The organism is Streptomyces griseosporeus (genome assembly GCF_014656055.1).
GTDB classification, from domain to species: Bacteria; Actinomycetota; Actinomycetes; order Streptomycetales; family Streptomycetaceae; genus Streptomyces; species Streptomyces griseosporeus.
In genome coordinates, this window is the sequence record NZ_BNBR01000001.1 from 734612 (window position 1) to 792039 (window position 57428).

Genomic DNA, 57428 nt, shown 5'->3' on the forward strand with positions numbered 1-57428 from the left:
GCAGTATCGATATGCGGCTCCGCCGCGTGGGCGCGACCAGCCACAGACCGCGGTCAGCCTGACGATTGAGCACGAACAACGGCGATCTGCCCAGCAACGCGGGGCCCAAGAACAGAGAGCACCAACAGCACCCCGGTCACGACGATCTGGGACTGCGCGGACACGTCCTCCAGACTCATCACGTTCTGCAGAGCACCCAGCAGGAAGACCCCGGCAACCGCACCCCCGATCGTCCCCTTGCCCCCGTCGAAGTCGATCCCGCCCAGCAGCACGGCGGCCACGACGGACAACTCCAGCCCCGTCGCGTTGTCATAGCGCGCGCTGGCGTAGTGCAGGGCCCAGAACACCCCCGTCAGCGACGCCATGAACCCCGTGGCGACGAACAGCAGCAGCTTGGACCGCTTGACGCGGATCCCCGCGAACCGTGCCGCCTCCTCGCTCGCGCCGATCGCGAAGAGCGAGCGTCCGAACGGGGTGGCGTGCAGGACCACGGCGGCGATGGCGAGCAGTACCAGGAAGGGCAGGAAGGCCTGCGGCAGGAAGCTGTCGCCGACGCGGCCGGCCGCGAAGTCCAGGTACTGGGTGGGGAAGTCGGTGACCGCGTCGGAGCCGAGCACGATCTGCGCTATGCCGCGGTAGGCGGCGAGGGTGCCGATGGTGACGGCGAGGGAGGGCAGCCCGAGCCGGGTCACGAGCAGACCGTTGACCAGCCCGCAGACGACGCCGAGCAGCAGGCAGACCGGGATGATCGTCTCGATGGTCATGCCCTCGTTCCACAGCTTGCCCATCACCGCGCCGGACAGCCCGGCGGTGGAGGCGACCGAGAGGTCGATCTCGCCGGAGACGACCAGCAGGGTCATCGGCAGGGCGATGAGGGCGATCGGCAGGGTGTTGCCGAGGAGGAAGGACAGGTTGAGGGCGTTGCCGAAGCCGTCGACGAAGGAGAACGACAGCAGCAGGACGACGACGAGCAGGGCACCGACCACCGTGTCCCAGCGGACGGCTCGGGTCAGGGACTCAGGCATGGCGGGTGTCCCCCTTCTGCGGGAGCGGCTTCGGCGGGAGCGGCCGCAGGCGGGCCGACTTCTTCTTCAGGGCGGCGGCCACCCGCAGCGCCACGATCCGGTCGACGGCGATGGCGAGGAGCAGCAGGACGCCGTTGATGGCGAGCACCCAGACGCTGCTGACGCCGAGGGCGGGCAGCACGCTGTTGACGGAGGTCAGCAGCAGGGCGCCCAGGGCGGCCCCGTAGACGCTGCCGGACCCGCCGGTGAAGACGACACCACCGACGACGACGGCGCTGACGACGGTCAGTTCGTAGCCGTTGCCGGTGCCCGAGTCGACGTTGCCGAAGCGGGCCAGGTACATCGCGCCGGCGAGGCCGGCGAGGGCGCCGCAGAAGGTGTACGCGGCGAGGATGCGCTTGCGGACGGGGATGCCGGCGAGGCGGGCGGCCTCGGGGTTGGAGCCGAGGGCGTACAGTTCGCGGCCGCTGCCGAAGTGCTTGAGGTAGTAGGCCGCCGCGACGAGTACCGCCAGGGCGATCAGCGCCAGGTACGGCACCGCCGTGATGCCGCCGGAGCCGAAGTCGACGAAGGAGCCGGGCAGGTCGGCGGCGGTGATCTGGCGTGAGCCGACCCAGATGGAGTCGATGCCGCGGATGATGTAGAGGGTGCCGAGGGTGACGACGAGGGCGGGCACCTGGCCGAGACTGACCAGCAGGCCGTTCAGCAGGCCGAAGCCGACGCCCAGGAGCACCGCGAGCCCGATCGCCACGACGGGGTTTCCGCCGCCCTGGAGGTAGGTGCCGGCGGCGAAGGCGCTGATGCCGAGGGTGGAGCCGACGGACAGGTCGACGTTGCGGGTGATGACGACCAGGGACTGGCCGGTCGCGACCAGTACCAGGATCGTCGCGTTGAGCAGCAGGTCCTTGATGCCCTGCTCGGAGAGGAACGCGCTGTTGCCGAGCTGGGTGACGGCGATCATCACCAGGAACACGACGAGGATGGCGAGTTCGCGCATCTTGAAGACGCGGTCGACGAGCCGGGTGCCGCCGGAGGTGGGCAGGTCGGCGACGGGGGTGTCGTGGGGCGTGGTCACCGTCATGCGGCGGCCCTCCCCGTGGCTGCGGCCATCACGGTTTCCTCGGTGGCGTCGGAGCGGGGGATCTCGGCGGTGAGCCGGCCCTCGTGCATGACGAGGACGCGGTCGGCCATGCCGAGGATCTCGGGCAGGTCGGAGGAGATCATCAGGACGGCCACGCCGTCGGCGGCGAGCTGCGACAGCAGCCGGTGCACCTCGGCCTTGGTGCCGACGTCGATGCCGCGGGTCGGCTCGTCGACGATCAGCACGCGGGGGCCGGTGGCCAGCCACTTGGCGAGGACGACCTTCTGCTGGTTGCCGCCGGAGAGCGTGGAGACGGCGTCGGCGATGCGGGCGTACTTCACCTGGAGCCTGACCGCCCAGTCGAGGGAGCGGCTGCGTTCGGCGCCGCGGTCCATGAGCCCGGCCCTGACGGTCGTACGCAGTCCGGTGAGGCCGATGTTCCGCTCGATGGACATGTCCATCACCAGGCCCTGGGCGCGCCGGTCCTCGGGGACGAGGGCGAGGCCCGCGGCCATCGCCATCGACGGCGCCCCGTTGACCAGGCACTTTCCGTCCACGAGGACCTCGCCGGCGTCCCAGCGGTCGATGCCGAAGACGGCGCGGGCGACCTCGGTGCGGCCGGCGCCGACGAGTCCGGCGAGGCCGACGATCTCGCCGCGCCGCACCTCGAAGGAGACGTCGGTGAAGACGCCCTCGCGGGTCAGGCGGCGCACGCTGAGCGCGACCTCGCCCGGCTCGACGTCCTGCTTGGGGTACAGCTCGTCCAGGTCGCGGCCGACCATGCGGCGCACCAGGTCGTCCTCGGTCATGCCGGCCACCGGTTCGCTGGCGATCCAGGCGCCGTCGCGCAGGGTGGTCACCCGCCCGCAGATCTCGAAGATCTCCTCCAGCCGGTGCGAGATGAACAGCACCGCGGCGCCCTGCTCGCGCAGAGTGCGCACGACGCCGAAGAGGCGGGCGACCTCGCTGCCGGTGAGGGCGGCGGTCGGCTCGTCCATGATCAGGACGCGGGCGTCGAAGGAGAGCGCCTTGGCGATCTCCACGATCTGCTGGTCGGCGATGGACAGTCCGCTCGCGGGCCGGTCGGGGTCGAGGTCGACGCCGAGGCGCCGCATCAGGGCGGAGGTGGCGGCGCGGGTGGCCTTGTGGTCGATGCGGCCGAGGGCCCGCCGGGGCTGGCGGCCCATGAAGATGTTCTCGGCGATCGACAGGTCCGGGAAGAGCGTGGGCTCCTGGTAGATCACGGCGATCCCGGCGTCGCGGGCATCGCCGGGGCCGTGGAAGGCGACGGGCTCGCCGTCCAGCAGGACCTGGCCGGCGTCCGGCCGGTGCACACCGGCGAGCGTCTTGATGAGGGTCGACTTGCCCGCGCCGTTCTCCCCGGCGAGCGCGTGCACCTCGCCGGGGAACAGCTCCAGGGAGACGTCCCGCAGGGCGCGCACCGCGCCGAAGGACTTGGAGACGTCCTTCAGCGCCAGCACCGGGGTCGGTCCCGTGTCGGACGGGTGGGTCATGGGGGCTCCTCGACGACACCGGCGGGCCAAGGGCCCCACCGCGTCGTGAAAGGTTTCAACTGGGTTGCCGGGACCGTAGGCAGCGGATCCGCACCGCGTCAATGGGTTCGTATCGAAAAACTTTCGACGCCAACAGGTCACGCGAGGGTCACGGGAAACAGGCCTCGCCAGAGGGCTTGACACCCCTCCGAGGGGCCCATAGCTTCGCCTCCTGAATCGTTTCATCGATGCCATCAGGGGAGTCCCAAGTGACCGACCTCGCCGCGGTGAAGGCCGCGCTCAAGACCCAGGCCGTCGAGACGCCGTCGTGGGCGTACGGGAACTCGGGGACCCGTTTCAAGGTGTTCGCGCAGGCCGGCGTGCCGCGCACACCGCAGGAGAAACTGGAGGACGCCGCCAAGGTGCACGAGTTCACGGGGGTCGCGCCGACCGTGGCGCTGCACATCCCGTGGGACAGGGTCGACGACTACGGCGCGCTGGCGAAGTTCGCCGAGGAGCGCGGGGTGCGGCTCGGCGCGATCAACTCCAACACCTTCCAGGACGACGACTACAAGCTGGGCAGCATCTGCCACCCGGACGCGACGGTGCGCCGCAAGGCCGTCGGCCATCTGCTGGAGTGCGTCGACATCATGGACGCGACCGGTTCGCGCGACCTGAAGCTGTGGTTCGCCGACGGCACGAACTACCCCGGCCAGGACGACGTACGGGCCCGGCAGGACCGCCTCGCCGAGGGACTGGCCGAGGTGTACGAGCGGCTCGGCGACGGGCAGCGGATGCTGCTGGAGTACAAGTTCTTCGAGCCCGCCTTCTACAGCACGGACGTGCCGGACTGGGGCACGGCGTACGCCCACTGTCTGAAGCTCGGCGAGAAGGCTCAGGTCGTGGTCGACACCGGGCACCACGCGCCCGGCACCAACATCGAGTTCATCGTGGCCACGCTGCTGCGGGAGGGGAAGCTCGGCGGGTTCGACTTCAACTCGCGGTTCTACGCGGACGACGACCTGATGGTGGGGGCCGCGGACCCCTTCCAGTTGTTCCGGATCATGTACGAGGTGGTGCGGGGCGGGGGGTTCACCTCCGACGTGGCGTTCATGCTCGACCAGTGCCACAACATCGAGGCGAAGATCCCGGCGATCATCCGGTCGGTGATGAACGTGCAGGAGGCCACGGCGAAGGCGCTGCTGGTCGACCGGGAGGCGCTGGCGGACGCCCAGCGCGAGGGGGACGTACTCGGGGCCAATGCCGTGCTGATGGATGCATACAACACGGATGTGCGGCCGTTGCTGCGGGAGGTGCGGGAGGAGATGGGGCTGGACCCCTCGCCGTTGGATGCGTATGCGCGGTCCGGGTGGGGTGAGCGGATTGTCGCCGAGCGGGTCGGGGGGCAGCAGGCCGGGTGGGGGGCGTGAGCGCCTGCCGGGTTCTGTCGTGTCCGGGCTGCGGGCCGGTTGTGGCTGGTCGCGCCCACGCGGCGGAGCCGCACATCAATACAGCCCCGCGCCCCTAGGGGCGCTGCCCCGCTCTCTTTTGAATAGGACTGGAAACTCATGACCATCCATCCCGAAGCCGCCGCCCTTCTCGCCCGCTCTCACCGGCTCGGCTCCGATCCCCGGAACACCAACTACGCCGGCGGCAACGCCTCCGCCAAGGGCACCGACACCGATCCCGTCACCGGGGGTGACGTGGAGCTGATGTGGGTCAAGGGGTCCGGGGGTGATCTGGGGACCCTGACCGAGGCCGGGCTGGCCGTGCTGCGGCTCGACCGGCTGCGGGCGCTCGTCGACGTGTATCCCGGGGTGGAGCGCGAGGACGAGATGGTCGCCGCGTTCGACTACTGCCTGCACGGCAAGGGCGGGGCCGCCCCGTCCATCGACACCGCCATGCACGGGCTCGTCGACGCCGCCCACGTGGACCATCTGCACCCGGACTCCGGTATCGCGCTGGCCTGTGCCGCCGACGGGGAGAAGCTGACCGCCGAGTGTTTCGGGGACAGCGTGGTGTGGGTGCCGTGGCGGCGGCCCGGCTTCCAGCTCGGCCTCGACATCGCCGCCGTGAAGGAGGCCAACCCGCGGGCGATCGGCTGCGTCCTCGGCGGGCACGGGATCACCGCCTGGGGCGACACCGCCGAGGAGTGCGAGCGCAACTCGCTGCACATCATCCGCACCGCCGAGGCCTTCCTCGCCGAGAAGGGCAAGTCCGAGCCGTTCGGGCCGGTGCTGGAAGGGTACGAGCCGCTGCCCGAGGCCGAGCGGCGGAAGCGGGCGGCCGCGCTCGCGCCGTATGTGCGGGCCCTCGCCTCGCAGGACCGGCCGCAGGTCGGCCACTTCACCGACTCCGGCGTCGTCCTCGACTTCCTCGCGCGGGCCGAGCACCCGCGGCTGGCCGCGCTGGGCACCTCCTGCCCCGACCACTTCCTGCGCACCAAGGTGCGGCCCCTCGTGCTGGACCTGCCCGCCTCCGCGCCCGTTGAGGAGGCCGTCGCGCGGCTGAAGGAGCTGCACGCCGGGTACCGCGAGGAGTACGCCGCCTACTACCGCCGCCACGCCGAGCCCGGCTCCTCCGCGATGCGCGGCGCCGATCCGGCGATCGTGCTCGTCCCGGGCGTGGGCATGTTCTCCTTCGGCAAGGACAAGCAGACCGCGCGCGTCGCCGGCGAGTTCTACGTCAACGCGATCAACGTGATGCGGGGCGCCGAGGCGGTCTCGACGTACGCGCCGATCGAGGAGTCGGAGAAGTTCCGCATCGAGTACTGGGCGCTGGAGGAGGCCAAGCTCCGGCGGATGCCGGAGCCGAAGCCGCTGGCGACGCGGGTGGCGCTGGTGACGGGCGCGGGCAGCGGGATCGGCAAGGCGATCGCGCACCGACTGGTGGCCGAGGGCGCGTGTGTCGTCGTCGCCGACCTCCACGGGGAGAACGCGGCGGCGGTCGCCGAGGAGCTGGGCGGCCCGGACCGGGCCGTCGCGGTGACGGTGGACGTGACCGACGAGGAGCAGATCGCGGCGGCGTTCAGGGCGGCCGTGCTCGCCTTCGGCGGTGTGGACCTGGTGGTCAACAACGCCGGGATCTCCATCTCCAAGCCGCTGCTGGAGACGTCCGCGCAGGACTGGGACCTCCAGCACGACATCATGGCCCGCGGTTCCTTCCTCGTCTCGCGCGAGGCGGCCCGGGTGATGATCGCTCAGGGGCTGGGCGGCGACATCGTCTACATCGCGTCCAAGAACGCCGTCTTCGCCGGCCCGAACAACATCGCCTACTCCGCCACCAAGGCCGACCAGGCCCACCAGGTGCGCCTCCTCGCCGCCGAGCTGGGCGAGCACGGGATCCGGGTCAACGGCGTCAACCCGGACGGTGTGGTGCGCGGCTCGGGCATCTTCGCGGGCGGCTGGGGTGCCCAGCGGGCGGCGACCTACGGCATCGAGGAGGAGAAGCTGGGCGAGTTCTATGCGCAGCGGACCATCCTCAAGCGTGAGGTGCTGCCCGAGCATGTGGCGAACGCCGTGTTCGCGCTGACCGGCGGGGACCTGACCCACACCACCGGACTGCACGTCCCGGTCGACGCGGGCGTCGCCGCCGCGTTCCTGCGGTGACGGCGGTGACGGCGGTGACCGCAGTGAAGTCGTACGCCGCGGTCGACCTGGGCGCCTCCAGCGGACGCGTGATGGTCGGCCGCGCCGGCCCGGACGCGCTGGAGCTGGCCGAGGCGCACCGCTTCCCCAACCGCCCGGTGCGTACGCCCGAGGGGCTGCGCTGGGACATCCTCGCGCTGTACGCCGGGGTGCTGGACGGGCTCGCGGCCTGCGGGCAGGTGGATTCCGTCGGCATCGACAGCTGGGCCGTGGACTACGGCCTGCTGGACGCCGACGGGGCGCTGCTCGGCAACCCCGTGCACTACCGGGACGCCCGCACCGAGGGCGTCGCGGAGAAGGTGTGGGCGAGCGTGCCGGCGCCGGAGCTGTACGCGGCGACCGGCCTGCAGTACGCCCCGTTCAACACCCTGTACCAGCTGGCCGCGGCCCAAGGCACGGCCCAGCTGGCGCAGGCGCGGCGGCTGCTGCTCATACCCGACCTGCTCACGTACTGGCTGACCGGGGAGCAGGGCACCGAGCTGACCAACGCCTCCACGACCCAGCTGATCGACCCGCGGACCCGGGAATGGGCGTACGACGTGGCGGCCCGGGCCGGCGTCGACCTGAAGCTGTTCGCGCCGCTGCGGCAGCCCGGGGACCCGGCCGGGCTGCTGCGGCCGGAGGTGCTGGAGGAGACGGGGCTGCGCGGTCCGGTGCCGGTGACGGCGGTCGGCTCGCACGACACCGCCTCCGCGGTGGCCGCGGTCCCGGCAGCCACCGGGCGGTTCGCCTACATCTGCACCGGCACCTGGTCGCTGGCCGGTCTGGAGCTGGACGCGCCGGTGCTCACCGAGGAGAGCCGGGCCGCCAACTTCACCAACGAGCTGGGGCTGGACGGCACGGTCCGCTACCTGCGCAACATCATGGGGCTGTGGCTGCTCCAGGAGTGTGTCCGCGCCTGGGGCGACCCGGATATGGGCGCGCTGCTGCGGGAGGCGGCCGGCGTGCCTGCGCTGCGGTCGGTGGTGGACGCGGGGGACGCGGCGTTCCTCGCGCCGGGCCGGATGCCGGAGCGGATCGCCGAGGCGTGCCGGGCCTCCGGGCAGCCGGTGCCGGGGACCCCCGGGGAGATCACCCGCTGCATCCTCGATTCGCTCGCCCTCGCCCACCGGCGGGCCGTGGAGGACGCCCAGCGGCTGGCCGACCACCCGGTCGACGTGGTGTACGTCGTGGGCGGCGGCACCCGCAACGCGCTGCTGTGCCAGCTGACCGCCGACGCCTGCGGGCTGCCGGTGGTGGCCGGGCCGACGGAGGCGGCGGCGCTGGGCAACGTACTGGTGCAGGCCCGGGCGCACGGCCTGGTCGGCGATCTGGCCGACATGCGGCGGCTGCTGGTGCGCACGCAGCCGCTGACCCGGTACGAGCCGCGCGGTGACACCGCGCGCTGGCAGGAGGCGGAGGCCCGGCTCGCCGTGCGGTGAGCCGAGGTCTCCCCCGCTCTCACGAGCGGCGATTACGCTGCTCGACGTCCGATGATCGATCCCGAAGGAGCCGCGATGCGTGTCGCCCTGTTCCTGACCTGTGTCAACGACACGCTCTATCCGGACACCGGCAAGGCCGTCGTGAAGCTGCTGACGCGGCTGGGCGTCGACGTCGACTTCCCCATGGCGCAGACCTGCTGCGGGCAGGCCCACTACAACACCGGCTACCGGCACGAGGCGGAGCCGCTGGCCCGGCACTTCGCGGAGGTGTTCGGGGAGTACGACGCGATCGTGACGCCGTCCGGGTCGTGCGGGGCGATGGTGCGCGAGCTGTATCCGCGGATGGGCGAGCGGGCGCGGGCCGAGGGTCGCGGCGGCGCGCTGGCGGACGTCCTGGCGCCGGTGGTGCCGAAGACGTACGAGCTGACGGAGTTCCTGGTGGACGTCCTCGGCGTGACCGACGTGGGCGCCTACTACCCGCACAAGGTCACCTACCACCCCACCTGCCACGGCCTGCGCGGCCTGGGCCTCGGGGAGCGGCCGCGGCGGCTGCTGGCGGCGGTGAAGGGGCTGGAGCTGGTGGAGCTGCCGGGCGCGGAGGAGTGCTGCGGCTTCGGCGGCACGTTCGCGCTGAAGAACGCCGACGTGTCGGCGGCGATGGGCGCGGACAAGGTGCGCAACGCCGAGTCGACAGGCGCCGAGGTGCTGTGCGCGGCGGACAACTCCTGTCTGATGCACATCGGCGGCACCATGGCCCGGCTGCGGACCGGGATGCGGCCGGTGCACCTCGCGGAGATCCTGGCGAGCACGGAGGAGGAGCCGGCGGTATGAGCGGCACGTTCGTAGGGATGCCGGCCTTCCCGAAGGCCGCGCACGAGGCGGTCGGCAACGCGACCCTGCGCGGCAACCTGCGCCACGCCACCCACACCATCCGCGCCAAGCGGGCCAGGGCCGTGGCGGAGGTGCCGGACTGGGCGGAGCTGCGCGAGGCCGGAAAGCGGATCAAGGACCACACGCTGCGCCATCTCGACCGCTATCTCGTGCAGTTGGAGGAGTCGGTCACCGCGGCGGGCGGCACGGTCCACTGGGCGGCGGACGCCGACGAGGCGAACCGGATCGTGGCGGACCTGGTGAAGGCGACCGGCGAGCGCGAGGTCGTCAAGGTCAAGTCCATGGCCACGCAGGAGATCGGCCTCAACGAGGCGCTGGAGGCGGAGGGCATCCGCGCCTACGAGACCGATCTCGCCGAGCTGATCGTCCAGTTGGGCAAGGACCGCCCCTCGCACATCCTGGTCCCGGCGATCCACCGCAACCGGGGCGAGATCCGGGACATCTTCGCCCGCAAGATGGGCGCGTGGGGCCGCCCGGCCCCCGAGGGGCTGACGGACACGCCCGCCGAACTCGCGGAGGCGGCCCGGCTGCACCTGCGGGAGAAGTTCCTGCGCGCCAAGGTGGGCATCTCCGGGGCCAACTTCATGGTCGCCGAGACGGGCACCCTCGTGGTCGTCGAGTCGGAGGGCAACGGCCGGATGTGCCTGACCCTGCCGGAGACGCTGATCTCGGTCGTCGGCATCGAGAAGGTGGTGCCGACCTGGCGGGACCTGGAGGTGTTCCTCCAGACGCTGCCGCGCTCCTCGACGGCCGAGCGGATGAACCCCTACACCTCCACGTGGACGGGCACCACGAGCGAGGACGGGCCGCGGGAGTTCCACCTGGTCCTGCTCGACAACGGCCGTACCGACACCCTCGCCGACGAGGTGGGCCGGCAGGCGCTGCGCTGCATCCGCTGTTCGGCGTGCCTGAACGTGTGCCCGGTGTACGAGCGGGCCGGCGGCCACGCCTACGGCTCGGTCTACCCGGGCCCGATCGGCGCGATCCTCAGCCCTCAACTGCGCGGCACCCAGAGCGAGATCGACGCCTCCCTGCCGTACGCGTCGTCGCTGTGCGGGGCGTGCTACGAGGTGTGTCCGGTCGCCATCGACATCCCGGAGGTGCTGGTGCACCTGCGGGAGCGGGTGGCGCAGGGCGGGGAGGTCACCCGGGACGGCAACAAGGTGGTCCTCAAGCCGGCCAAGGGGCATGCCGCCGAGCGGGCGGCGATGCGGGCGGCACGCTGGGCGTTCGCCCGGCCGGGCGCCCTGCGCGCCGGACAGCGGCTCGCCTCGCGCACCCGGCGCCTGCATCCGCGGTCGCTGCCGGGGCCGGGCCGGGCGTGGAGCGAGGCGCGGGAGATGCCGCCGGTGCCGGCGGAGCCGTTCCGGGACTGGTGGCAGCGCACGCGCGGCGGCACGGAGGAGGGCAAGTGAGCAGCAGGGAGAGGGTCCTGGGCCGGGTGCGGCGCGCGCTCGCCGACGTACCGCGGGACGAGCGGCCGTACGAGGAGGCTGTGCCGCGCGCCTACCTGCGCGAGCACGGGCGCCGCACGGTCGAGGAGACGGTGGAGCTGCTGGCGGAGAACCTGGCGGAGTACCGGGCGGTCGTGCACCGGTGTGCCGAGGGTGAGCTGCCCGGGGTCGTCGCCCGGCTGCTGGGCGCACGCGGCTCAAGGTCGGTGCTGGTGCCGCCGGGGCTGGACGCGGGCTGGCTCGCGGCGAGCGAGGTGCGGCAGGTCGCGGACCGGGCGGAGAGCACGCCCGAGGAGCTGGACCGGGTGGACAGCGTGGTCACCGGCTGCGCCCTCGCCATCGCCGAGACCGGCACGATCGTCCTGGACGGCTCCCCCGACCAGGGCAGGCGCCGGATCACCCTCGTCCCCGACCACCACATCTGCGTCGTCCGCGTCCCGGAGCAGGTGGTGTCCTCGGTGCCGCAGGCCCTCGAACGGCTCGATCCGGCGCGGCCTTTGACATGGATCTCCGGCCCGTCCGCCACCAGCGACATCGAACTGGACCGGGTGGAGGGCGTGCACGGGCCGCGCACGCTGGAGGTCGTGCTGGTCGGCTGAGCCCGCGGGGCGCTACGCCGGCTTGTCGTCGTACGTCTGCCGGGCCTGCTCGACCTTCGGCAGGTTGTCGGCGGCCCACTCGGTGAGATGGGCGAAGAGCGGGGCAAGGCTGCGGCCGAGGTCGCTGATCTCGTACTCGACGCGGGGCGGGACCTCGGGGTGGTACGTGCGGATCACCAGGCCGTCGCGCTCCAGGCGGCGCAGCCGCTCGGTGAGCACCTTCGGGGTGATGCGGGTGATCCGGCGTTCCAGTTCGACGAACCGCTGCCGGCCGTAGGTGTGCAGTGCCCACAGGATCGGTGTGGTCCAGCGGCTGAAGACGATGTCCACCACCGGGGTGACGGGGCAGGCCAGTTCCGGGTCGGTCGCGCCCGGTGCCGTCCAGGTGGTCTTGCCGGGCGTGGCCATGCGCATCCCTCCGGGGAAGTCACTTTCCTGTAGGTACCTACTATACCCACGCTGTTAGCGTCCTTCCATCGCCAACCGGGCGCAGGAAAAGGGGCGTTGAGATGATCGTGGTGACGGGTGCGAGCGGGAACGTCGGCCGGGAACTGGTGGCCGCGCTGGCGGCGGCCGGGGAGCCGGTGACGGCGACCTCCCGGCGGATCGCGGAGGCCGATGTGCCGGCCGGGGTGCGGGCGGTGCGGGCCGATCTGACCGACGCGGAGAGTCTGCGGCCGGTGTTCGAGGGGGCCGACGCGGTGTTCCTGCAGAACGGCGGGGCCAGTCTGCACCGGCTCAGGCCGCGTGACCTCGTCGACGCGGCCAAGCGCGGCGGGGTGCGGCGGGTGGTGCTGCTGTCGTCCCAGGGGGTGGCGACCCGGCCGGAGTCGCCCTCGCACGGGCAGGCGGTGCGGGTGGTGGAGGACGCGGTGCGCGAGTCCGGGCTGGAGTGGACGGTGCTGCGGCCGGGCGGTTTCCACTCCAACGCCTACGCGTGGGCGGAGTCGGTGCGCGCGTCGCGGACGGTGGCCGCTCCCTTCGGTGACGTGGGCCTGCCCACGGTCGACCCGGCGGACATCGCCGAGGTCGCGGCGGTGGCGCTGCGCGGGGACGGGCACGCGGGCCGGGTGTACGAGCTGACCGGGCCGGAGCCGACCACGCCCCGTCAGCGCGCCGAGGCGATCGGGCGGGCGCTGGGCGAGCCGGTGCGGTTCGTGGAGCAGTCGCCCGAGGAGGCCCGGCAGCAGATGCTGGCGTTCATGCCGGAGCCGGTCGTCGAGACCACGCTGGCCATCCTGGGCGCGCCCACCCCGGCCGAGCGGCGGGTCGCACCGGACGTGGCGCAGGTCCTCGGGCGCGCGCCGCGCGGGTTCGCGGAGTGGGCGCGGCGCAATGTGGAGGCGTTCCGCTGAGGCCTGCTGACAGGCGGGGTGAACAAGCGCTTAGATAGGTAGCGGAGACAGGTCGGGCGCCCGGCACCCGGGCGACCCGTTCGTACGCGACCGCCGGAGGCGCAGTTGTTCACGTCCGTCGACGATGTCTCGGCCCGCCTCGCCGAGACCGGCTACCTGGCGTCCCCGGCGGTCGCCACGACCGTCTTCCTCGCCGCCCGCCTCGGCAAGCCGCTGCTGGTCGAGGGCCCGGCCGGGGTCGGCAAGACCGAGCTGGCCAAGGCCGTGGCCGAGGTGGCCGGGGCGCGGCTGGTGCGGCTGCAGTGCTACGAGGGCGTGGACGAGGCCCGCGCCCTGTACGAGTGGAACCACGCCAAGCAGCTGCTGCGGATCAGCGCCGGGCGCGGCGAGAGCTGGGACGAGACCCGCGACGACATCTTCAGCGAGGAGTTCCTGCTCCCCCGGCCCCTGCTGACGGCGATCCGCGGCGAGGAACCGACGGTGCTGCTGATCGACGAAACCGACAAGGCCGACGTGGAGATGGAGGGTCTGCTCCTGGAGGTGCTCAGCGACTTCCAGGTGACGGTCCCCGAGCTGGGCACCGTCACGGCGACGCGGCGGCCGTTCGTGGTGCTCACCTCCAACGCCGGCCGCGAGCTGTCCGAGGCGCTGCGCCGCCGCTGTCTGTTCCTGCACATCGGCTTCCCCGAGGAGGAGCTGGAGCGGCGGATCGTCCGGCTGAAGGTGCCGGGCCTGGACGAGACGCTGGCCACGTCCGTCGTGCGCGTGGTGGGTGCCCTGCGCGCGATGGACCTGCGCAAGCTGCCGTCCGTGGCCGAGACGATCGACTGGGCGCGCACGCTGCTCGCGCTGGGCGCCGACACCCTGGACGAGACCGTCGTACGGGACACTCTGGGCGTGCTGCTCAAGCACCAGGACGACGTGCTGAAGGCGGCGGCCAAGCTGGACCTGGACGCCGTATGACGGCCGGCTCGGACGTCGCGGCGCGGCTGGCCGGGTTCGTCGCCGCGCTGCGCGCGCACGGGGTGCGCGTCGGTACGGCGGAGACGGTGGACGCGGCCCGGGCGGTCGAGGCGCTGGGGCTGGCCGACCGGGCGCTGCTGCGCGAGGGGCTGGCCGCCACGCTGCTGCACACCACCGGGCAGCGGCAGCTGTTCGACGCGGTCTTCGACCTGTACTTCCCGCGGGCCGTCGGCGCGCCGGACGGGGAGCCCGCCGGGCGGGAGGAGCTGCGCGACAGGCTGGCGGCCGCGCTCGCCGCGAACGACACCGCGGTGCTGGGCCGGCTGGCGGTCGAAGCCGTGGACGCCCTGGGCGGCTACGGGAGTTCGCCGGGGTCGGGCGGCTGGTCGTCGTACCAGACGCTGGAGCGGCTACGGCCGCAGACACTGCTCGCGCAGGTGCGGGACGACATGCGGGCGCGGGGCGGGGGCGCGGGCTTCGCGGGGCGGCTGCTGGAGGAGGAGATCCGGCGCCGTATCGAGGAGTTCCGCGGGCAGGTGGCCGCGGAGGCGCGGCGCCGGGTGGCCGAGCGGCGCGGACGGGACGAGATCGCCCGGCGCGCGGTGGCGACCACCGCGGACCGGGTGGACTTCCTGTACGCGGGCAAGGACCGGCTGGCCGAGCTGCGGCGGACGGTACAGCCGCTCGCCCGCAAGCTGGCCACGCGGCTGGCGGCCCGGCGGCGGCGGGCCGCGCGCGGCACGATCGATCTGCGGCGCACCCTGCGCGGCTCGCTGTCCACCGGCGGGGTGCCGGTCCGGCCGGTGCTGCGCCGGCGCCGGCCGGCCCGGCCCGAGCTGGTGCTGCTGTGCGATGTGTCGGGGTCGGTCGCCGGGTTCTCGGACTTCACGATGCTGCTGGTGCAGGCGTTGCACGACCAGTTCAGCAAGGTGCGGGTGTTCGCCTTCGTCAACCGGATCGACGAGGTGACGGGGTTGCTGACGCACGGCGTGGCCGACGCCGAGGGGCTGAGCGGGCGGATCCGGGCGGAGGCCCGGCTGACGGGCTGGCACGGCAGCAGCGACTACGGCGTCGCTTTGGGCGAGTTCGCCGAGCGGTACGGCGCCGCCGTGGGCCCGCGCACCACGGTGTTCGTGCTCGGGGACGCCCGCACCAACATGGCCGACCCGAACCTGCCCGCGCTCAAGCGGATCGCCGCACAGGCGCGCCGCGTGTACTGGCTGAACCCCGAACCGCGCGCCCAGTGGGGCACGGGCGACTCGGCCGCGCCCGAGTACGCCGGGCTGGTCGAGATGCACGAGTGCCGCACCGCACGCCAACTGGGCGCGCTGGTCGGCCGGCTGCTGCCGGTGTGAGGGGCGGATCGCGCCCGGCGGGTCACTCCTTCTTGGCGTACTCCTTGGCCATCTGGCCCTCGAAGTCGTAGGCGACGCAGGGCTCGTCCCCGACGACCCACGCGTCGTGTCCGGGCGAGCACACGAACACCTCGCCCGGGCCGAACTCGCCCTCGGCGCCGTCGTCCATGCGGATGTGCATCCGGCCCTGGACGACGTACCCGTTGTGGTTCACCTGGCAGCTCTCGGTGCCCACGATCGGCCCCACGTCCGCCGACCAGCGCCAGCCCGGTTCGAAGGTGGCGACGGCGAAGTCGCAGCCCGGCAGGTGGACGGCCTCCAGGTGGCCGTGCGGGAAGTCGCGCCGTTCGTCGGGCTTGTCGAGCGTCTTGGCCTCCAGCATGACGCTCCTCCTTTCCGACCGCGTGCGCCGCGGCCGGGGCCGGTCTCCGTCTCCCCTGCGGCACAGGGGTCACCGGCGGGGGCCTGACCCCTCGGCACCATCGTCCGCCCGGCCCCTCATGAGCACCATCCGGGGACGCGCGGCTCAGTCCGGGGTGCCGCAGAGGCGGGCGAAGCGTTCGGCGTCGACGTTGCCGCCGGAGAGGATCAGGCCGACACGATGCGGCAGCGCGCCGACACGGCCCGCGAGGAGCGCGGCGAGCGGGGTGGCGCCGCTGGGCTCCAGGACGATCTTCAGCCGCTCGAACGCGAACCGCATCGCCGTGCGGATCTCGTCGTCGGTCACCAGCGCCATCGCGTCGACGAGCCGCCGGTTGACGGAGAACGTCAGCTCGCCGGGGATCTCCAGGGCCTGGCCGTCGGCGATGGTGCGCGGCACCGGCACGGCGATCCGCCGGCCCGCCTCCAGGGAGCGCTTGGTGTCGTCGCCCGCCTCCGGCTCCACGCCGATCATCCGGATGCCGGGGTGCAGTCCCTTGGCGGCCGTGGCGCTGCCCGCCATCAGCCCGCCCCCGCCGACCGGCAACACAAGGGCACCCAACTCTCCTGTCTCTTCGAGGAGTTCGAGGGCGGCGGTGCCCTGGCCGGCCATGATGTGCGGGTGCTCGTAGGGCGGGATCAGGGTGAGGCCCCGCTCGGCGGCGACGGCCTCCGCGAGGGCGACGCGGTCGCCGCTGTAGCGGTCGTACGGCACGATCTCGGCGCCGTAGCCCTCGGTGGCCGCCCGCTTGGCGCGCGGGGCGTCCTCCGGCATGACGATGACGGCGGTGGTGCCCAGCTCCCGGGCGACCAGGGCGACGGCCTGGGCGTGGTTGCCGGAGGAGTAGGCGGCGATGCCGCGCGCGAGCTGTTCCGGGGTGAGCCGGGAGGCGGCGTTGTAGGCGCCGCGGAACTTGAACGCGCCCATCCGCTGGAAGTTCTCGCACTTCAGGAACACCTCGGCCCCGACGAGCGCGTCCAGGGTGCGGGAGCGCAGCACGGGGGTGCGGTGGGCGACGCCCTCGATCCGGGCGGCGGCGTCGCGGATGTCGTCCAGGGTGATCGGGGGTGCGGTGGTGGTCACGGGCGGTCTCCCTCGGGGGCGGCGGCGGGGGGCTGGGCGCGGGACTGGGACAGGTAGCTGTAGGCGGAGGCGCGGGAGATGGAGAGGCGGGCGGCGACCTGCTCCACCGCGCCGCGCACGGCGAAGACGCCGCGTTCGTCCAGGCTGCGGAAGAGGTCCAGGCGCCGGGCGCGGTCGAGCGCCGCCCAGGTGCGGTCCTGGCGGCGCAGGTGCGTGTCGACGATGGCGTCGACGACCGCGTCGATGTCGTTGCCGAAGGGGGTGACGGGCTCCTCCCGCGTCACGCCCGCCGCGCCCGCGAGGGCGCCGAGCAGGGCGTGGGCCCGGTCGACCGCGGTGACGTCCACGTTGACGCACAGGGCACCGAATACGGCGCCGGTGGAGTCGCGCAGCACCATGGTGGACGACTTCAGCAGGGTGCCGTCGGGGGTGCGGGTGCGGTAGTTCAGCTCGTCCGTCGCGGCGTCGCCGCGGGCCAGGACGCGCATGCCGATCTCGCTCATCGCGCCGCCGGCCTCGCGGCCGGTGAGCGATCCGGCGACGGCGACCACCGACTTCTCCGGGTTCCGGTAGTCGTGCAGCACGACCTCGCACAGCGGACCGAAGGTCGCGGCGATGCCGTCCACAAGGGGGCGCAGGGCGGCGAGGATCGCGTCGCGCTCGGCCTGCATACCGGACCCCTCTTCCTGGCCTTGGACCGACAGTCCAGCTCCTGGACTGCCCATCCAAACAGAGGTCGGCGCGTACGGCAAGAAGGGGGCGGCCGGTCCTCAGTGGTTCGGGGCCGCCGCGCTGATCTGCGCCAGCGCCGACTGCGGCTCCTCCACGGTCGCGAGGTCGCCGAGGCTGACCATGCCGACGGGGCAGCCGCCGTGCTCGACGACGGGCAGCCGGCGCACGGAGTGCTCGCGCATCAGCTCGACCGCCCGGTCGGTGGTGTCCTCGGGCGTCAGGGTCACCACGGGCGGACGGCTGCACACCTTGCCGACCGCGGTGGTGTGCGGGTCGCAGCCGTCGGCGACGGCCCGGACCACGATGTCCCGGTCGGTGAGGACGCCGAACAGGTCGCAGTCGTAGGCCACGAGGACGTCCCCGACGTCGTGCTCGCGCATCACGCGGGCCGCGCGCTCCAGCGTGGTCATCGGCTCGACCGCGACCGCGCCGGGCGACATCACGTCACGAATCAGCCGGCTCATGGCTACCTCCGGGGTCCGCGGAACACTGCCTGTCCGCCGCGTAGCCCGAACCACCGGCACCAAACGGCGTGGCGGCGCGGTCCCGACGACGGCCAGGACTGTCCGGGCCTCGAACGGGCACTCGGATACCAGTCAACGACTGAGGGGTGAGAGACCGCCCATGGAGATTTCAGGCGTCATCAGCGCAATTGTTATCGGCATTGTGATCGGTGTGCTGGGCCGGCTCGTCGTCCCGGGCCGCCAGCGCATCGGCATCCTGTGGACCATCGTCATCGGTATCGTCGCCGCCCTCATCGGCTCGGCGATCGCCGCCGGCCTGGACGTGTCCGACACCAAGGGTGTGGACTGGGTCGAGTGGCTCATCCAGATCGCCCTGGCGGCCCTCGGGGTGAGCGCGCTCAGCAGGGTGAAGCTCCGGCACTGACCGGCGGCAGCGGCCCGTGGCGGGGTCCCCGCCACGGGCCTTTTCCTGTGGGCGCGACCCTCGCGGCCGGCCGGTCAGTCCGTCAGCCCGGCCGCGAGGGTCGCGCCCAGTTCCCAGCAGGCCTCGGTGTCGGCCTTGGCGGGCTCCCCCGTCACGGTCACCGGGTCGGCGGCGCGCCGCCAGCCCAGGCCGGTGGTGATGGCCTCGATGCCGCGGACTGCGCCGGTGACGTCGTTGCCGCCGTGCACCCAGAACCCGAAGGGCCGGCCGCGGGTGCTGTCCAGGCACGGGTAGTACACCTGGTCGAAGAAGTGCTTGAGGGCGCCGGACATGTAGCCGAGGTTCGCCGGGGTGCCCAGCAGGTAGCCGTCGGCGGCGAGCACGTCGGACGCGGTCGCGGCGAGCGCCGCCCGCCGGACGACCCGGACCCCTTCGATCTCGGGGTCGCTCGCGCCGGAGACGACGGCTTCGAACAGCGCCTGGCAGTTCGGCGACGGGGTGTGATGCACGATCAGCAAGGTGGCCACGGGCCCCCACCCTGCCGGTCGGGGCCCGCCGCCCGCAACCGGGGCCGCCGCCGCATGCCCGGGGTGCGCCGGGGTACTCCGGGCGCATGTCCGGCATCGAACTCCGCAGCAGCGCCTTCAGCGACCACGCCCTGGTCCCGCGCCGGTACGCGCTGGAGGGCGAGAACGACTCCCCTCCGCTGACCTGGTCGGGCGTACCGGACGACACCGCCGAGCTGGTCCTGCTGTGCGAGGACCCCGACGCCCCGTCGGGCACCTTCGTGCACTGGATCGTCGTGGGCATCGACCCGCGCAGCGACGGTACGGACACCGGCGAGAGCCCGCGGGGCGGCACCGAACTCGTCAACGGCTACGGCCGCCGCGGCTGGGGCGGCCCCCACCCGCCGCCCGGCGACGAGGCCCACCGCTACTTCTTCCGCCTGTACGCCCTCTCCGAGCCGTGCGTCCTGCCCGACGCGCCCAGCGCCGACCAGGTGCACGACGCCGTGGAGAAACAGCAGCTGGCGAGCGGCACGCTGGTCGGCCTGTACCAGCGCTGAGCCCACCCGGCGCCTCAGCCGGCGTCCGCCGGGGCGGCGCGCAGGGCCCGCAGCACGTCGTCGTCCGACAGCTGGTCGAAGTCGTCGTACCAGAGCCCGACGGCCCGGAAGTCGCTCGGCTGGGCGAGGCAGACCAGTACGTCCACCTCGGGGCTCAGCAGCCGGGCCGCCTGGGGCGAGGACACGGGCACGGCCAGGACGACCCGCTCGGGCGCACCACGGCGCACGGCGCGCAGCGCGGCGCGGGCCGTCGCGCCCGTGGCGAGGCCGTCGTCGACGACCACGGCGGTACGGCCGGACAGGTCCGCGGCCGGCCTGCCCTGCCGGTACAGCCGCTCGCGCCGCTTCAGCTCGGCCCGCTCCCGCTCCACGACCGGCGCCAGCTCGGCCTCGGTGAGCCCGAGCCGGGCCAGGCTCTCCCGGTCGAACAGCGGGGGCCCGTCCCCCGCGAGCGCCCCGACGCCCAGCTCGGGCTGGAAGGGGGCGCCGATCTTGCGGGCGACCAGCACGTCGAGCGGCGCGTCCAGGGCGCGGGCCACCTCCAGCGCGACGGTGACGCCGCCGCGGGGCAGGGCGAGGACCACCGGGCGGGGCAGCTCGTCCTTCTCCCGCAGGAGGCGCAGTCGCGCCGCCAGCTCACGCCCGGCCTCCTCACGGTCCCGGAACCGCATGGCGCGGCCCTCCTTCCCCACCGCCCCCCTCCGACTCGTCCGAACGCTCCCCGGGTACCCCCGCCCCCGCCAGGCGGCCCAGGCACCAGTCGCGGGTCGTCTCCGCGACCTGCTCCAGCGTGCCGGGTTCCTCGAAGAGGTGGCTCGCTCCGGGGATGACGCGCAGTGTGTGCGGGGCGCGCAGGGCGCGTGCCGCTGCCTTGTTGAGCCGCAGCACCTCCGGGTCGTGGCCACCGACCAGCAGCAGGACCGGGGCGGCGACCCGGGGCAGGGCGTCGCCGGCCAGGTCGGGCCGTCCACCGCGCGAGACCACGGTCAGCACGCCGTCGGGGTGCTCGGCCGCCGCGACCAGGGCCGCCGCCGCGCCCGTGCTGGCGCCGAACAGCGCCACGGGCAGGCCGCGGGTGCCGGGGGTGTCCCGCAGCCAGGCCAGGGCGCCGGCCAGCCGCCGGCCGAGCAGGCCGATGTCGAAGCGGTGCTCGGCGGTGCGCCGGTCCCGGCGCTCCTCCGCCTCCGTGAGCAGGTCGATCAGCAGGGTGCCGAGGCCGCCGGCGCGCAGCCGCCCGGCCACCATCCGGTTGCGAGGGCTGTGCCGGGAGCTGCCGCTGCCGTGCGCGAACAGCACCACCGCCCCGGCGCCCTCCGGCAGGTCCAGGTCACCGGTGAGGACCGCGTCCCCGGCGGGCACCTGAACCGTTCGGGAGATCATGGCGCTCTCCTCTCCGCAGCCCTCCGGTACCCTCCGCTCCCCCGCCTACACCCGGGTTCCACATGTTCGAAAATGCCCTTCCGGGCGTTCTTTTCCCGGTCGGAACGCGCCCCTTCCCGGATACGGAATGCGCCCCCTTTCTTACGGGGTATTCCGCGCCGTTCCCCCGCATTTCCAGCGCACATCTCGCTCAGGCGCAGTGCGTTTTCGGCCGTGTGACACCGTGCGCTCCCCGTTGGCCTGAAGGGGCCCCTCGGCGCTCTGCCCGGGCGGCGTATGTCCCGTTACCCTGAATTCGGACGCCTGTCGAGCGGGAAGCTCCGGGGGGTGAGGCGTTGACCGGTGACACGGATACGGACGTGCGCATTGACGCCTGTGGGGCACATGAGGCGCGCGATTACGGCATGATGGGCGCCTCGCAGCCGACACAAGGGCGAACGGAGCGCCGGCCTTGGGACTGAACCTGCTGCGCGGCAGCACCCGGCGGGGCCTGCCGCGGGTCGTGCTCGGTGCCTGCGCGGCGCTCTGCCTGGGCCTGGTCGCGGGCGCGGTGTGGCGCCCGGACACCTTCGTCGGCAATCCCCTGTACGGCTACCTCGCCCTGCTGCTGCTGTCGATCGGCCTGTACGGCAGCACGCACGACATCGACCTGTCGGAGGCCCGGGGGTCCTTACGGGTCGTGCTGGTCGCCGTCACCGCCGGAGTGGTGCTGAAGGCGGCGCTGATCGGCGCGGTGATGGTGCTGGCCTTCCACCGGACCGAGTACCTGGTGCTGGGCATCGCCGTCGCGCAGATCGACCCGCTGTCGGTCGCGGCGATGCAGGACGACGAGCGGGTCTCGCCGCGCGCCAAGGCCATCCTGTCGATCTGGGCCTCCTTCGACGACCCGATGACGGTCCTGCTCACCGTGTACGTGTCCGCCCTCGCGATCCGGCTCGGCCCGGACGGCGACAGCACCGGGTCGCTGGGTGCGGACACCGCGGACGTCTTCGGCAACCTCCTGCTGAATCTGCTGCTGTTCGCCGCGGTGCTGGCGGTGTGGACGCTGATCCGGCTGGGATGGCTGCTCCGCCGGCGCCGGGCCCGCACGGCCGGCGCGGGGCCGGCACCCGCCGCGCCGCGCTCCTTCGACGTGTGGGCGCTCCTGCTGGTCGTGGCGCTCGTCGCGGTGGCCGCGTCCACGACGCTGGTCCTCGCCGTGGCGCTCGCCGGACTGGTGGTGCACGTCGGCCGGTTCGCGCCCGTCCTGGACGGCGCGGTGATGCTGGCGTTCCTCGCCGCGTCGGCGCTGCTGGGCGCGGTGCTGTCCGGCCGTGTCGACCTGTACCAGGGCATGCTGCTCGGCGCGAGCGCGTTCGCCGCCCAGTTCCTGGTGACCCTGCTCATCGGCCGGCTGCTGGTCCGGCCCCGGCTCAGCCGGGCCGACCGCGCGCACCTGGGCCTCGGCCAGCAGAACGGCATCACGGCGATCCTGCTGGCGCTCTCCCTGGAGTCGACGTTTCGCGGCACGGTGGCCGTCGTCGGACCGGCCATCGTGACGGTCAACCTGCTGCACTACGCGTTCCGTTGGGCCCGCGCCGGCACCTGGAGCTGGGCGGCGCTGCGCCACCGGCTGCCGGTCCGGACCCGGCACGCCCCCGCGGCCCGGCCCCTGCACGCCACCACCGCACGGACCAGGCACGCCACCGCGGCCCGGACGCGGCACGCCGCGGCGGCGCCGCCCCGCGGGCGCGGCGCTCCCCCGCCGCCGCGCACCGGCCCGGCGCCCAAGGCGTCCGGCCCGGATCCCGGGTCCGCCGGGATGAGTACGCCGTCGCCTGAACGGGGATCGCCCTAGGGGGGATTCCCCACGGGCCCGCCCGTCCCCCGGACCGGCGCACCGACCTGATCCGATCCAGCGTCAACAGCCGTACCTGACACGGAGGTTCGTCCTCGGGGGGAAACGTGGCACAGCATCGCAGACACCGCCTTCAGGACCGGGCCGCCCCCGCGGACAGGCCGCCCGGAGCACGAGTACGGGGGGACACGTACCATGCCGCACACCAGTTGCAGCCTGTTCGGAACGCCTCCCGAAGACGGCGTCGCCCCCTGGCCGACGTATGTGCCGCTCGCGCCGTGGTTCATCCACGGGCACGAGACGCTGTGGGTGGACATCGACTCCACACCCGAGGCGCTGAAGACCTTCCGGGAGAGGCTGAGGCCCATGGCCCACGGGATCCGGCCGGGCAGTGAGGGGCACGGGCACCTGGTCGTGGTGAGCGGGCTGTCCGGCACCGGCAAGAGCAGCCTGCTGCACCGCTGCGTCCACGAACTCGTGCAGCTGCTCGACGCCGCGGCCGGCGGCAAGCAGGACGACGACGGCCCGGACGGCGAGCGCAGACCGCTGTGGAGCCGCCGCGCCCCCGCCCGGTCGACGTACATCGTCGGACTCGACGGCAGCGGCAACGAGGGGCACGGCATCGGCTCGCCGCCCGGCAGGACGCCCCTCGTGCCGCAGTTCGACATGGTGATCGACCGCGTCCTGCGGGTGGTCGCCGCCGAACTCGGCAAGGACCCCGACTTCGTCTCCGCGCTCGCCGACCCGTTCCTGACGTGGCGGGCCCTGACGGACATCCTGGAGGCCCTGGACCGCCGGCTCGTCGTCATCGTGCCGCACATCCCGTGGAACGACGCCGACCTCAGCCGCCGGTTCCTGCGCTTCTGCCACGACCGCTCCAGCCGCGGCGTCGTCTTCTTCGTGGAGACCACCCACACCGGCGTCGAGGGCGACCTGGCGTTCTTCACGGAACGGGAACGCAAGAGCATCACCCATATCCAGACCCGGCAGCTGCGGGCCGACGACTGGGCGAAGTACCTGGAGCTGTGGATGGCGCTGCCGGACGTGCCCGATCCGACCATCGCCATCGACGAGGACGTGCTGGAGTACCGGCCCGACGACTGGGCCCTGGCCAGCATCTCCACCCTCCAGGACTGTCTGCGCCGGCTCGTCGAGGAGGCCCTGCGGCACAACGCGGGCCATCTGCGCCGCCACCACGTGGCCACCTGGTTCGAGGCGAACCGGCCGACCCCGGACCACTACATGCGGAACCCGGGCGCCCCGCGGAGAGGACCGACGCGATGAGCACCGCACCCCTCCCGTTCTCCGAGGAGAACCCCTTCCGGGACAGCACCAGCGTCCAGCTGGAGGGATTCGGCGACACCACCCAGGTCGGCGCCGGACCACCACGCCGCCGGATCAACGTGCCGGGTCGGACCAGCGCCTGGTTCATGAGCCACGTGGAGCGCTATCTGCGCCACGACGGTCCGCGCGAGACCCGGGGCCGCGCGCTCGCCCTGGTCGGCGAGTTCGGGCTGGGCAAGAGCCATCTCGCCGAGCGGGCCACCGCGTTCCTCAGGAAGCAGACACCCGCACCGCCGGTGTGGGTGATCGGCCAGCCGTCCCTCGACATGGACGCGGTGTTCCGGTACCGGCTGATGAGCCCGCGCGACGACTACGACGCCTTCGTCGACTTCGAGCAGGCGATCACCGACTACTACGCCGACGTCACCGCCCAGCTGCTGGAGGCCGACGACAGCGGCCGGCTCGGGCCCGCCCGGGAGGAGTTCCTGCGCGGCCTGCGCGAGCGCCGCCTGGACCCGGAGAAGATCGCCCAGGCCTTCGACGTCGACGAGGAGCGCATCCACCGCCATCTGCGCCGGCACCTGCGGGGCGTCACCGACCACCGGGCCTTCGCCACCGCGCTGGCGCTGCTCGTCAACGACCCCTACCAGAACGAGGTGATGACCTGGCTGTCCGGCGGTGAGCCCTCGCCGTTCCTGAGGGAGCGCGGCGTGAACGCGCCGATCCAGGGCATCCAGGGCGTCTTCGACGCGCTGTCGGTGTTCAGCCTCGTCTACGGGCAGAGCGGCCGGCCGTACGCGCTGGTCCTCGACGAGCTGGACAAGACCACCCAGTGGCCGGCGCGGGAACGGGCCCTGTTCCACGACGCGTTCGAGATGCTGGTCCAGCGGTACGTCAACCAGGGCGGCCTGCTGGTGTTCTGCGTGCGCCCGGAGCTGTGGGGCGCGCTGCCGCTGTCCCTGCACGAACGGGTGCTGCCGCTGTGGCTGGACAGCTGGGAGCGCCCGGAGACGCAGAAGCTGATATCCCGTCACATCCACCGGGAGGCGGGACCGGAGCCGGACGGGGATCCGTACGCGCCGTTCACCGACGAGGCCGTGGACGAGATCGTGCTCCAGTCCGACGGGGTGCCGCGGCGGATCCTGCGGATCTGTTCGGGCGCGTGGAACGAGGCCGCCGCGGGCGGCGGTCGGCCCGCGGAGATCGGCGTGGACGCCGTGCACGGGGCGCTGCGCGCCGCCCACCGGAAGCGGCCGATGGCCGAGGTCGCGCACCGCCTGGAGCATGTGCTGGCCCGCCGGCAGTGGTGGCACCACATGGCGCCGACCCCGCTGACGGACCCGCCCCGGCCGCCCGGCGCGGGCGAGCCGCGCTGGATTCAGGTGACCCGCAACGCGTGGATAGCGCTGCTGCCGGTGCCGTCGGTGCTCACCCGTGCCGACGTGGGGGCGGTGGGGTCGTTCGCGGCCCGGGTGCGGGACGTGCTGGGGGCGGGCGACTCCGAGGTGCTCGTCGTCGTCAACGGCCACGCCTGCCGCCGGCGCCGCAACGAGATCGCCGAGGTGACCGGCGTGGTGCCACTGGTCTTCGACGACCCCCGGTTCGAGGCGATGCTGCTGGACAGCATCACCAGCCTCATCGAGCGGCTGCGCGCCAACCAGCGCGACACCGTCCTGACCCGGATCTGGCACCGGCTGGACGGCATCACCACCCAGCAGGACACGGTGCTGGGCCGGCTCGACACCCTGGTCCGCGCGGTCGAGCACCCGCGGCTGCCGACGGCGCTGCCGTTGCCCGAGGAGGCCGCGCAGCGGGTGCCGGCGCCGGTGCGGGAGCCGTTCCGGCGCGCTCAGGAGGTTCTGGACCGGCTGCTGGAGTCCGGGGTCGGGCAGCGGCCTCGGCTCGGTGCCGCCGCCTCCGGTGACGGGGTCGGGCCGCCGCTGCCGCGCCGGGCGACCACCGACCCGCAGGAGTTGCAGTCGATGGGCGCGCTGGTGCACGCCAGGCGCCTGCTGGAGGCCTTCCGGGAGGCCGTCACCCACTGGTGGGAGGGCGGCACCGGGCCCGCCCGGCGCACCGCGGACGAACTGTTCGCGGTCTGCCGCAGCTTCGAGATCTCGGTCGAGGTGCTGCCCCGCATCCAGGTCCCCGAGGGCGAGGCGGTCCTCGCGCCGGGGCCGGGCGGGCGGGCCGCGGGCAGCGTGGAGGCGCTGCTGACCGACCTCGCCGACGAGGTGCTGCACCTGCTGCGCGCGGAGATCAGCGGCGGCGCAGATCGCGGATGAGGTCGCCGAGCCGCTCCTCGGCGACCGCCACCTGCTTCTGCCGCACGGTGACCCCGACGACGAAGGCACCGGCGGCGGCATCCAGCCAGTGCAGGTAGACCGCGCCCTGCTGCACGTCCAGTACGAGGCGTTCGACGGGTTCGGTGGTGAGGGGCTCCAGGATCTGCGCGAGGTCGGCCAGGGACGCCTGCAGCCGGAAGACGAGGTCGCGGTACATCGCCCGGCGGTTCTGCGCGGGTACGGCGACCAGGGCCTCGCTGAGTTCGGCGTGCTCGAAGCAGTCCCCGGCGCAGACCGGCGTCCCGTCGCGGTAGTAGGCCGCGTAGTGCAGGTCGTACGGGTTGAGGTGGCGCGGCCAGATGCCGCGCAGCCGGTTCTCGTCCTCCTGGTCGCGGGTGGTGGCCTGCAGGGTGAGCGGGATGTGGTCGGTGAGGGCGCGCTTGTGCTGGGCGGGGTCGCCGCCGGGGAACTCGGTGCCCAGGTCGAACAGGCGGGAGCGCAGGTCGGTGGCCATGTCGTTCATGACGGTGTCCATCGCGTCGCAGTCCGGGCCGCTCGTGGCCATGCCGACGACGTACTGGCCGTCGCGCAGCCGGGAGTACTGCATGCCGCCGGAGCGGGTGACCACCAGTACCCGCATCAGCTCGCCGGTGCGCAACTGCCGCATGGTGGCGTCCGTTTCGAGGACCCAGCGCACGAACCGCTGGGCGGGCCGCCCCTCGACCTCGACCTCGTCGTCCCAGGGCAGCGCGCCGCGGAACGGCTCGGCCGCGGCGGCGCGGACGGCGAAGTCGACGGTGTTGTTGGTGAGATGGGTCAGGGACCGGATGCCGGGGCAGCCCGCCGCGGTGTCCCGGCATGCCTCGATCAAGTAGTCGTAACCGCGGCCGGCATGCGGCGCGACCAGGGTCTTCAGACCGCCCCCCGCTGCGTCGGCGTCCCGCTTCATCTGCTTGCACGCTCCTTTCGGCCCGCGACGGACCGGTGCGCCACGGCCCGGTTCACAGCAGTTCGAGGTCGATGTCCCGGCGGACGCGGGGCACCTCCCCGCCGGGCGGGGCGCCGCCGCGCTCGGCCCGGGTCATGGCGAGGTTGTCGGCGACGACCGCCCGGTCCGGGTGGCGGCCGAGTCCGGTGCGGTCGTAGCCCCGTACGACGGACTCCTCCAGGGCCTCGGCCGCGGCGAGGTCGCCGCGCGCCACCAGGGTGTTGGCGAGGCTCGCGCCCGCCGCGAGCACCCATGGGTGGTGCCGGCCCAGCCGCCGCTCCAGCCCTTCGCGGGCCTCCCGGCCGGTCTCGTCGGCCTCCCGCACGCGGCCCGCGCCGCGCAGGTGGACGCCGAGGCGGATGCGGCACAGATGGGTGCTGGGGTGCTCGTCGCCGAGTGTGGAGCGCAGCACCCGCAGGCACTCCGCCGACTCCCGTACGGCCCCGTCGTGGTCGCCGGCCAGATGGTGGTCGACGGCGAGACTGAACCGGCAGCACAGGGTGGTGACGCTGCGCTCCCCGAGCACGGCGGCGGCCAGGCCCACGATGCGGGTGTCGCGTTCGCGGGCGCGGTCGTGCCGGCCGAGCCTGCGCTCGCTGACCGCGAGTCCGTTCTCCGCCTTGACCTCCAGCGGGACGCCGGTGATGCGGGGCTCGACCGGGTGGCGCAGGATGCGGGTGTTCTTCAGCAGCTGGTACGACTCGATGGTCTGGCCCAGCAGCCGGTGCATCTGGGCCAGCGCGGGCACCATGTCCTGCACCTCGGCGGCGTCGTCGCCGTGCACGGCGCGCAGATGCTCGTACAGCTCGCGCAGGATGCGCAGGCCCTCGGTGGCGTTGCCGACCATGGCGTAGCGCCAGGCGAGGTTGCGCCGCACCTGCACCCCGGCCCAGTGCCGCGGGCCGACCAGCCGCAGCATGCTGCGGGCGACGTGCAGGCCCTCGTCGAGCGCGTCGCGGAAGTGGCCGGCGGCGCCCAGGTTGGCGGCGTAGGCGTCGGCCATCAGCAGGGAGCGCGGGTGGCCGAGGCCGAGCTGGGTGCGGTAGGTCTGCAGCACGCCGCGGGCGAGCCGGGCGGAGTCGCCGTACTCCTGCATCAGGCGCAGCGTCTGGGACATCATCGAGCGCAGCCGCAGTCCTTCGAAGGAGTCGGGCCGCCAGTGCTCCTGGGCCTTGCGGGTCAGCCGCAGCGCCTCGTCCAGGGCCTGTTTCTCCTGGCTGACGATGAGGTCGGCGACATGGCCGAGCAGGGCGCTCTGCACCTCGGGGCGGTCGTCCTGCCACAGCCGCAGGGCGTCGATCTGCCGGCCGCGGCGCAGCAGGGTCTGCGGGGTGGGGGCGGTGCGGTCGTCCTCGTCGGTCTCCGTGCGGGCGGCGGCGATCACGGCGCGCAGTTCCGTGCGGCGGCGGGCGCGTTCCTCGTCGCCCATCTGGCAGCGGATCAGGTCGCGCAGGACGCGGTGCTGGCGGACGGGCTGGCGGGGGCGGGCGAAGTCGAAGTCGATCAGCCCGTGCCGGTTCAGGGCCCACAGGGAGGCGTCGACGAGGGGCCCGTCGGCGGGACGGGCGGGCGTGCCGTGCGGCCGGGTGGCAGGGTCGCCGCCGCTGGTGGCCAGGGCCAGGGCGAGGGGCCGGGAGCGCAGCAGTTTCAGGTCGGTGCCGGCCGAGGTGAGCAGGGCACAGGCCTGGAGCAGCCACTCCAGCGCGGCGCTGCCGGTCTCCTCACGGGCCCAGGCCTCCGCCGCGGGGCTCCTCAGCAGCGAGGTGCGCGTCAGGTGCAGCAGCACCTCGACACTGGGCAGCGGCTTCGCGGCGTGGGCCTGCTGGCGGTCGTCGTAGGCCTGGCTGAAACTGTTCACGGCCTGGGACAGCGCCTCCTGGCCGAACTCGTTGCGTGCCTCGGCGCGGGCGGTGGCGACGCGCAGCCAGCAGGCGGCCAGCCGGACCGCGAGCGGCAGCGGGCCGACCCGCTTGGCGACGTCCTGGGCGGCCGTCGGGGTCAGGCCGCGCACCAGGGTGGTGAGCAGGGCCTCGCTCTCCTGCCGGGTGAACGGCGGCACCTCCACGGCGGCGGCCGAGGCGCGGCTGCCGCGCACCCCGAGCAGGACATGGCAGTGCTCGGAGGGTGCGGGGAGCAGGGCGGCGATCTCTCCGGCGCGCGCGAGGTCGCCGCGGGGGGCGGCGTCCCGTGCGCCGGGGTGGGCGGGGCCGCCGGGGTGGGCGGGGTCGGCCGGGTGGTCACGGCCGTCGCCGGGATCGCCGTGTCCAGTGCCGGTGTCGCCGGTGGTGCCGGTCTCCCGGCCGGGTCTTCCGCCGCTCGCCCGGCCGGTGTCTGCGCCGCTGCCGCTGCCGACGTCGGTATCACTGTCGCCGCCGGGGGCGTCGGCGGTGTCGGTGTCGCCGATCTCGTCGCAGACCAGCAGCCAGCGCCGGCCCTCGGTGTCGGCCCGGGCGCGCAGGGCGCGGACATGGGCGGCGGCGTCCTGGGTGGTGGGTTCGCCGAGGGCGTCGCCGAGCGCGCCGAGGGCGGCGAGGGCCTCGCCGGGCGTGCCGCCCTGGAGCCACCACACGACGTCGTAGGAGCCGCCGAAGCGGTGGCAGTACTCCAGCAGCGTCTCGCTCTTGCCGACGCCCGGGGCGCCGACCAGCAGGCAGGGCCGGCCCGCGGCGGCCTGGTCGGCGAGGGTGGCGCGCAGCTCCGCGAGCAGGGCCTCGCGGCCGACGAACGCGGTGTTGCGGGCGGCGATGTTGGTGTGGTCGGGCAGGCTGGGGAAGCGCCGGCCGCGCGGTGCGGTGGCGGTGGGTGCCCGCAGGGCGAGGCTGTGCCGCAGCCGGGCCGCGGCCTGCTGCTCGGTGAGCCGCCGCAGGTCGATCTGCGGGTGGTGGGCGAAGGCGCGGGGCAGGGCCTCGTCGTCGACCAGGACGAGGCGGATGCCGGGGTCGGACAGCCAGCGCAGCGCCTGCTCGTCCTCGGGCCCGGGGGCGGTCGGCGGCAGCAGGAGCACCACCTCGTCGTCGGCCGGGGGTTCGGGCCGCCAGTCGCCGTAGGAGCGCAGGGTGACGTCGACGGCGGCGCTCCACAGCAGGTCGCGCAGCCACTCCGCCCATACGGCGTGCCGGGGGCTGTGCACGAGGACGGCGCGGGCGGGCGGTGTGAAACGGGGCCGGTCCAGGGCTCTGACGAGGCGCTGCAGGGCGGGGCGTACGCGCTCGTCGAAGCCGTTGCCCGGCTCGGTCTCCATGCCGAGGCGGGTGCTGCGCTCGGACAGGGCGTGGTAGGGGATCTCCAGGTGGCGCACGGGCCGGCCGTCGCCGAGCGGCGCGAACCGTTCGCGCACCCGTTCGCGGGCGAGGCGCAGTTGGTCCTCGTGGCCGGGGTCGGTCTGGAGGGCGAGCGCGAGGACGTCGAGGGGGCGGCCGGCCTCGTGGCGCAGGCGTTCGGCGAGTTCGACGGCGGACTCGATGAACGCGGAGGCGGCGGTGAAGCAGACGACGAGCACCGACGGCAGCCGGGCCAGGGCGGCGGCCTGCCGGTCGGTGCGGATCAGCGGAGCGTCGACGAGGACGTCGTCGTAGCGGGCGAAGGCCGGGTGGCCGGGGCCGGGGAGTCCGGCGACGGCGTCGGGGCCCTTCAGCGTGACGATGCCGACGGGATGCTCCGCGCTCCCGGGCTGCCACTCCTCCACGGCCGGCCCGTCCTCGGTGCCGGGCAGCAGGGGCGGGCCCGGGGTGACGGAACGGACGTAGGTACGCGTGCGCGTGTCGGCGTGGCGCGCGTCGAGAACGAGCACCCGGCGGCCCGACCGGGCCAGCAGCACGGCGGTGTTGAGCAGGGTGGTGGTCTGGCCGATGTTCTCCGCCGTGGAACAGAACACCGTCACGCGGGGGCTTGGCACGCGGCCGTCCGCCTCGGACATCTCGGCTCCGCTTCGCTTCGTCGATGGTGCGCGGTCCCGCCGGGCGGGGGGTGCCGTGGGGCGCCGCCGGGCGGGGGTGCGGGCGGCGGCAGCGCCCGCGTCGGTCACTCCGCCGCGGGCCCGGCGGGGCTGGTGCTGGGTTTCTGGGTGTAGTCCGTGGTGAACAGCGCCTCGGGGTGTTCCGCTTCCGCCCGGACCCGGCGCAGCGCGTGCACGAGTACGGATTCCGGGAGTACGGCGATTTCCTCGAAGGGGAATTCGGACAGGTCGATCAACGGTGATTCCACTGTGTTCCGTGCCTCGCCCTGTGCATCCATAGGCCGGTCCCGTCGCCCCGATCGAGTCGAGAATCCGCCACGGTGTGGAGGACTGCCGGACAGTTGTGGTTTGGCCGGTCAACCCGGCTGCCAAACAACCGACTTGCTGCCACACTGCGGAGTCTACCGGCAAGAGCGGCGCAGGGAGCGTTCAGTGACGGCGGCGCGCCACGGCGGCCCGGCATCTGTCGCGAATACGTTCGCGCGGGGGATCCGGGCGGAGATCCGACGGGAGTTCCATGGGCGCTGAAACGGAGTGGCTGGAAAGTCCCGCGCTGATTCCGTTCCACACCTTCGTGCTCAAACTGCACAGCCGTTGCGATCTTTCCTGCGACTACTGCTACATGTACCGGGCCGCGGACCAGAGCTGGCGCCGGCAGCCGCGCGCGATGTCCCCTGCGGTGATCGCGTGGACGGCGCGCCGGATCGCCGAGCACGCCCGGACGCACGGGCTGCGGGCGCTGACGGTGGCCCTGCACGGCGGGGAGCCACTGCTTGCGGGGCGGGAACTGCTGCGGCGCGCCGTCACGGAGATCGCGGGCGCGGTGGGGCCGGGGGTGGCGCTTGAGCTGTGCGTGCAGACGAACGGGCTGCGGCTGGACGAGGCGTGGCTGGAGCTGCTGGACGAGCTGGACGTGCGGGTCGGGGTGAGCCTGGACGGGGACCGGGCGGCGCACGACCGGCACCGGATGCGGCCGGGCGGCCGGGGCAGTCACCGGCGGGTCGCCGAGTCCGTGCGGCGGCTGGCCGAGGGGCCGCACCGCAGGCTGTTCGCGGGGCTGCTGTGCACGGTGGACCTGCGCAACGACCCGGTGGCCACGTACGAGGAACTGCTGCGTTACCGCCCGCCGATGGTCGACTTCCTGCTGCCGCTGGGCACCTGGGCGGCGCCGCCGCCGGGGCGGGTGCCGGGCCGGCCGGACACGCCGTACGGCGACTGGCTGGCGGCGGTCTTCGACCGCTGGTACGGCGCGCCGGAGCGGGAGACCGAGGTGCGGGTGCTGCACGACCTGGTCTCGCTGGTGCTGGGCGGGCGCTCCCGCACCGAGGGGCTGGGGCTGGAGCCGGTGCGGTATCTGGTGGTGGAGACGGACGGGTCGATCGCGCTGGACGACACGCTGCGGGTGGCGTACGCGGGGGCGGCCGGTACGGGCCTGCACGTCGCGCGCGACCCCTTCGACCGGGCACTGGACCACCCGGAGGTGGCGGTGCGTCAGGCCGGGGCGGCGGGGCTGTCAGCGGCGTGCCGGGCGTGCGCGCTGCTGCCGGTGTGCGGCGGCGGCCACTACGCGCACCGCTACCGGGCCGACGGCACGGGCCATCGCAATCCGAGCGTGTACTGCCCGGACCTGGCGGCCCTGATCCGGCATGTGCACCGCCGGGTGGCGTCCGACACGGAACGCCTGCGCGGGCGGGCGGCCGCGGTCCCGGAGGTGTGCCCGTGACGCGGGGCGCCGTGCGGCGGGACGTCCGGCTGCCCGCCGACGGGCGCGGCGGACGGCACCACCCGCGGTGCCCGGTGGCGGAGGTACGGCTGTGACCGTGGGCACTGCCCGGTCGGAGGCCGTACCGGAGGTGCGGCCGTGACCCTGCGCGCCTTCCGGCTCGACGTGTCGTTGCTGGAAGCGCTGGCCCGGGGCGGCGGGGGCGCCGGGGCGCTCCGGCTGCTCGCCGACGCGGAGTACGGCCGACGGCTGCTGCTGCTCCGCGCGGTGCTGGACCGGGCGCGGGAGCGCGGCGGCGCCGTGGCGGCGGAGGTGGCCGGCCTGTTCGCGGTGCTCGCCCAGGCCCGGCGGGCCGCCCCTGAGGCCACCCGCCGGGTGCTGGCCCATCCGTCGGTGGGGCCACGCCTGGTGGCGACCTGGCAGGCGCTGGGGGATCCGGATCCCGGTCCGGTGGCGGCCCTGCCGCTGGCGGAGGTGACGGCGTCGGCGGCCCTCGCCGCCGGTCTGCCGGCCGAGGTGACCCTGACGGCGCAGGGCCCCGGCGCGGTCCTGCCGGGCCTGGGCGCCGCGGTCCTGCCCGACACGCCGCCCGGCTCGCCGGTACGGCTGCGGGACGGCGTGCTGGAGGCGGAGGGCGGCGGTTCGGTGCGGGTGTGGGGTGTGGGGGGCCGGACGCCCCCTGGCGCGGAGGCGCGAGGAGAGACGGCCGCCGGCCCGGAAGCGCAGGCAAAGGCGCCCGTCGGCGCCGAGGCGCAAGCAAAGGCGCCCGCAGGTGCGGAGGTGGCGCAGATACGGGCGGCGGACAGTGCGCAGGCGCAGACAGAGGTGGCCGTCGGCGCCGAGGCGCAGCTACCGACGGCGACCAGTGCGCGAGCGCAGGGGCGGGCCTCCGTCGGTGCCGACCTCCAGGGCGAGGGAGAGGCCCGTTGGTGGGCCTTGCGGGTCGTGTGGGCGCCCCGAGGCGGGGGCGGGCCGCCAGGGGGCCTCGGTGGGCCGGACGGTGCCGGGCGGTCGGCGTCGGCCGTGCTGCTCGACGACGTCGACCCCGTCGCCGCCGCCGGTGCGCCGCGCGTGCGGCTCGGGGACGGTGAGGTGCGGGCCTGGCAGGCGGGGGCCGCGGCGGCGCTGCGGCTGCTGCGGGTGCGGCACCCCGGGTACGCCAGTGAGGTGGCGGCCGGGCTGCGCGCGCTCGTGCCGCTGCCCGCGGACGCCGGCGCGCACCGCAGCGGGAGCGCCGCGGAGCGGTTCGGCGGCGTGACGCTGACCCGGCCCGCCTCGCCGCTGACGTTCGCCGAGACGCTGGTGCACGAGACGCAGCACAGCAAGCTGGTCGCCGTGATGCACCTGGTCGACCTGCTCGACACCGACGCCGGTGAGCAGCCGCTGCTGTACGCCCCCTGGCGGGACGACCCGCGCCCGCCGGCCGGGCTGCTGCACGGCACGTACGCCTTCCTGTCCGTCGCCCGGTTCTGGTCCGTGGAGGCCGGCGCCGCCCGCGACCCGGAGCGGCGGTACGACGCCCAGGTGCGGTGCGCCCGCTGGCGGGAGGCGGCGGCGGAGGCGGCCGGCACGCTCCTCGCCCACGCGGACGTCCTGACCGGCACGGGGCGACGTTTCGTCACCGTCATGGACGCGGCCCTCACCGGCCTGCGGCGGGTTCCCCTGCCCGCGGCGGCCGTCCGGGAGGCGCGCCGGCAGGCGGAGGAGCACCGCACGCGGTGGCGGGCCAGCCTGGACCGGACCACGTCACCCAGGGTTTGACGGATCATCAGGTCGGTGGGTTGCCGCCGCATCCCCACGGGGTACATCTCCCGGCATATCCGGTCGTGTGCCGGACCCTGGGGGTGGTGGGGATGGGACCGGTCGTGCTCGTGCACGGCATCTGGAACGCCGAACCGGGCCTGACGCCGCGTCAGGCGGCCGAGGAGAAGGCCGAGGCGGCGGCGAAGCGGCTGCGTGAGGGGCTCGCCGCGGCCCGGCTGTCGCACATCGCCGTACCGCCGCTGGTGATGGCGTACTACGCCCATCAGCTCGCCGACGACTACCGCCCCGAGCAGCAGTCCGCCGGGCCGGACCGCCTGGAGGACCTGTCGGCCGCCCAGCTCGCGGACGCCTGGGAGTGGCTGCGGCTGGCCGGGGTCGAGCCCGTGGAGGAGCAGGCCGCGCTGCTCGCCCCGGTGCGGTGGGGCATCGGCCGGCTGGTGGCGCGGCGGGCCCGCGGTGCGGCGCCCGGGGCCCGGGACCGGCTGGCGGAGCTGCTGTCGCGGCTGGTGGTGGCCACCCTCCAGGACACCGACGCCTACACCTCGCGGCCGGCCCGGCGCCGCGCCGTGCGGGAGACGGTCGCGGAGGCGGTCCGCGGCAGCGGGGCGCGGGTGATGGTGGCGCACTCGCTGGGCAGCGTGGTGGCGTACGAGACGCTGCACGCGTATCCGGAGCTGGAGCTGGACCTGCTGCTGACGCTGGGCTCCCCGCTGGGCCTGCCCGCGCTGATGCGCAAGCTGGAGCCGGAGCCGGTGGACGGGCGCGGGGCGCGGCCGCCGGGGGTGCGGCACTGGGTGAACATCGCGGACGTGGGGGACCTGGTGGCGGTGCCGCCGCGGCTGGGCGACGCCTTCCCGGTCGACCACCACGACACCACGGACATCGGCCTGTTCGACCCGCACACGCTGGGCGGCTATCTCGCCGGCGGTCTGACGGCGGCCGCGCTCGCGCCCTATCTGGCCTGAGCGGCGTGCCGGCCGGGAGGTGGGGCGCCGCGTGACGGCGCACGCGCTGGTGGTGGGCGCCGGCGGCTTCCCGCAGCCGTCCTCGGGCGAGGAGGACCGGGCCGCGGGGCGGGTCGTGCTGCGGCCGCTGCCGAGCGTGGCGCAGGCGGTGCCGGAGGTGGCCCGGGCGCTCGACGCGGCCGGGGTGCGGGTCGCGGACCTGCTGCTGGACCCGACGCTGCGGGAGTGGGAGGACGCCTGGCGGCGGGTGCGCGAGGAGGCGGGCAAGGAGCCGGTGATCGTGCACTTCGGCGGGCACGGGCTGGTCGTGGACACGGACCTGTACCTGGCCGTGTCCGACACCGACCCGCGCCCGGGTTTCGTGCACGGCTCGGCCGTCGACGTGGAGTTGCTGCTGCGGACCGTCGACCGGGGTCCGGGCGGGCCGGTGCTGTTCCTGCTCGACGTGTGCGGGGCGGGCGCGGCGTTGCGCCCGCAGCTGGTGGCGAAGCTGGCCGGGGTGCGCCACCGCAAGGCCTGGGTGATCGCGGCCTGTCCGGCCGAGGAGATCACCTACGGGGCGCGGTTCAGTACGGCCGTCGCGGCGGTGCTGGAGGACCTGGCGCAGCGCCGCGTCTTCGTCGGCAGCGCGCTGCGGTACGTGCCCGTGGAGCAACTGGCCGCGCGGATCGACCAGGTGATGGCCCGGGCGGACGCGGCACGGGGCGAGCCGAAGCAGGACGTGGTGCGCACGGCGGACGACGCGGCGGTGCTGCCGCCCCCGCCCTTCCTGGCCAACCCGTACTACCGCAGCCGGGCCTCGGACGCCTACCTGGCCCATCTGGACGGCGGCCTGGACCATTTCGCGCAGGCCCTCGACCCGCGGTTCGACATCGTGCACTTCGCCGGCCGCGCGGCCGGCGGGGCGGGCGGCGCGGGTGTGTTCCGCTTCAGCGGGCGCAGACGGCAGCTGGCGCGGCTGCGGGAGTGGCTGGACGGCCCGGCGGGCACCGAGGACCGGCTGCTGGTGGTCACCGGCAGCCCGGGCGCCGGCAAGTCGGCGCTGCTCGGGGTGGCGGTGTGCAGCGTGCATCCGGAGCTGGAGGGGCTGCGCGCCCGGCTGGGCCTGGAGACGTTCCGGCCCCGGCCCGACCCCCGGCTGCTGGCCGTGCACGCGCGGCAGTTGACGACACGTCAGGTCGTGGATTCGCTGCACCGGCAGATCCTGGCCGCGGTCGCCGGGCCGGCGGACGGCGCGCCGTACGAGCCGGAGCGGGCGGTGGGGACCGGGGAACTCTTCGACACGCTCGCGCGGGCGGGCGGGGCGACCGTCGTGGTGGACGCGCTGGACGAGGCGGACGACCCGGAGGAGCTGCTGCGGGAGGTGCTGCTGCCGCTCGCGGGCTGCCCGGACCCGGGTGCGGCCCCCGGCTGCCGGGTGCTGCTCGGCACCCGGCTGTGGCCTGGCGCCCTGCGGGAGCTGCGGGCCGTCCTGGAGGGCCGCCCCGCGCTGCGCATCGATCTCGACGACGAGCGCCCGCAGGTCCTCGCCGACGACCTCGGCGTCTACCTGGAGAAACTGCTGGACCCGCACTACCCGGCCGGCACCGCGCGGGAGCTGGCCGCCCGGCTGGCGCACTCGGTGGAGCAGGGCGCGTTCCTGACGGCGTTCCTGTACGGCACCCATCTGCGGGCCCGCCATGCCGCGGGCGATCCGCCGGACTCCGAGGAGGCCGTCGCCGGTCTCCCGCTCGACCTGCCGGGCATGCTCGACCTGAACCTGCGGACCCTGCGCGCCGAGAACCCGTGGACGGGCCCGGTGCTGGCCGCGGTCGGCCGGGCGGCGGGGTCCGGCATGCCGCTGGAGCTGGTCCACGCGGTGGCGCTGGCGCTCGCCCCGGCCGCCCGCGGCCCCCTGCCGGCGCCGCGCCCGGACGACACCCGCGCGGCCCTGGACCACGCCCGCTTCTACCTCCGGCGCACCGCGGACGGTGACCGGCCCGTGTACCGCTTCTTCCACCAGGCCCTCGCCGACCGGATGGCGCCCCTGGCCGCCCCCGGCGCGGTGCTGCGGGCTCTGCTGGAGCAGGTGCCGGTGGTGGACGGCGTACGGGACTGGTCGGCGGCCGACCCGTACCTGCGGCGCCACGCGGCCGACCATGCGGCGGAGGCCGGCGCGGAGGCGCTGGACGCGCTGCTGTCCGACGCGGGGCATCTGCTGCACGCCGAGCCGGAGCGGCTCGCCCCGCACCTGCACCGGGCGCGCGGCGCGCGGGCCCGGCGCCACGCCGACGTCTACCGGCAGACCACGGCCCACCATCCGCTGCGGCACAGCCTGACCGCGCGGCGGGACCTGCTGGCGCTGGAGGCGGCGGTATGGCAGGACACGGACCTGGCGGCAGCGCTCGGCGCGGCCACCGGCCCTCCCCCGCCGCTCGTCCGCCCCCACTGGGCCCTGAGCCGGACGGCCGCGGCGGCCCGCCTGCACACCCTCGGCCCGCACACCGGACCGGTGCACCGGGTCCTGCTCACGGACGCGTCCGGCGGCGACGCGGGCACCGCCGTCGCGGGCGGGCCGGAGGCCCGGGCGCGGACGGAAGAAGTGACACGCGAGACGAGCGACCCGGTGCGCTCCGAGGACACGGGCGGCGTCACCGCCGCAGCGGACGCCCGTGCCCACGACGCGGGCACCGCCGGTGCGGACGGGCCGGAGGACCAGGCGCGGACGGAGGAAGTGGCACGCGAGACGGGCGACCCGGTGCGCTCCGAGGACACGAGCGGCGTCACCGCCGCAGCGGACGCCCGTGCCCACGACGCGGGCACCGCCGGCGCGGGCGGGCCGGAGGCCCGGGCGCGGACGGAGGACGTGGCACACGAGACGGGCGGCGCGGCGGGCTCCGGGGACACGGCCGGCGTCACCGCCGCAGCGGACGCCCGTGCCCGCGCGGGGGAGCCGACCGCCACCACCACCGGCGCGGAACGCCGGGCGCGCACCGGGAGCAAGGCGGTCGTCACCGCCTGGGCGGGCGGCCGGGTGCGCCGGTGGGATCCGTTGCGCGGCGAGGCGTTGGGCGGTCTCGACGGCATCGACGGGCCGGTGCGGGCGGCGGACACCGTCCGGGACAGCGACGGCCGGCTGCTGCTGGTCTGCGCCGGCGAGGACCGGCTCACCGTCCACGACCTGGGCACCGGCGCCCTGCGGCACCGCCTCGCGCTGAACGGCGTACCGCCCCCGTCCCTGCTCACCGCGCTCACCCTGCCGGACGGCGGTGCCCGTGCCGTCACGGCCGGGGACGGCCGTACGGTCCAGGTGTGGGACCTGGACGCGGGCCGCCTGCTGTTCACGCGGGACAGCCCGATGACGGTGGTCCGGGCGCTGGTGGCGGGCACCCTGCCGGACGGCAGGACGGCGATGCTGGCCGCCGGGGACGAGTACCTGGCGATGGTGTGGGACCTGAGCACCGGACGGCGGCTGCACCGGCTGGGCCCGCACGGGGACTTCGTGCGCGCCGCGGCGCTCGCCCGCCGTACGGACGGCGGGGCGGTGGCCGTCACCGGGGGCGCGGACGCCCGCCTGCACGTCTGGGACCTGTCCGACGGCCACGCGCTGCACACGCTGTCCGGCCACCGTGACTGGATCACCGCGCTGGCCGCGGGCCGGGCCGGCGGGCGCTGCCTCGCGGTGAGCGGGGACCGGCAGGGCCGGCTGCTGGTGTGGGACCTGGACACGGGCCGTCCGGTGCGGGAACTGCCCGGTCGGCAGGGCGTGATCACGTGCGTGGCGCTCTCCGGGGACGTGGGGGCGGGCCTCGTCGTCGCCGGGTGCGCCGACGGCCGGGTGGCGGTGTGGGACCTGGGCACCGGCGTCCGCACCCACGGGTTCGCCGCGCATCCCTCCGGGGTGTACGACGTCGCCGTCGGCCGCGTCGAGGACCGCCTGGTCGTGGTGAGCGGCGGCGGGGACGGGCGGGCGGTGGTGTGGGACGTGACGCCGGGAGAGGCAGGCGGAGAGGCAGCTCCCGACGGGGTCGCGGTCGCCGAGGGGGAGGCGCGCGCGGGGGCGGCCGGCGTCGACGGTACGGCCCTCGGGTGGGGCGGTCCGAGCGCCGCCGTCGCGCTGTGCGTGCCGCGTACGGGGCCCGCCCTGCTGGTCACTGCGGACGGACAGACGCTGGAGGCAAGAGAGTTCACCACCGGCAGGCGCCGGTTCCGGCTGGCCCTCCCGGCTCCCGTGCCGTGGGGGCGCGCCATGGCCGCCGCCGAGTTGCAGGACCTGGGCCGGGTGGCGGTGACGGCCGGACGTGACGGCGTGGTGCGGACATGGGATCTGACGACGGGGGCCCTGGCCTGCTCCTTCGCCGGGCCTTCCCGGCGGATCCGGACGCCGGCCGTCACCTCCCTGCCCGGCGGCCGGGCGGTGCTGGTCGCGGGCGAGGACGACGGGACGGCGACCGTCCGGGATCTGACGACCGGTGAGCTGCTGGCCGTCTTCCCGGGGCATGCCGGCCGGCTGCGCGCCCTCACCACGCCGGACGTCCCCGGTGCGCCCCCCGCCGCGGTGAGCGCCGACGACTCGGGCGCCGTCCTGCTGTGGGATCTCCTCTCCGGCGAGCCGATCACGGTCCTGACGCGCACCGGCCCGCCGGTCCACGCGGTGGCCGCCGCCGCGCTGCCCGACGGCCGTGCGGTGGTCGTCGCGGGCGGGGCGGGGGGCGAGGTCCGGCTGTGGGACCTGTCGGCGCCCGGGGCGGCGGAGCATCTGACCGGGCTGGAACGCCGGGTGAACGTCCTGGCGACGACGCGTCTCGCGGACGGCACCGTGGTGGCCGTCGGCGGGGGTGAGGACGGCCGGCTGGCGTTCTGGGACCTCGCGGCGCGTACGGAGCTGCGGCCCTCGTACCACCTGCCCGGCGCGGTGACGGCGCTCGCCGCCTGCCCGGAGGGGATCGCCGTGGCGCACACCGCGGGCACGGCCGCGCTCGGCTGGACGGCGGGGCAGCCGGCTTAGGGGGTGCCCGTCGCCCGGGCCGGGCTCCTGGCGTCCGGCCCCCGGCCCCGGCCCCCGGCTCCCGCTGTCCCGCACGCCCGAGGGGGCCGTCCGGGTGAACCCCGCCCGTGCGCACCGCTCCGGCATGCAGGCGGGCCGTGCGGGTTCTTCACTGAAGGTCCGGTGCCGTATCCGCGCGACCGCCGGGCAGCCGGGTCGCGCCGGGTCGGGCACCGCCCGCGGTACCGAGCGAGGAGGCCCCTGTGGAGACACCGGACGGACCACGCGCCGGCGGCTGGGCGTCGTACGACGCCGTCCGAGCGGACACCGCGCCGCAGCCCTCTCCCCCGCCCCTGCCCCCGCCCGCGTCCGCGTCCCCTCCCCCGTCGCGGCTCAACGCCGGGCGGCTGTGGGCGGGCGGCGTGATGACCGCGGGGGTGGCGGGGCTGACGGCGGTGGTGGCGGTGCTGCTGGTGCGCGGCGTGTTCGGGGTGTCGGTGTTCGGGCCGGCCGGCGACGGCGTACCGGCGAACACCTCCGCCACGGTCCCGGCGGTGACGGCCGCGGCCGCCGCGCTGGGCGCGACGGGGGTGCTGCACCTGCTGGCGCTGACGGTCCGGCGACCGTGCCGCCTGTTCTCCTGCCTGGTCACGCTGACCACGGCCGCGCTGGTGCTCCTGCCGTTCGGCACGGCGGCGAGCCCCGGCGAGAAGGTGGGTTCCGCCGTGGTGCGGCTCGCGGTCGGCGTCACCGTCGGGGCCCTGCTGTCGGCGGTGGGCCGCGGGGCCCTGCGCCGCGGCAGGTGAGGCGGCCTCAGCGGGAGGACGGCAGGTCCGTGGCCGGGTCGATCACCCAGTGGTTGCTGCGCAGGACGCGGTCCGCGAAGTCCACGTCCCGTTCGCCCAGCAGGCGGAAGCCCAGGGAGCGGCAGATGCCGTTGGAGGGGCCGTTGGCCGTGGCGGGGAAGGCGTGGATGTCGCCCCAGCGGTCTTCGTCGCGGGCCCGTTCCAGCAGGGTGCGCACGGCCCGCTTGCCGAGGCCGCGGCCCTGGTACTCGGGCAGCACCATCCAGCCGATCTCGGAGAGCGGCCCCTCGGCGCCGTCGTGCGACCACAGGACCACCGAGCCTGCCACCGCCTCGGGCACGGCCGGGTCGGGCACGATCATCTTGATCCAGGCGGCGTCCGCGGCCGCCTTGGCGGCGTCACGGCGTACCTTGTCGGCGATGCCGTCCCGGGGCAGCGGGCCGCCCAGCCCCGCCATCATCGCGGGGTCGCACCGCATCCGGACGTACGCCTCGACGTCGTCCTCCGTCACATCACGCAGCAGCACCACCCGGGAACCGTACCCCGCGCCACCGTCAGTCCTCGGGCCTTCCGGCCCTCAGCCCGCCCAGGACACCAGGCGTTCGCCGGTCTCCTGCTCCCGCAGCCGGGCCAGGGCCTGCTTCTCCAGCTGGCGGACGCGTTCGCGGGTCAGGCCCACGTGCCGGGCGACCTCCTGGAGCGTGCGGGTGTGGCCGTCGTGCAGCCCGTAGCGCAGGCTGAGGATCATCGCGTCGCGCGGCGCCAGCGTGCCGACGGCCTCGCGCAGCTCCCGCGCCAGGGCCTGGAACTCCGCGACCTCGGGCGCCTGGAGCACCTCCGTGTCGGGGATGAGGTCGCCGACGACCGTCTCACCGGTGTCGTCCACCGGCATGTCCAGACTGAGCGCGTCCCGTCCGACCCGGCGCAGGAAGACGACCTTGTCCTCGGCGAGGCCGCCCTCGGCGGCGACCTCCTCGACGGTGGGCTCCCGGCCGAGCGCCAGGTGCAGCCGCCGCTCCACCTTGCCGAGCTTGTGCAGCTGCTCCACGACATGGGTGGGCAGCCGTACCGTGCGGGCGTGCGTGGCGATGCCCCGCTCGATGGCCTGGCGGATCCACCAGGTGGCGTACGTGGAGAACTTGAAGCCCCTGGTGTGGTCGAACTTCTCCACCGCGCGGATCAGCCCGAGGTTGCCCTCCTGGATGACGTCCAGCAGGGGCAGCCCGCGGTGGGCGTGCCGCTTGGCCATCGCGACCACCAGCCGCAGGTTGGCCCGCACCATGTGGTCCTTGGCGGCCTGCCCGTCGCGCACGGCCGCTTCGAGGTCCCGCCGCCGCCCCTCCGCCGGCGCGGTCCGCTCCAGTTCCTCCAGGGCCCGCACACCCGCTTCGATGCGCTGCGCCAGCCGTACTTCCCCGGCGGCGTCCAGCAGCGGCGTCGCGGCGATCTGCGCCAGGTACTGGCCGAGCAGATCGGGTTCGTCGCCGGGTATGCCCGCCGGGTCGCGCCGCCGGGCCGGTCGGCCGGTGGCACGGCCGGGGGCGGCGCGGCCGGTCGTGGGGGCCGTTCGTGCCTGGGGAGGCATCGTCCCACTCCTCCTGCTGTCGCGTTCCGGGCGCCCCGGGTACCCGGCGGGCCTCCCGTGAACCACGCGCGGAGCCGGTGGCGCGAGCGGCGTACGACGACGCGCGCGGCCCGGGCGGCGTCCGCCGCGGGTCCGCCGGCCGGGCGACGCATGCGCGGGGCGGATCTCCGGTACTCGGGGACGTGCCCCCGTACGGAAGGAGCCCCCCGATGTCCCTCCCCCTGACGGTCGAGGCCCGTGCGTACGGGCTGGTGGGCGACGGTACCGGCAACGACCAGCCGGCCCTGGCCAAACTGGTCGACGCGCTGGGCGACGGCTACGAGGCGGACGGGCGGCCCCGCACGATCCGCGTCCCGGCGGGGCGGTACGTGATCCGGGACCGGCCGGTCGTGTGGCGCAGCGGGGTGTCGCTGATCGGGGAGGGCCGAGGGGCCACCTGCTTCGTGCTGTGCAACCCGGGCAGCCCCGCCGACCCGGTGCCGCTGGCCTGGTTCACCGCGCAGGAGCACGGCGCGAGCCGGGAGCGGCATCTGGCGGACGTCACCTTCGCGCACCTGGAGATCGACGGCTCGGGCGCGCGGACGACGGAGTACCACCCGCTCGCCAAGGGCCTCGGCCTGCAGTACGTGCTGCGGGGGCGGTTCACCGACCTGTACATCCACGACACCGGGGCCACCGGCTTCGGCTGCGACTTCCTCCAGGACACCGTCGTGGAGGGGGTGCTGGCCGAGCGGTGCGGGGCGCAGGACCCCGGGGAGAAGATGGGCGGGGCGGGCATCGGGATCGGCATCGGCGGCTGGGGCCGGGTGGAGCGGCTGACGGTCACGGCGTGCACGGCGACCGGGAACGGCACCAACGGCATCTTCGTCGAGCTGCAGCAGGAGAAGTGGCCGCCGCCGCGCGGCATCCGGATCACCGCCTGCCACACCGAGGACAACCGGTTCGGCATCTCCGACTGGGGCGCCGACGGTCTGCTGGTGACGTCGTGCACGATGATCGGCAACCACGAGGCGGGGTTCGACGTGTCCTCGCAGGGCACGTCGGGCGTCGGCGGCCGGGGCGGCATCGTCACCGGCTGTGTGATCGACGGCAATGTGCGCGACGGCATCGGCTTCGGCAACACGCCCGGCCCGTACGCCTTCCGGGGGAACCGGATCAGCAACAACGGGCGGTACGGCCACTGGGAGCACAACCTGGCGGGCGGCGACCGGGAACCGGCGGCGGACGTCGTGCTGGAGTCCAACGACATCCGGGACAACGCGCTCGACGGTGTCCGCTTCGACGCCGCCGTGCGCGATCCGGCGGTCCTGGGCAACCGGATCCGCGGCAACGGCCGCCGCTGTGCCCCCGCGGCGGCGGGCGGCGGTGACGGGGTGCGCTGCTCGCGGCTGTTCCTCACCGACGAGCACGCCGACTGGACGCCGGACGGGCACCGCGGGAAGCGGGTGACGGTCGGCGGGCGGAGCGCGCTGGTCATGTACAACACGGCGACCGAGCTGGCGCTGGCCCCCATCCGGCCTGGGGCCGGCACCGCCTGGGAGGACGGGCCGCCCCCGCCCGGCACCGCCTACCGGCTGCCGGACTCCCCCGGCCCGCGCGCCGGGATCACCGTCGACGCCGAGCTGTTCCGGGCCGATGTGCGGGACAACCGGGTGTGGGACGACCAGCCCGACCGGACCCAGACCCACGGCCTGTGGGTGACGGGCGCGGGCCGCTGGAGCGGCGGCCGGGTGTCGGGCAACGACTTCACCGGCAACGCGGCCGAGCCGGTACGCCTGGACAGCGCGCCGCAGGACGTCCGCTGGGGCGACGACAACGACACCTGAGCCCTCCGGCGGCGCCGGAGGTCAGACCCGTACCTCGCGGTCCGCGGTGCGCTGGATGCGGGCGCCCTGGCGCAGCAGCTCCTCCTGGACGGCCTCGGCGGGGACCTCGCGCGGGGTCGTGCCCCGCCGTACGGCGAGCGCGGCGCAGGCGCCGGCGGCCTGCCCGGTGGCCATCGCGATGGGCATGACGCGGTAGGAGGAGTGCGCCACGTGGGAGCCGGAGATGCAGCGCCCGGCGACCAGCAGCCGGTCGGTGTCCTTCGGCAGCAGGCAGCGCAGCGGGATGTCGTAGAAGCGGCCGCGCGGCACGCGTTTGAGGACGGTGCCGGAGCCGCGCGGGTTGTGGATGTCGACCGGGTAGGCGCCGTGCGCGACGACGTCCGGGAAGGAGCGGGCGCCGAGGATGTCGTGGCCGGTGAGGTGGTAGTCGCCGAGGATGCGGCGGGTCTCGCGGACGCCGATCTGGGTGCCGCTCTGCACGGTGTACGCCTCCTCGAAGCCGGGGACGCGGGTGCGCAGGAAGCGGTCGATCTGCTCCAGCTGGCGGCGGGCGGCGACCTCGGCGCGGGTGAGGTCCCACACGTCGATGCCGAGGGCGCCCGTGACGCGGGTGCTGTTGACGCTGAGTTCGTGCGGGTGGGGGGTGCCGAAGAAGAGGATGTCCTCGCGGGACAGGCGCAGGTCGCCGTCCTTGGTGGCCTGCTCGACGAGGTCCCACAGGCCGTGCACGCCGCGCCACTGGTCCGGGTGGTCGTGGACGTAGTCGGCGAACCGCTCGGGGTGGAAGTCGGCGATGCGGAACATCAGCGTCATCGGCTGCACGCGGCCGTCCTCGGGGCGTCCGACCTCGTACGGCGCTCCGGCGGCGACCGCGATGTCGCCGTCCCCGGTGCCGTCGACGACGACGTCCGCGTCGATCACGACCGGGCCGGACTTGGTCTCGAAGACGACCCGCCAGCCGTCGTCGAGGGGCAGCGCGGAGGAGGCGAAGGCGTGCAGCAGCAGCCGGACGCCCGCCTCGTCGAGCAGGTCGAGGAGGACGAGTTTGAAGATCTCCGGGTCGAACGGGACGGTGTAGCCGGTGTCCAGGGAGGGCGGGATGCAGCCGCCGCGCGCGGTGAGACGGTCCAGGAGCCGCCACAGGAAACCCGCGACGACCGGCTCGCCCTCGCCGTGGTCGGAGGGCAGCAGCCGGTTGTCCTGGCCGTCGCTGTCGAAGACGGCCTGTTTCTGTTCGTTGTGGAAGGACATCAGCGGCATCACCAGGGCGGCGGTGGCGTTGCCGCCGAGGAAGCCGTAGCGCTCCACCAGGACGGTGTCGGCGCCGGCGTCGGCCGCCGCGTGCGCCGCGGCGGTGCCGGCCGGGCCGCCGCCGACGACGAGGACGTGGGTGCGGCCGCCGTGCCGGGCGGCGCGTGGCGGCAGCGTGACGGTGCGGGGCTGTCCGGGCGGTTGCAGGATCGGCATCGCTTCTCCCCGTCTCGGCCGTGCGGCCGGTCGGCTGGTCGCGGCCCGCGTCCGGGCCGGTCGCCTCGGTCCGGGTGCTGCCCCGGATCCGCCCGGGTCACGCCCCGGCGCTGCCCTCGCGCGCGCCGAGTGCGTCCCCGAACAGGTGCAGGCCTCCTTGTACGGCGGTGAGGTCGCCGCGTTGCGCCTCCAGGGCGTCGAGGACGACGCCGCAGCGCACGCAGGTCTCGCGGGAGCGTTCGCGCAGCTGGCGGATGCGGTCGTTCAGGAGGTCGCGGCGCTGCGGGAACTCGTCCCAGAGCCGGTCCACCTCCGCCAGCAGCAGCCCGGCCTGCTCGCGTGCCACGCCGACCAGCGCGGGCGCGCCGATCCGGCGGGCGAAGTCGAACACCTTGCCGGAGTAGGGCAGCGGCAGCACGGGCAGCCCGGACAGCGCGGCGAAGATCAGGAAGTGCAGGCGCATGCCGACGACCAGGTCCAGGTGGTTCATGAACCCGAGGATCTGGCCCGGGCTGTAGGCGTTGTGCAGGATGCGGCCCTTGTCGGGGGCGGTCATCCGGGACAGGACGCCGTGGGCGTGGCGTACGTCGTGGCGTTCCATCGGGACGAAGACGACGTGCGCGTCCAGTCGCCGGACGAGGAAGTCGGCGACGTCGGCGAGGAGGGCGTGGTAGTCGCCCTCGTCGAGTTTCTCCGCGGCCCGGCCGGGTTCGCGCACGCTCATGCCGACGAGCCGGACGTCCGTGGGAAGGCCTTCGTTGCGGAGCATGTCCTCGGTGAACGGCTCGGGCGGCAGCAGCAGCGCGGGATCGGCGGTGACGGTGAGGTCGCGTTCGATGCCGACCTCCTCCAGGACCAGCCGGGACTCCTCGTCGCGGACGACGATGTCGTCCATCGCGGGCAGTACGGCGCGGACGGCCTCCCGGTCCTCGGCGTCGCGCAGCGGGCCGGCGCCGACGGCGTAGGCGAAGGTGCGCACCCCGCGGACCTGGGCGGCGCGGACGAGGCGCAGGTAGCGGCGGGCCTCGGTGTCGTAGAGGATGCCGCCGCCGCCCAGCACCAGCAGGTCCAGTCCGCCGAGCGCGTCGAGGACCGGCCGCTGCGGGACGTTCTCCCAGTCGACGACCTCGTCGGCCTCGGGCTGGTGGGCGCGGGTGTGCGCGGCGTCGCGGCTGAAGACGACGAGCCGGGCGCGCGGCCGGTGGCTGCGCAGGCAGCTCAGGACGGAGGTGAGGATCGCCTCGTCGCCGATGTTGAACCCGCCGTAGGAGCCGAGCAGGCCGATCCGCAGGTCCGGGGGCAGCCCGGTGGGGGCGAGCGGCGGGGGCTGTGAGGGTGTCATCCGGGACTCCTGTTCGTGCGGCCGTGGGGCGGCTGTCTCGGACGCTGGTGCGGAACGCGTCGGCGGTACGGGGTGGGGCCGGGCCCGGGTTGCCCGCGCGTGCGGGAGGGAAACCCCGGGCAGGTCCGGCGTCCCTCCCAGTGTGTGGCCGGGCGGCCGCCGGGGCACTCGGGCGGTGCCGCGGACCCCGGGTGCGGGGCGTGGGCCTGCGAAGGGAGCACTTCTCATGACGGAGCGGGAATCCCGCCACGACGACGAGCGTGACCGTTACGCCGACCGGGGTGAGGCCCCCCTCGCGGGCTATGCCGCGCTGGCCGGCGCGTACGCCACGGGTGCCACTGTGTTCACCGCGGCGGCGCGGCGGCGCGGGGTGCGGGTGCCCGACCGGGTGCCGCCGTGGGACGTGGCCCTGCTGGGCGTGGCGACGTTCAAGGCGTCCCGGCTGCTGACCAGGGACAAGGTGACCAGTTTCCTGAGGGCGCCGTTCACCCGCCGGCAGGAGGAGGGGCCAGGCAGTGAGGTGATGGACGCCCCTCGCGGCCGCGGGGTGCGCCGCGCGGTGGGCGAGCTGATCTCCTGCCCGTTCTGCACGGCTGCCTGGGTGGCCGGTGCGCTGGTCTGCTCCTACGTGGCCGTGCCGCGGGCGACGCGCCTGGTGTGCGCGGGCCTGGGCGCGGTGACGGTCGCGGACGGCCTGCAGTACGCGTGGAGCACGACGCAGGAGGCCGGGGAGGGCTGAGGTCAGTCGGGACCGGCAACGAAAGTTTCGCTCCGCCCATTTCGATGGTGACGTCGCATCAACGTCCATACGCCCTCTTGACCATAGCGATGCCGTAGCCCTAGGTTCCGTCCGGCGCCGCGCATTCGTGCGGTCGGCCTGACGAAACTTTCGGGCGGGGGTATCTCCTTCATGAAGCGAGCAACATCGCTGGCCGGTCTCACCGTCACGACGGCCGTTGCGGTCGCCTGCGCCGTGGTCCCCGCGACCCTGGTCGCGACGCGCGGCGAGCCGTCCCGGGCGCCCGGGCTCTCCGCTCCGGCGGCCGCGAGCGCGCACTGGGTGCACACCTGGTCGGCCATGCCCCAGCTGACCGAGCCGGGCAACATGCCCCCCGCCCCGTTCACCGGCACCGACCGCGTCCTCGACCACACGACCCTGCGCCAGACGGTCCACCTGTCGCTCGGCGGCGAGCGGATACGGCTGCGGTTCTCCAACGCGTTCGGCGGTACGAGCCTGCCGATCACCGGCGTGTCCGTGGCGCTGCCGGCCGGCGGGCGGGCCGGGGTCAGCGCGGTGGTCCCGGGCAGCAGCCGCACGGTGACCTTCGGCGGGCAGCCCGGCATCGAGATCCCCAAGGGCGCGCAGGCGGTCAGCGACCCGCTCGACCTCGACGTCCCGCCGGGAAGCAACCTGACCGTGACGCTCTACCTGGAGCGGGGCCAGGCCTCCACGGACATCACCTCGCACCCGGGGTCGCGCACGACGTCGTACCTGGTCGACGGGAACCACCTCGACGACCAGGAGCTGACCGGCGCCACCCCGGTCGACCACTGGTACTTCCTCAGCGGCGTCGAGACGCTGGCCCGGCGGCCCGCCTCCGCCACCGTCCTGCTCGGCGACTCGCTGACCGACGGCCGCGGCTCCACCACCAACGGCAACGACCGCTGGCCGGACCAGCTGCTGACCCGCCTCCAGGCCGACCGCGGCACGGCCGGCGTCGCCCTCGTCAACGAGGCGGCAGGCGGCAACCGCGTCCTGCGCGACGGACTCGGCCCCAACGTCCTCGCCCGGCTGGACCGCGACGTCCTCGCCACCAGCGGCGTCGACCGGCTCCTCGTCTTCGAGGGCGTCAACGACATCGGCACCGCGGAGGCGACCCCGGCGGCCATGCGGCAGATCACCGCCGAACTCGTCGGCGCCTACCGGCAGATCGTCGCCCGCGCCCACGCCCAGGGCATCCGCGTCTACGGGGCCACCCTCACGCCGCTGACCGGCCACGCCTACGACGACCCGGACGGCCTGCGCGAGTCCGCCCGCCAGGCCGTCAACCGGTGGATCCGCACCAGCGGGACCTTCGACGCGGTCGTCGACTTCGACGCGACCGTCCGCGACCCGCAGGACCCGCGCCGGCTCCTGCCCGCCTACGACACCGGCGACCACCTCCACCTCAACCCGGCCGGCTACCGCGCCCTGGCCCAGGCCGTACCGCTCGGCCTGTTCCGGGGGCAGCCGCGGTAAGAGGCTCAACGCACCGTCAGCAGCAGCTGCGGCGACAGCTCCTTGAGCATGGTGTTCGTCCAGCGGATCTGCCGCAGTGTCCGCGGGTGGCAGACGGAGGCCAGTTCGAGGAGCCGTTCGTCGCGGGCCGCCTGGGCGGCCTGCGCGAGCATCTCCCAGTGCAGCGAGTTGCGGGTGGCGGCCAGGTGCAGCTCCCGCAGGTCGTGCAGCAGGAGCAGCCCCGCCTCGGGGCGGCGGCCCAGCGCCTCGGCGGCCTTCTCGCGCAGCGCCGCCAGCGCCCCGGGCGTCGGGTTGTCCGCGGGGCCGCCGAGGTCGAGGCCGTAGGCGCGGCCCGCCTCGGCGAGGCGCCGGGTGTGCTCGCGGGACCAGCGGGCCACATCGGTGGCGACGTGGTGGAACTCGTGGTCGGCGCGGTGGCGTTCGGCCGCGGCCAGCAGATCGTGCTCCAGGTCGCGCTCCCCCCGGTGCAGTTCCTTCAGGGTCGTGGTGATCCCGGTCATGTACGGCTCCCGGCGGGCGTCGTGGACTGGCTGCGCGGTGTGCTCTCGCGGCGTGCGATCAGGGTGACGCGGGCCGCGCAGGTCTTGAACAGGGGCTGTTTGGAGACCGGGTCCCAGTCGGTGATGGTGGCCTCGTTGGCGGCCCGGCCGGCGCCGTCGTCGGCGGGCCTGTGTCCGGCGGGGGTGTCCCAGTAGCCGTAGTGGAAGGGCAGGAACACCGTCCCGTCGCGCATCGCGGTGGTCCGCAGCCGGGCCCGCACCGCGCCGCGCGGGGTGCGCACCTCGATCAGGTCGCCGTCCGAAAGGCCCTGGCGTGCGGCCTCCTCCGGGGACAACTCGGCCCACACATCGGGCGCGGCGGCGTTCAGCTCGGGCACCCGGCCGGTCTTGGTGCGGGTGTGGAAGTGGTACACGGTACGGCCGGTGATCAGCAGCAGCGGATGCTCCGGCGAGGTGTCCTCGTGCGGCGGCAGGTACTCGGCCGCCTTCAGCACGGCCTTGCCGTCCGGGTTGAGGGAGCGGTACTCCACGGGCTCCACACCCGCCCCGGTCACCATGTCCTTGCCGTAGCTCTCGCAGGTGTCGGGGTGGGCGTACGCGATGCCGTCGGTGTACAGCCGGGGCGTGCCCTCGGGGCGGTCGGGGGTGCACGGCCACTGGATGCCGCCCTCGCGCAGCCGCTCGTAGGTGATGCCGGTGTAGTCGCAGGGCCGGCCGGCGCTGCACTTCTGCCAGGCCTCGAACGCCGACTTGGGGTCGTGCCAGCGGATCAGCGGGCCGTCGTCCTGGTCGCGGAAGTCCATGCGGGCCGCGTAGTCCAGGAAGATGTCCAGGTCGGGGCGGGCCTCGCCGGGTGGTTCGACGGCCTTCTCGATCAGGTGCACGGTGCGGTCGGCGTTGGTGAGGACGCCCGTCTTCTCGCCCCAGGCCGCGGCGGGCAGGACGACGTCGGCGAGCTGCGCGGTCTCGGTGAGGAACAGGTCCTGCACCACCACGAACAGCCGCTCCTGCGCGAGGACCGACCGGATGCGGGCCAGCTCGGGCAGGGACACGGCCGGGTTGGTGCCGCTGATCCACAGCATGCGGATGCTGCCCTGCTCGGCGTAGCGGAAGATCTGCATCGCGTGGGTGGGCGGCGCGTAGTGCGGGATCCGCTCGGGCGGCACGTTCCACAGCCGGGCCAGCTCCTCGACGTGCGTGTCGTTCTGCCAGTTGCGGAAGCCGGGCAGGTCGCCGTCGGCGCCGCACTCGCGGGTGTTCTCGGCGCTGGGCTGGCCGTTCATCTGGAGCAGCCCGCAGCCGGGGCGGCCCAGCATGCCGCGGATCAGGTGCAGGTTGTTGACCTGGACGGCGGCGGCGGTGGCCTGGTGGGACTGGTAGACGCCCTGCAGGACCGTCGACAGCAGCCGCTCGGCGCCGCCGAGGAGTTCCCCGGCCCGCTCGATGGCCGCGGCCGGCACGTCACAGATGGCGGCGGCCCAGCGCGGGGTGCACGACTCGACCGCGGCGGCCAGTTCCTCGAAGCCGACGGTGTTCCGCTCGATGTAGTCCCGGTCGATGCGGCCGCCGCGGATGACCTCGTGCAGCAGCGCGTTGAGCAGGGCCACGTTGGTGCCGGGACGGGGCGCGAGGTGGACCTCGGCGCGCCGGGCCACCGGCGTGACGCGCGGGTCGACGCACAGCAGCCGCGGCGGGTTCGGGCCGGCCAGCCGGTCCAGGACCCGCGCCCACAGCACGGTCTGCGTCTCGGCCATGTTGTGGCCGAACAGGGCGATGGTGTCGGCGTGGTCGATGTCCTCGTAGGAGCCGGGCTGTCCGTCGCAGCCGAAGGTCTCCTTCAGCGCCTCGGCGGCGGTGGCGGTGCACAGGCGGGTGTTGCCGTCGAGGTGGTGGGTGCCGATGCCGGCCCGGGCCAGCACGGCCAGCGTGTAGTACTCCTCCAGCAGGAGCTGACCCGTGGTGTAGAAGCCGAAGGCGCCCGGCCCGGACTCGTCGAGGAGCTGCCGGGAGCGGTCGACGATCCGCCCCATGGCGGTGTCCCAGTCGCACTCCCGCAGCCGGCCGTCCTCGCGGATCATCGGCCGGGTGAGCCGGTCCTGGGAGGCGTTCGCCTGCCAGCCGTACAGGTCCTTGGGGCCGAGCCGTCCCCGGTTGACACGGTCCCCGGCGCGCCCCCGCACGCCGACGATACGTCCCTGCCGTACGGCGATGTCCATGGCGTCGCCGTTGGAGTGCAGCACGGAGGCGGCGGGCACCCAGCGCTCCACCTGGTCCTCGGTGACGCCGGGGGCGAGATGCAGGTCGGTGCGGGCCGGCCACGGCGTGCCGGGTGCGTAAGGGGTACGGGCGCCCCAGGGGTCCTGGACGCGGTCGGGCGTCTCGGCCACGGTGTCACCTCCGCCGGGCGGGTCGGTCGATGGCCCGCCGGGTACCCCGCGGACGGCAACCCTTGCACGGCCTCACCCGGGCGGCCCACGCGGTCACCGCCCATCGCGCCGCCGTCAGTTGTGCGGCACCAGGGCGACGGGGCAGCGCACGTGGTGGATGAGGGCGTGGGCGACCGGGGTGGTGCGGGTGGGGGCCGGGCGGATACGGGTGTCGACGGGGGCGGTGGGGGCGCCGGCCGGTGCGCCGGCGTCACCTGGGCCGATGCGGGGGTCGGACAGGGCGGTGCGGGCGCCGCCGGACGGGGCGGTGCGGTCTTCGGCGGCGCCGGTGGGTGTGCCGGCCGGGCCGGCGCCGGCGCCGACCGGGCTGCTGCCGGTCCCGAGGGCGACCTGGCCGGTGCTGGTGCCGGGCGCGTCGGTGCCGGTGCCGGACGCGTCGGTGCCGGTGCCCGACGCGTCGGTGCGTGTGCCGGCGGCGTCGCCGCGCGAGGCCGCCGGACCCGGCTTCCTGCGGTTGCCGACGACGAGCAGTCCGGCTCCGCCCGCGGCCCGGACCAGCACATGGGCCGGGCGTCCCTCGTGCAGGTTCTCCCGGACGACGACCCCGGGGTACTCGCGCTGCCAGGGGGCGAGCAGGTCGCTCAGCCGGTTCTCGGCCGCCTCCCGGGCGCGGGCGCGCTGCTCGGCGTCGGGCAGGCGGTGGGAGAACGGCATGTGCCAGGCGTGCACGGCACGCAGCGGGGCGTTCCGCAGCGCGGCGGCGCGGAAAGCGAAGTCCAGCACCTCGTCGGCGGGCGGGGCGTCGACGTCCACGGCGACCGCGACATCGCGGTAGGGGGTGTGCTCGGACGGGGTGCCGTCGTCGCCCGGCAGGTGCTCGGCCTCGGCGGTCAGACCGGCCCGTACGAGGACGACCGGCCGCGCGATCCGGGCGACGGTGGCCAGCGCCACCGCCCCGGACAGGAAACCGCCCAGGCCGCTCGGCCCCTGGCTGCCGATGACCAGCAGATCGGCGTCTGCGGCCTCGGCGAGCAGCGCGGCGACGGGGGCCCTGGGCACCTGCTCCGCGGTGACGTCGAGCCGCGGGTACCGCTCACCGAGCCGGGCGAGCGCCCGCTGCAGGACCTGACGGGCGTGCTGCTGCGGGGCCCGCAGCCCGGACGGGCCGGTCTCGGGGGCGCCCTCGGGCAGGCCCGCCTCCCAGGCGTGCACGAGCCGCAGCGGCAGCCCGCGGCGCAGGGCCTCCCGGGCCGCCCAGTCGGCCGCGGTGAGCCCTTCGGGCGAGCCGTCCACACCGGCGACGACGGACCTGCTCATGACGGCACCTCCCGGGTCACCTGGTGTGTGCGTCCTCCCCCCGAGTCTCCCGAAGCGACGTGCCCGACACCTCGGACTGCGCGGCGAGACGGGTCAGGGGTTCGCCCGTCAGGCGGCACACCGTCCACTCCTGGAGCAGGTCCGCGCCGAGGGACTTGTAGAAGCCGATCGCCGGGTCGTTCCAGTCCAGGACCCACCACTCGAACCGCTCGTAGCCCTGGCGCACGCACAGGGCGGCGAGCGCGGCGAGGAGGGCCTTGCCGTGGCCGCCGCCGCGGGCGGAGGGCCGTACGTAGAGGTCCTCCAGGTGCATTCCGCGGGTGCCGGTCCAGGTGGAGAAGCGGGGGAACCACAGGGCGTAGCCCACGGTGTCCCCGGTGGTGTCGTCCTCGGCGATCAGGGCGTGGGCCGCGGGGTGGTCGCCGAACAGCGCCTCGCGGAGCTGGTCGTCGGTGGCGCGGGCCTGGTCGGCGGCGCGTTCGTAGGCGGCGAGTTCGCGGATCATCGCGCGGATGTCGGCGACGTCGTCCTGAGTGGCGGGGCGGATCATGCGCAGATCATCGGTCGTCGCGCGTCGCCGTGTCCAACGAGTGGGCCGGTGTCCCTCAGTCCCAGGGGGTGGCGACGATCCGGATGCGCGCGTCCGGGCCGACGAGTTTGCGGGCCGTGGGCGGGAGCGGGATGTGCGCGACCCAGCGGCCGGGGGCGGGGTCCTCGTCGGAACAGGGTGCCCCGGCCGGCCGGTGGTCGCGGATCGCGCCCTCGATGTCGGAGTTCCAGGTGGCCCAGATGCCGGGGCCGGCGTCCGGCGGGCCGACGTCGATGACCAGGGTGTCGGCGAAGTCGGCGCTCTGCTCGATGTGGTCGCCGAGGTTCAGGAAGCCGTGGTGCTCGCGCAGGGACAGCAGCCGCAGGTCGAGGATGAACCGCATGGGCTCGTCCGACGACGCCCGCAGACCGCTGTTGAGGAAGGTGGTCGCCAGCTGCTTCCACGCCTGCTGCCCCTCGACGGGCGGGTCGAGCTGGACGGGGCACCAGTGCTCGGCGAGCCGTTCGTGCATGACGACGGGCAGCCCGCGCACCGACAGCCGGACCTCGGCCTGCCAGACCAGGTCCTCGTCGTCGGGGAGCCGGTAGTCGGCCAGGCACGCCTCGATGCGGGTGTCCCCGAAGAGGAACCGGCGCAGGTTCTGGTAGCCCTCCTCGGAGTTGACCATGCCGTAGCGGCCGCTGTGGCTGCGGTGCACAAAGGCGCGGTGGGCGCCGGGCACGTACGCCCGGTCGATCTGCACGAGCCCGTCGCTGCGCGCGCCGACGGCGGCGGCGGACAGGCCGAAGGCGACGTCGTAGTCCGTGGGGTCGGTGCCCACCAGGCAGAAGATCCGCTCCAGGGGCAGGGCTCCCGGGTCCTGGGGCATCTCCCGGGGGTCCCAGTCGGCGGGTGGCCCGTCGGGGTTCCGTAGGGCCTGCGGGGTGAGGTACTCGTACATCCGCCGGGGGCCGAAGATGTCGGCGCCCTCGATGCCGAAGGTGTCCCGGATGCGTTCCAGCCATCCGCCGCCGGCCTCGAAGGCGATGCCGCCGTGCGGGGTGCCGTACGTGAACAGCTTGGCGACGCAGTCGGTGGCGGTGCGGCCCCGGTCGGGCAGGATCTTCTGGAGCAGGCAGCGGCAGATCAGCCCGCCCATGGAGTGCGCGACGAGATGGACGGCGGGCGCCCCGGTCTTCTCGCGCAGCCGGTCGATGAGGTCGAGCAGGTCGGCGGCGGCCTGTTCCAGCACGTATTCCTGCGGCGGGGAGCCCCAGGTGCTGGCGGAGCGGTCGTAGAAGCGGTGGATCCAGACGGTTGCGGCCGGGATCTCGTCGTGGCCGGCGAGATAGGCCTCCTGGCTGCCCTTGACGAGCAGGTCGTAGCCCTCCTCGCGCAGCAGGCGCAGCAGCGGGCTCTCGAACTGGTGGAAGACGGGCTGGTTGAACGCGCCGATGCGGATGTGGGTGGAGCCCTCGTTGAAGCCGTAGAAGGGGTCGTCCACCGCGCGGTCGATAGCGCGGGTGCCGCCGGCGAAGCCCCGGACGTACACGAGGGGAAGTCTGCGGTCGCCGTCCATCGTGTGGCCTCCCATACGCCCGGGGTCGACGTTTCCTGGGTACAGGCAAACGGGAGCGGGCGCCCGGGGGGATAGCCCGAGCCGGTGACGGCGGTGACCTGTGTGGTGGGGTGACGTCGTCAGCCCTCGACGCCGGTGGCGTCGTGGGAGGCGCCGACGGGTTTGGACTCCGGGGAGCCGCGCTGGCGCAGATAGATGCTGAGTACGGCCATGGAGGCGACGGCGAGCAGCTCGGACTGCCAGTTCTGCAGGGTGCGACTCCAGAAGTCCGCGGAGGAGAGGTAGCCGGCCCAGCTGGTGGGAGCTTCGAGGCCGCGCAGCTGCTCCTCGTTGTGGGCGGCGACGCCCGTGACGGACTGGGCGAGCCAGGACAGCAGGAAGATCGCGCCCATGACCAGGCCGAGCGAGCGGGAGTAGAGCAGTCCGCGCCAGTCGCCGGCGGCCGCCCAGCGCGGGGAGTCCGCCCGGGCGTGCGCGCCGGTCATCTGCTCCTCGTCCGACTCGGGACCCGCCTTGCCGAGTTCCTTGGACTCGGGCGATCCGCGTTGCAGCAGCCAGACGGTGGCGAAGATGTAGAGGAAGAACTGCAGGTACTCCGACTGCCAGTTCTCGGTGACGTCGACGGCGAAGTCCGAGGTGGTCAGATAGGCGCCGAAGCTGATGGGGGCCATGCCGTCGCCGCGCAGCTCGTCGTTGAACCGCGCGTGCCCGGCGACGGCCTGGCCCGCGAGGGCGAGCAGGAACGTGACGAGGAAGAACAGGCCCAGGCTGTTCTGGCGGAGGAACCGCCGTACGCGCCCCGCGGCCGGGGCGGTGTCCTCGCGGTGCGCCGGGGTGCCGCCCGTGCCGCTCATCGCCGCAACAGCCCCAGCGCCGTGAAGTAGGCCAGACCGAGGGCCACCACCAGCAGCGTGCTCACGAACATCGTCCTCACGGCCTGTCACCCGCCCTTGATCTCACACTGGTACGGCTGCTGCGGACGGGGCCGGCACCCGGCGGCGGTCACCTTCCAGCCCCCGGGGAAGTGCGCCAGGAACAGGGTGTCGTGCTCCATCACCACGCGGGCCTGGTCGCCGTAGACGTCCACGTTCCGTACGGCGCCCGCGTGCGGCAGGTCCTCGTCGCCCATGGCCTGCGCGCAGCGGCTCTTGGCCGACTGCTCGACCTCTTCCAGGGTGGACGGCGCGAGGGCGGCGCACAGGTCGCCGTCGCGTCCCGCGTCCAGGGCCC

Annotated in this window: 47 protein-coding genes (1 of these 47 cut by a window edge); 22 read left to right on the top strand and 25 right to left on the bottom strand. The window is 74.5% G+C overall.

The genetic code is table 11. The features are described from left to right. Positions 1–53: 53 nt before the first annotated feature. The 3 genes from IE308_RS03315 to IE308_RS03325 are packed head-to-tail and all read right to left on the bottom strand — an operon-like array spanning position 54 to position 3620. On the bottom strand, positions 54–1025 hold the full coding sequence (locus tag IE308_RS03315) for an ABC transporter permease (protein WP_190216500.1): 972 nt from the start codon (positions 1023–1025) through the stop codon (positions 54–56). After that, positions 1018–2106, bottom strand: coding sequence for an ABC transporter permease (locus IE308_RS03320; RefSeq protein WP_190216501.1), 1089 nt, complete (start codon positions 2104–2106; stop codon positions 1018–1020). Before IE308_RS03320 ends, IE308_RS03315 begins: the two co-directional genes overlap by 8 nt. Then, entirely contained in the window at positions 2103–3620 is a 1518-nt protein-coding gene (locus IE308_RS03325; protein ID WP_190216502.1) for a sugar ABC transporter ATP-binding protein, read from the bottom strand. Before IE308_RS03325 ends, IE308_RS03320 begins: the two co-directional genes overlap by 4 nt. A 248-nt stretch (positions 3621–3868) precedes the next feature. Here IE308_RS03325 and rhaI point away from each other — a divergent pair, with 248 nt between their 5' ends. The 6 genes from rhaI (at position 3869) to IE308_RS03355 (ending at position 11611) form a co-directional block, all read left to right on the top strand. Next, positions 3869–5029 carry an L-rhamnose isomerase gene (gene rhaI / locus IE308_RS03330; RefSeq protein ID WP_190216503.1) on the top strand — a complete coding sequence of 387 codons (1161 nt, stop codon included), beginning with the start codon at positions 3869–3871 and terminating at the stop codon, positions 5027–5029. A gap of 138 nt (positions 5030–5167) precedes the next feature. Continuing rightward, the gene (locus IE308_RS03335; protein WP_190216504.1) at positions 5168–7207 is read left to right on the top strand and encodes a bifunctional aldolase/short-chain dehydrogenase; all 2040 of its coding nucleotides are present in this window, start codon (positions 5168–5170) and stop codon (positions 7205–7207) included. Positions 7208–7230: 23 nt separating this feature from the next. Next, positions 7231–8667, top strand: coding sequence for a rhamnulokinase (locus IE308_RS03340; RefSeq protein WP_190217347.1), 1437 nt, complete (start codon positions 7231–7233; stop codon positions 8665–8667). A 75-nt stretch (positions 8668–8742) separates the two neighbouring features. Continuing rightward, a complete protein-coding gene (locus IE308_RS03345; RefSeq protein WP_190216505.1) occupies positions 8743–9498 on the top strand; it encodes a (Fe-S)-binding protein in 756 nt (251 codons plus the stop codon). Further along, positions 9495–10973 (top strand): LutB/LldF family L-lactate oxidation iron-sulfur protein, encoded by a 1479-nt coding sequence (locus IE308_RS03350; RefSeq protein ID WP_190216506.1) that lies wholly within the window; start codon positions 9495–9497, stop codon positions 10971–10973. Before IE308_RS03345 ends, IE308_RS03350 begins: the two co-directional genes overlap by 4 nt. Beyond that, the gene (locus IE308_RS03355) at positions 10970–11611 is read left to right on the top strand and encodes a LutC/YkgG family protein (protein WP_190216507.1); all 642 of its coding nucleotides are present in this window, start codon (positions 10970–10972) and stop codon (positions 11609–11611) included. Before IE308_RS03350 ends, IE308_RS03355 begins: the two co-directional genes overlap by 4 nt. Positions 11612–11623: 12 nt before the next feature. Here the strand turns inward: IE308_RS03355 and IE308_RS03360 are convergent, their stop codons facing one another. After that, complete coding sequence (locus IE308_RS03360; RefSeq protein ID WP_190216508.1) at positions 11624–12019, bottom strand: winged helix-turn-helix transcriptional regulator; 396 nt, start codon at positions 12017–12019, stop codon at positions 11624–11626. A gap of 101 nt (positions 12020–12120) precedes the next feature. Here IE308_RS03360 and IE308_RS03365 point away from each other — a divergent pair, with 101 nt between their 5' ends. The 3 genes from IE308_RS03365 to IE308_RS03375 all read left to right on the top strand — a co-directional run bounded on the left by IE308_RS03365 (position 12121) and on the right by IE308_RS03375 (position 15284). Further along, on the top strand, positions 12121–12966 hold the full coding sequence (locus IE308_RS03365; protein ID WP_190216509.1) for an NAD(P)H-binding protein: 846 nt from the start codon (positions 12121–12123) through the stop codon (positions 12964–12966). 105 nt (positions 12967–13071) lie between these two features. Next, on the top strand, positions 13072–13929 hold the full coding sequence (locus tag IE308_RS03370) for an AAA family ATPase (protein ID WP_190216510.1): 858 nt from the start codon (positions 13072–13074) through the stop codon (positions 13927–13929). Next, on the top strand, positions 13926–15284 hold the full coding sequence (locus IE308_RS03375; protein ID WP_190216511.1) for a VWA domain-containing protein: 1359 nt from the start codon (positions 13926–13928) through the stop codon (positions 15282–15284). Before IE308_RS03370 ends, IE308_RS03375 begins: the two co-directional genes overlap by 4 nt. A gap of 22 nt (positions 15285–15306) precedes the next feature. Here IE308_RS03375 and IE308_RS03380 read toward each other — a convergent pair whose 3' ends face one another. The 4 genes from IE308_RS03380 to IE308_RS03395 form a co-directional block, all read right to left on the bottom strand. Next, on the bottom strand, positions 15307–15666 hold the full coding sequence (locus IE308_RS03380) for a cupin domain-containing protein (RefSeq protein WP_110634391.1): 360 nt from the start codon (positions 15664–15666) through the stop codon (positions 15307–15309). 144 nt (positions 15667–15810) lie between these two features. After that, the gene (locus tag IE308_RS03385) at positions 15811–16788 is read right to left on the bottom strand and encodes a pyridoxal-phosphate dependent enzyme (protein ID WP_190216512.1); all 978 of its coding nucleotides are present in this window, start codon (positions 16786–16788) and stop codon (positions 15811–15813) included. Next, positions 16785–17459: a helix-turn-helix transcriptional regulator gene (locus IE308_RS03390; protein ID WP_190216513.1), complete on the bottom strand. Its 675-nt coding sequence runs from the start codon at positions 17457–17459 to the stop codon at positions 16785–16787. The genes IE308_RS03385 and IE308_RS03390 overlap by 4 nt, the downstream gene beginning before the upstream one ends. Positions 17460–17558: 99 nt before the next feature. Next, positions 17559–17984, bottom strand: a complete 426-nt coding sequence (locus IE308_RS03395) for a CBS domain-containing protein (RefSeq protein ID WP_110634385.1) — start codon at positions 17982–17984, stop codon at positions 17559–17561. A 160-nt stretch (positions 17985–18144) separates the two neighbouring features. Here IE308_RS03395 and IE308_RS03400 point away from each other — a divergent pair, with 160 nt between their 5' ends. Beyond that, the gene (locus tag IE308_RS03400; protein WP_110634382.1) at positions 18145–18408 is read left to right on the top strand and encodes a GlsB/YeaQ/YmgE family stress response membrane protein; all 264 of its coding nucleotides are present in this window, start codon (positions 18145–18147) and stop codon (positions 18406–18408) included. A gap of 74 nt (positions 18409–18482) precedes the next feature. On the opposite strand, the gene IE308_RS03405 is transcribed toward IE308_RS03400, so the two are convergent. Further along, positions 18483–18935, bottom strand: coding sequence for a flavodoxin family protein (locus tag IE308_RS03405; RefSeq protein ID WP_190216514.1), 453 nt, complete (start codon positions 18933–18935; stop codon positions 18483–18485). 86 nt (positions 18936–19021) lie between these two features. Between IE308_RS03405 and IE308_RS03410 the strand changes: the two genes are divergently transcribed. Next, positions 19022–19474 (top strand): YbhB/YbcL family Raf kinase inhibitor-like protein, encoded by a 453-nt coding sequence (locus tag IE308_RS03410; RefSeq protein ID WP_190216515.1) that lies wholly within the window; start codon positions 19022–19024, stop codon positions 19472–19474. A 14-nt stretch (positions 19475–19488) separates the two neighbouring features. On the opposite strand, the gene IE308_RS03415 is transcribed toward IE308_RS03410, so the two are convergent. Then, the gene (locus tag IE308_RS03415) at positions 19489–20145 is read right to left on the bottom strand and encodes a phosphoribosyltransferase (RefSeq protein WP_190216516.1); all 657 of its coding nucleotides are present in this window, start codon (positions 20143–20145) and stop codon (positions 19489–19491) included. Beyond that, positions 20126–20854: a dienelactone hydrolase family protein gene (locus tag IE308_RS03420; protein WP_190216517.1), complete on the bottom strand. Its 729-nt coding sequence runs from the start codon at positions 20852–20854 to the stop codon at positions 20126–20128. Before IE308_RS03420 ends, IE308_RS03415 begins: the two co-directional genes overlap by 20 nt. A 451-nt stretch (positions 20855–21305) precedes the next feature. Here IE308_RS03420 and IE308_RS03425 point away from each other — a divergent pair, with 451 nt between their 5' ends. The 3 genes from IE308_RS03425 to IE308_RS03435 all read left to right on the top strand — a co-directional run bounded on the left by IE308_RS03425 (position 21306) and on the right by IE308_RS03435 (position 26260). Beyond that, the gene (locus tag IE308_RS03425) at positions 21306–22691 is read left to right on the top strand and encodes a cation:proton antiporter (RefSeq protein ID WP_190216518.1); all 1386 of its coding nucleotides are present in this window, start codon (positions 21306–21308) and stop codon (positions 22689–22691) included. A 195-nt stretch (positions 22692–22886) separates the two neighbouring features. Further along, positions 22887–23975, top strand: a complete 1089-nt coding sequence (locus IE308_RS03430) for an ATP-binding protein (protein WP_190216519.1) — start codon at positions 22887–22889, stop codon at positions 23973–23975. After that, the gene (locus IE308_RS03435) at positions 23972–26260 is read left to right on the top strand and encodes a hypothetical protein (protein WP_190216520.1); all 2289 of its coding nucleotides are present in this window, start codon (positions 23972–23974) and stop codon (positions 26258–26260) included. The genes IE308_RS03430 and IE308_RS03435 overlap by 4 nt, the downstream gene beginning before the upstream one ends. Here IE308_RS03435 and IE308_RS03440 read toward each other — a convergent pair. The 3 genes from IE308_RS03440 to IE308_RS03450 all read right to left on the bottom strand — a co-directional run bounded on the left by IE308_RS03440 (position 26235) and on the right by IE308_RS03450 (position 31439). Continuing rightward, positions 26235–27209: a hypothetical protein gene (locus IE308_RS03440; protein ID WP_190216521.1), complete on the bottom strand. Its 975-nt coding sequence runs from the start codon at positions 27207–27209 to the stop codon at positions 26235–26237. The genes IE308_RS03435 and IE308_RS03440 overlap by 26 nt on opposite strands. 52 nt (positions 27210–27261) lie before the next feature. Then, on the bottom strand, positions 27262–31164 hold the full coding sequence (gene fxsT / locus IE308_RS36750) for an FxSxx-COOH system tetratricopeptide repeat protein (protein WP_229908682.1): 3903 nt from the start codon (positions 31162–31164) through the stop codon (positions 27262–27264). A 104-nt stretch (positions 31165–31268) separates the two neighbouring features. Further along, positions 31269–31439 (bottom strand): FxSxx-COOH-like cyclophane-containing RiPP peptide, encoded by a 171-nt coding sequence (locus IE308_RS03450; RefSeq protein WP_190216522.1) that lies wholly within the window; start codon positions 31437–31439, stop codon positions 31269–31271. A 281-nt stretch (positions 31440–31720) separates the two neighbouring features. Here IE308_RS03450 and IE308_RS03455 point away from each other — a divergent pair, with 281 nt between their 5' ends. The 5 genes from IE308_RS03455 (at position 31721) to IE308_RS03480 (ending at position 41427) form a co-directional block, all read left to right on the top strand. Beyond that, complete coding sequence (locus IE308_RS03455) at positions 31721–32926, top strand: FxsB family cyclophane-forming radical SAM/SPASM peptide maturase (RefSeq protein WP_190216523.1); 1206 nt, start codon at positions 31721–31723, stop codon at positions 32924–32926. Between the two features lie 138 nt (positions 32927–33064). Further along, complete coding sequence (locus IE308_RS03465; protein ID WP_229908683.1) at positions 33065–34687, top strand: aKG-HExxH-type peptide beta-hydroxylase; 1623 nt, start codon at positions 33065–33067, stop codon at positions 34685–34687. Positions 34688–34779: 92 nt separating this feature from the next. After that, positions 34780–35655: a hypothetical protein gene (locus IE308_RS03470; RefSeq protein WP_190216524.1), complete on the top strand. Its 876-nt coding sequence runs from the start codon at positions 34780–34782 to the stop codon at positions 35653–35655. A 31-nt stretch (positions 35656–35686) separates the two neighbouring features. Beyond that, the gene (locus IE308_RS03475) at positions 35687–40642 is read left to right on the top strand and encodes an AAA family ATPase (RefSeq protein WP_190216525.1); all 4956 of its coding nucleotides are present in this window, start codon (positions 35687–35689) and stop codon (positions 40640–40642) included. 242 nt (positions 40643–40884) lie between these two features. Continuing rightward, positions 40885–41427, top strand: coding sequence for a DUF6069 family protein (locus IE308_RS03480; protein WP_190216526.1), 543 nt, complete (start codon positions 40885–40887; stop codon positions 41425–41427). Positions 41428–41434: 7 nt separating this feature from the next. On the opposite strand, the gene IE308_RS03485 is transcribed toward IE308_RS03480, so the two are convergent. Next, a complete protein-coding gene (locus tag IE308_RS03485; protein WP_190217350.1) occupies positions 41435–41953 on the bottom strand; it encodes a GNAT family N-acetyltransferase in 519 nt (172 codons plus the stop codon). Positions 41954–42004: 51 nt separating this feature from the next. Then, positions 42005–43012 (bottom strand): sigma-70 family RNA polymerase sigma factor, encoded by a 1008-nt coding sequence (locus tag IE308_RS03490; protein WP_190216527.1) that lies wholly within the window; start codon positions 43010–43012, stop codon positions 42005–42007. A gap of 209 nt (positions 43013–43221) precedes the next feature. Here IE308_RS03490 and IE308_RS03495 point away from each other — a divergent pair, with 209 nt between their 5' ends. Beyond that, complete coding sequence (locus tag IE308_RS03495; RefSeq protein ID WP_190216528.1) at positions 43222–44838, top strand: right-handed parallel beta-helix repeat-containing protein; 1617 nt, start codon at positions 43222–43224, stop codon at positions 44836–44838. A gap of 21 nt (positions 44839–44859) precedes the next feature. Here IE308_RS03495 and IE308_RS03500 read toward each other — a convergent pair whose 3' ends face one another. Next, positions 44860–46305 carry an FAD-dependent oxidoreductase gene (locus IE308_RS03500; protein ID WP_190216529.1) on the bottom strand — a complete coding sequence of 482 codons (1446 nt, stop codon included), beginning with the start codon at positions 46303–46305 and terminating at the stop codon, positions 44860–44862. Between the two features lie 97 nt (positions 46306–46402). After that, positions 46403–47647, bottom strand: coding sequence for a polysaccharide pyruvyl transferase family protein (locus tag IE308_RS03505; RefSeq protein WP_190216530.1), 1245 nt, complete (start codon positions 47645–47647; stop codon positions 46403–46405). A gap of 226 nt (positions 47648–47873) precedes the next feature. Between IE308_RS03505 and IE308_RS03510 the strand changes: the two genes are divergently transcribed. Next, positions 47874–48386 carry a DUF1360 domain-containing protein gene (locus IE308_RS03510; protein WP_110634332.1) on the top strand — a complete coding sequence of 171 codons (513 nt, stop codon included), beginning with the start codon at positions 47874–47876 and terminating at the stop codon, positions 48384–48386. A 171-nt stretch (positions 48387–48557) separates the two neighbouring features. Beyond that, the gene (locus IE308_RS03515) at positions 48558–49886 is read left to right on the top strand and encodes an SGNH/GDSL hydrolase family protein (protein ID WP_190216531.1); all 1329 of its coding nucleotides are present in this window, start codon (positions 48558–48560) and stop codon (positions 49884–49886) included. A gap of 5 nt (positions 49887–49891) precedes the next feature. On the opposite strand, the gene IE308_RS03520 is transcribed toward IE308_RS03515, so the two are convergent. From IE308_RS03520 to IE308_RS03550, 7 genes are all read right to left on the bottom strand, one after another. Next, positions 49892–50386: a hypothetical protein gene (locus IE308_RS03520; protein ID WP_190216532.1), complete on the bottom strand. Its 495-nt coding sequence runs from the start codon at positions 50384–50386 to the stop codon at positions 49892–49894. After that, positions 50383–52773 (bottom strand): molybdopterin oxidoreductase family protein, encoded by a 2391-nt coding sequence (locus IE308_RS03525; protein WP_190216533.1) that lies wholly within the window; start codon positions 52771–52773, stop codon positions 50383–50385. The genes IE308_RS03520 and IE308_RS03525 overlap by 4 nt, the downstream gene beginning before the upstream one ends. A 114-nt stretch (positions 52774–52887) precedes the next feature. Beyond that, positions 52888–54090: a universal stress protein gene (locus IE308_RS03530; protein ID WP_229908684.1), complete on the bottom strand. Its 1203-nt coding sequence runs from the start codon at positions 54088–54090 to the stop codon at positions 52888–52890. Positions 54091–54106: 16 nt separating this feature from the next. Next, positions 54107–54640: a GNAT family N-acetyltransferase gene (locus IE308_RS03535; RefSeq protein WP_190216534.1), complete on the bottom strand. Its 534-nt coding sequence runs from the start codon at positions 54638–54640 to the stop codon at positions 54107–54109. 55 nt (positions 54641–54695) lie between these two features. After that, positions 54696–56213 carry an esterase/lipase family protein gene (locus IE308_RS03540; protein WP_229908685.1) on the bottom strand — a complete coding sequence of 506 codons (1518 nt, stop codon included), beginning with the start codon at positions 56211–56213 and terminating at the stop codon, positions 54696–54698. Between the two features lie 104 nt (positions 56214–56317). Beyond that, complete coding sequence (locus tag IE308_RS03545; RefSeq protein ID WP_190216535.1) at positions 56318–57052, bottom strand: DUF6766 family protein; 735 nt, start codon at positions 57050–57052, stop codon at positions 56318–56320. A gap of 86 nt (positions 57053–57138) precedes the next feature. Further along, positions 57139–57428, bottom strand: the 3' portion of a protein-coding gene (locus tag IE308_RS03550) for a hypothetical protein (RefSeq protein WP_229908686.1). It continues 175 nt past the right edge of the window; only the last 290 of its 465 coding nucleotides appear in the window; its start codon lies off the right edge, out of view; it ends in the stop codon at positions 57139–57141.

Bases quoted from the DNA above. Each gene is read 5' to 3' on its own strand.
- IE308_RS03315 (WP_190216500.1), bottom strand. From the start codon at position 1,025: ATGCCTGAGTCCCTGACCCGAGCCGTCCGCTGGGACACGGTGGTCGGT.
- IE308_RS03320 (WP_190216501.1), bottom strand. From the start codon at position 2,106: ATGACGGTGACCACGCCCCACGACACCCCCGTCGCCGACCTGCCCACC.
- IE308_RS03325 (WP_190216502.1), bottom strand. From the start codon at position 3,620: ATGACCCACCCGTCCGACACGGGACCGACCCCGGTGCTGGCGCTGAAG.
- IE308_RS03335 (WP_190216504.1), top strand. From the start codon at position 5,168: ATGACCATCCATCCCGAAGCCGCCGCCCTTCTCGCCCGCTCTCACCGG.
- IE308_RS03345 (WP_190216505.1), top strand. From the start codon at position 8,743: ATGCGTGTCGCCCTGTTCCTGACCTGTGTCAACGACACGCTCTATCCG.
- IE308_RS03350 (WP_190216506.1), top strand. From the start codon at position 9,495: ATGAGCGGCACGTTCGTAGGGATGCCGGCCTTCCCGAAGGCCGCGCAC.
- IE308_RS03360 (WP_190216508.1), bottom strand. From the start codon at position 12,019: ATGGCCACGCCCGGCAAGACCACCTGGACGGCACCGGGCGCGACCGAC.
- IE308_RS03365 (WP_190216509.1), top strand. From the start codon at position 12,121: ATGATCGTGGTGACGGGTGCGAGCGGGAACGTCGGCCGGGAACTGGTG.
- IE308_RS03375 (WP_190216511.1), top strand. From the start codon at position 13,926: ATGACGGCCGGCTCGGACGTCGCGGCGCGGCTGGCCGGGTTCGTCGCC.
- IE308_RS03380 (WP_110634391.1), bottom strand. From the start codon at position 15,666: ATGCTGGAGGCCAAGACGCTCGACAAGCCCGACGAACGGCGCGACTTC.
- IE308_RS03390 (WP_190216513.1), bottom strand. From the start codon at position 17,459: ATGCAGGCCGAGCGCGACGCGATCCTCGCCGCCCTGCGCCCCCTTGTG.
- IE308_RS03395 (WP_110634385.1), bottom strand. From the start codon at position 17,984: ATGAGCCGGCTGATTCGTGACGTGATGTCGCCCGGCGCGGTCGCGGTC.
- IE308_RS03400 (WP_110634382.1), top strand. From the start codon at position 18,145: ATGGAGATTTCAGGCGTCATCAGCGCAATTGTTATCGGCATTGTGATC.
- IE308_RS03410 (WP_190216515.1), top strand. From the start codon at position 19,022: ATGTCCGGCATCGAACTCCGCAGCAGCGCCTTCAGCGACCACGCCCTG.
- IE308_RS03415 (WP_190216516.1), bottom strand. From the start codon at position 20,145: ATGCGGTTCCGGGACCGTGAGGAGGCCGGGCGTGAGCTGGCGGCGCGA.
- IE308_RS03420 (WP_190216517.1), bottom strand. From the start codon at position 20,854: ATGATCTCCCGAACGGTTCAGGTGCCCGCCGGGGACGCGGTCCTCACC.
- IE308_RS03430 (WP_190216519.1), top strand. From the start codon at position 22,887: ATGCCGCACACCAGTTGCAGCCTGTTCGGAACGCCTCCCGAAGACGGC.
- IE308_RS03435 (WP_190216520.1), top strand. From the start codon at position 23,972: ATGAGCACCGCACCCCTCCCGTTCTCCGAGGAGAACCCCTTCCGGGAC.
- IE308_RS03440 (WP_190216521.1), bottom strand. From the start codon at position 27,209: ATGAAGCGGGACGCCGACGCAGCGGGGGGCGGTCTGAAGACCCTGGTC.
- fxsT (WP_229908682.1), bottom strand. From the start codon at position 31,164: ATGTCCGAGGCGGACGGCCGCGTGCCAAGCCCCCGCGTGACGGTGTTC.
- IE308_RS03455 (WP_190216523.1), top strand. From the start codon at position 31,721: ATGGGCGCTGAAACGGAGTGGCTGGAAAGTCCCGCGCTGATTCCGTTC.
- IE308_RS03470 (WP_190216524.1), top strand. From the start codon at position 34,780: ATGGGACCGGTCGTGCTCGTGCACGGCATCTGGAACGCCGAACCGGGC.
- IE308_RS03490 (WP_190216527.1), bottom strand. From the start codon at position 43,012: ATGCCTCCCCAGGCACGAACGGCCCCCACGACCGGCCGCGCCGCCCCC.
- IE308_RS03495 (WP_190216528.1), top strand. From the start codon at position 43,222: ATGTCCCTCCCCCTGACGGTCGAGGCCCGTGCGTACGGGCTGGTGGGC.
- IE308_RS03500 (WP_190216529.1), bottom strand. From the start codon at position 46,305: ATGCCGATCCTGCAACCGCCCGGACAGCCCCGCACCGTCACGCTGCCG.
- IE308_RS03505 (WP_190216530.1), bottom strand. From the start codon at position 47,647: ATGACACCCTCACAGCCCCCGCCGCTCGCCCCCACCGGGCTGCCCCCG.
- IE308_RS03510 (WP_110634332.1), top strand. From the start codon at position 47,874: ATGACGGAGCGGGAATCCCGCCACGACGACGAGCGTGACCGTTACGCC.
- IE308_RS03515 (WP_190216531.1), top strand. From the start codon at position 48,558: ATGAAGCGAGCAACATCGCTGGCCGGTCTCACCGTCACGACGGCCGTT.
- IE308_RS03520 (WP_190216532.1), bottom strand. From the start codon at position 50,386: ATGACCGGGATCACCACGACCCTGAAGGAACTGCACCGGGGGGAGCGC.
- IE308_RS03530 (WP_229908684.1), bottom strand. From the start codon at position 54,090: ATGAGCAGGTCCGTCGTCGCCGGTGTGGACGGCTCGCCCGAAGGGCTC.
- IE308_RS03535 (WP_190216534.1), bottom strand. From the start codon at position 54,640: ATGATCCGCCCCGCCACTCAGGACGACGTCGCCGACATCCGCGCGATG.
- IE308_RS03540 (WP_229908685.1), bottom strand. From the start codon at position 56,213: ATGGGAGGCCACACGATGGACGGCGACCGCAGACTTCCCCTCGTGTAC.
- IE308_RS03545 (WP_190216535.1), bottom strand. From the start codon at position 57,052: ATGAGCGGCACGGGCGGCACCCCGGCGCACCGCGAGGACACCGCCCCG.